Source organism: Levilactobacillus enshiensis (genome assembly GCF_007115095.1).
GTDB lineage: Bacteria > Bacillota > Bacilli > Lactobacillales > Lactobacillaceae > Levilactobacillus > Levilactobacillus enshiensis.
Window position 1 is genome coordinate 115343 of the sequence record NZ_SULH01000003.1, and the last position, 57671, is coordinate 173013.

A 57671-nucleotide genomic window follows, 5' to 3' on the forward strand; every position below is an offset into this window, starting at 1 on the left:
AGTCGCGGCAAGTAGTACGTCACGTGCTTGTTCGAACACAGCAAGACGCCAGCGTTGACGAGGTCATTGCTGGTCGTGAAGTCTCCGGCCAAGGCGTAAAACTCCGCCGTGTAAAAGACCACCGTTAGCAGGCGCAGGTAATCGTTGCCGGTCTCCTCGTGCGTCGTGACCAGTGCCCGTTGCACATACCGGTACGTCTTGGTGAAGTAAAACTTAGCCTTCGCCAGTTGATCGCGCCGTTGGTACAGGACGCCAGACCCCACGTAGGCGAGTTGGGTAAAAATAGTTTCGTGCTTCTCATCATACCCATTCAAGATACGAGAAAAGTCAAAGAGAATATCATCCGGTTCCTTGTTGATCAGCGAGTTCAGCATCCCCCGCAGATAGTAGAACTGCATTTTCAAGGGAACCGCGTCAATTTTAGTTTCATCGATTGCATTAAGAGACGCTAACACGGTGCGGTAATCCGCCATCATGAGTTGGTCTTCGACCTTATCCAACTGTTCCCGCATTTTCGTAACCGAGGTGGCCTGCTCTTCGTTGAGGTCATCGACCGTCAATCCAAGCCGGGCACAGAGCTGTTCCAAAATCGCTAGCGATGGCACCCGTCCCTGTCGTTCAAATTTACTCAGCGTTGCCTGTGTACAGATACCAGCCGATAATTTCACTTGTGACAGCCGCAACGCCTTCCGCTGGGCCACAAACTTTTTGATGTCCATGCTGATCAATCCTATTCTTCGGTCATGATTACCCAAACCCGTTATGCAGACCGACTCATTTTAATCTTACTCAGAGCGTTTTTCACGACGCTCCTGTTCAACGCAACTTGCCTTTCTTTTAGTATATCACTGCACTTAGTCTGACAATAGTTAACGACTTAGTCCAACTTCAACTGATGATTAAAACTAGATTGCATTTCTAATCGTATTATTATACGATAACTATATTCTAGAAGGAAGTGATGCCCATGACTCACCTACCCCGGACGCACCGGCCATTGCCGGCAGTCCACCGCTTTCTTTGATTCCACTATGGGGCAAGATATTGTGCAACGTAACTAAGTTGTTTCCTCTCAAAGGAGAGATATCTGATGTGGAATCTTGTTATACGGCCCCAGAAGCGGCTATTTCTTATCTTCTTAATTGTCACCTTTCTCCATGCGTTCATTACCATCGCTTACGCCAAAGTCATCGAATTCCTGACTCAGGTGATTACCGGTAAAGTGCAACTTGCTTTCGGTTACCTCGTTATTTTTTGTCTGGTCTTTGCCAGTCTCACCGCCCTAATCAACGTCATCGGCGGTTACTTCAAAGGCCGCGTCATCAACGGTGCCATGCAACAGTTACGTCAACACGTCTTCAATCACTTTCTAACGACTACTGCCTTGAAAGACGCCACAGTTGGTGCCAAGGTCTCCTACCTCACTGCTAAAGCCGATGTCATTGAGCAAACCTACATCGGCAGTTTTGTCACGGGGCTGTCTCTGTTTTGTCAACTCCTACTTGCACTGGGCTTCGCATTCGCCATCAACGGCCCATTAACCCTGATGGTCCTAGTGCTTGAAATTCCAGCCGTGCTATTACCATTTCTGTCTCAAAATCGTCTGAAACGGGCTAAAGCACCGGTCTTACGACAATTAGAAGCTTACACGGCTACCGTGACCAACTGGCTATCCGGCTTGACGGTCATTAGGAATTTTGGTCGTGAACCCCGCTTTAAGCAGCGCCATGCCAATCAGACTTGCGCCCTGACCACCGCGCAAAATCAGGATGTCTTGGTTCGCAAAATCATCAGTGGCTGGTCTCAATTTTTCAGCGACCTCGTCTACTTGGGGACTTGGTTGATTGGTGGCCTCTTTGTTCGCCAATACGGACTCTCTTTTGCGGCATTTATTGGTTTCACCCAGCTTTCAAGCGCCATCTCCTTTCCTTTAGAAATGGCCAGCGATGTATTTACCGATTACTTTGGTGGCCGTCGAGCCTACCTGGAATTTGGCCCTTTACTGACTGCCAAGACTGGCCGTCAGCCTCGCCGCATTATGCCATTTTCCACGACAGCCAGTCACTTCATTACCTACGACCATGCAACTATCGCGGACCAGCAGCATCCCTTGCTAAAAGACGTGACGCTCAGCATTGATCGTTGTGAGAAAATCATTGTGATTGGCGAAAGCGGTGCTGGCAAGTCGACCTTGGTCAACACCTTATTTGGCACTCACCACCTAACTGCCGGAACTATTACCATTAATGGTCAGTCACTGTCAACGCTAACTACGGGTGACGTGTCCCAGCTCATTAGTTTTCAAGAACAGGCGACCTTCATTTTTGATGGCACCGTTGCGGACAACCTCACGTTATTCCAGTCAGGGTACACGCCGCAACAACTCCTAACTGCCCTGAAAACGGCCGGCATAACCGCAACACCCGACTTTCTAAAGACTAACGTATCCACCACTGGCAGTCGGCTTTCCGGCGGTGAACGCCAACGTATCGGCCTCGCCCGCAACTTGCTGGCCGCCAAACCGTTCATGATTTTTGATGAACTCTCTAGTGGTCTGGATAAGGCTACCGCCACTATGCTGGAACAGAAGCTCTTTAGCCTAAATGTTGGCTTCATTTACATTACACACAATTATGATACCAACCTGCTACATCAAGCGGACCGTGTGCTGTGCGTCAAGAATCAGCAGGTAGTTCCTTACATCATTTAATTTCAATTGAACGTGACTTAGCTTAAAAACCTATCCAACGTCGCCCTTATCGACGATATTGAATAGGTTTCTTTTTACGCTATTTCTGCTTTTCGAATACTAATGGCCTAGAAAAGTTTCACGTGGAACATGCTTCCCTTTCTCACCAGGAAACCAACACTCTAATTTAATTTGATTGCTAAATAAAGAGAGCTACCAACCTGACGCGTATCTTCTACACATCGAAACCGCCTCAGTTCCTATAAGAATTGCGAACTGAACGCCGGAATTATCGCCAATCTCTCTATCAGCTTGCCGCCGCTTCCGCAAAGTCCACGCGCACAATCAACAACGTTGCCAGCAGCGTAATCACTGCCCCAACAACGTAGACCACCGCAATGCTCACCACGCTGGATAGCAAGCCGCCCAACATCATTCCGAGTGGCAGCGACACATTTGACCCAGCCAACATGGCGCCGTTCACTCTGCCCAACACGTGGCCCGGCGTCCGCGTTTGAATCAGCGTAAAGACCGACACGTTCAGGAAACCACCGGCCATCCCAATCACCGTCATCATCGCCAACGTCATGAGCAGGTTCTGCACCAACGCCATTAAGAGGACTGCCGTTGCCATCGTGGTCAGTGACGCCAACAGCTTGCGTTTCAACGACCACTTGACCAAATTGACCAGCACGTTTCCCAGGATAATGCCTACCATCAATGTGACCTGCGTCACGCTATACATAAAGGAACTCGCGTGGAGCGTGCCCCTGACCCACGCGACGTCCAAGCCCATAATGGGTCCCAATGTTAAATTGACGATCATCGCGAGCAGAATAATACTACGCAGCACCTGGTGATGAGCCACGTAGACAATGCCGTCATACCACTTGCCCAGGGTCGTCGCGTCATTTTCCACCACGATCTGCTCGTGCAACACATGGTTGACGATGGTCAGACAGACCAGTGACACCAAAAATGTGGCGCCATTGATCAGCGCAAATGTCGTAATCGGCAGCAACGTTACCAGAATGCCGCCCAGTAGCATGCCGATAATCTGCGTCACCATCTGTAGCCCCTGGTTCAACCCGTTTGCCTGACCCAAATGGTCCTCATCAATAATCTGGGGAATCAGGGCGTCTTCGGCCGGATCGAAAAAGGTCCCCAAAATTTTAGACAGAAAGGAAATGCCAACAATGGTAAAGACCGTGACGTCATTGCCAAAGTAGATGGCGGCGGCGACAAACATCAAGACGGCCTGCGCAACGTCCACAATCTGCATGATTCGCGTCTTCAGGTACTTGTCTGCCAAAAATCCGGTGACCAAATTCAGTAAAACCAGGACATTAAAGAGCCCCGATACCAACCCAATCACAACGGAATTACTTGTCACCTTGTACAAGTAAATCATGATGGCGATATCAAAAAAGTTATTTCCTAAGCGCGAGGTCGCTTCACCCGCTAATAACACGTAAAAGATTCTTGGAATTTGAATCAGCTCCCCACTGTCTATGGCTGTCTTGGTTATCCCTAGAAATAGCTAAACGATTGCTCGTAATAATCCCCATTATAGTTAAGGGCGCGTAAAAGCTATCAATTTCAAATCAAGTTTGCCCCTTTAGCCCAATTTACAAACAAACGGCCTTCACCAAGATGATTCGGACCGCTCCCAGTATGCTACACTTAAACACAACTCTTGAAAGCCCCTCCCCGCTCAATGAGATAGTTAACCCTAAAAAGTAGTCTGACAGGAGAATGCTGCATGCAACTAACGACCATCAAACGACTCACGCTAAGTGCCCTTGTTCTTAATCTCTTATCCATTGCCGGACTGACCAAGTGGCAAATTGGGAAGTTCCATTTAACCGCAACGGCCGCCATCTGTGCTGGTCTATGTGTCGGCTGGTGCGTGATTTCACTCGGAATTGTCATGTTTCGCGATTGGAAAGCACCGCATGACCGCAACGACCACGTTAAAATTGACATTGACAGCGAGGCCAGTTTTTCTTACAAAAAGTTGTCAGCGTGGGAAAAATTTGGCGTCGCCATCATTTTCATCGTGGACTTCTTTATCAATGCCGTGTGGGTCGACACCTTCATCATCTTTTTCTTTCTTTTCTGGATGATAACTTTTCGCATCGGCCATCAACACGTTACCGGTAAAAATGGCTATCACGTTGTCGGCACAATGCTATGGCCATTTCTAGCCGTCCTGTGGCTCGTCTTCGCCACAAATATTTAGGTAAAAACGCATTCTATAATTACCAGATATGCCGCTACTAAGCCCCCCACGCAAGTCATATCCGCCGAACAGTAAGGCGGCAGTTTGCGCATCCTTACTAATTTTAGAAATCACAAAAAACCGCCACCAGTCAAGAACAACGCGTTCTCGACCCGTGACGGCCCTATTCGTTCAGCTTTAAATTAACCGATCGACCCTTCCATTTCAAAACTGATCAGTCGGTTCAACTCGACCGCATATTCCATCGGCAGTTGTTTGGTGAATGGTTCAACGAAGCCCATGATGATCATTTCGGTGGCCTTTTCTTCGGAAATGCCCCGGCTCATCAGGTAGTACAGTTGTTCCTCTGAAATTTTGGAGACCCGCGCTTCGTGTTCCATCGACACGTTGGAATTAGAAATTTCATTGTAAGGAATCGTGTCGGATGAGGACTGGTCATCCATGATGATCGTGTCACATTCCACGTGCGCCTTGGACCCATCGGAGTGACGGCCAAAGCGGACAGTCCCGCGGTAGTCGGTCGCGCCACCCGTCTTAGCGATGGACTTGGACACGATGGAACTCGACGTGTTCTTGGCGTTATGGATCATCCGCGCACCGGAATCTTGGTGAATCCCATTGCTGGCCACGGCGATCGACAGCATGGTCCCGCGGGCACCCTCACCATTCAAGTAAACGCTGGGATACTTCATGGTGACCTTAGACCCCAAGTTGCCATCGACCCATTCCATAGTAGCGTTCTCTTCGGCGGCAGCCCGCTTGGTTTCCAGACTGTAAACGTTGTTCGACCAGTTTTGAATGGTGGTGTAGCGACAGTAAGCATCCTTGGCCACGTTCACTTCAACCACGGCCGCGTGTAAACTATCCGACGAGTAGTTCGGGGCGGTACAGCCTTCGACGTAATCGACCTTGGCGCCCTCATCGACAATGATCAGTGTCCGTTCAAATTGACCGGAGTTTTCGGCGTTTAACCGGAAGTAGGATTGGATCGGCGTCTTGGTTTGAACGCCTTTAGGCACGTAGATAAAGGAGCCCCCGGACCAAACAGCGGCATTCAACGCGGCAAACTTATTGTCGGTCGGCTTGACCAATTTGCCAAACCACTTCTTGAAGAGTTCGGGATATTCCCGTAACGCGGTGTCGGTATCGGTAAAGATGATGCCTAACTTGGCGAAGTCATCGCGCATGTTGTGGTAGACTACTTCAGATTCATACTGTGCTGAGGACCCGGCCAAGTATTTCCGTTCGGCCTCGGGAACCCCCAACCGATCGAAGGTCTTCTTCAAATCGTCCGGTACATCTTTCCAGTCACGATACTTCTTGTCCGTCATCTTTTGATAGTACAACATGTCCTTCAAGTCCAGATCAGACAGGTCGGGGCCGAAGTCGGGCATGGGCATCCGTTTGTAGGCAGCGTAGGCTTTCAGCCGGTAGTCCAGCATCCATTGTGGTTCATTCTTGGCGGCCGAAATCTCGCGGACCGTTTCTTCCGTTAATCCCCGTCCAGTCGAGTAGGCGGGTTTGATATCATCGTGAAATCCGAATTCATAGTCGCGGTCATTGGCGACCACGTCAGGTACTTCTGCCATTACGATTCCTCCTCGCTAGTGTCGTCAGTTTCTTCGAGTAAGGCGCGCTGCAAGGCCCACCAGGACAAGGTGGCACACTTGATTCGTGCTGGAAACTGCATGATATTCGATAAAATGGCCGCGTCCTGCAGCTCGTCCAAGTCGGCTTGCGGATGTTCCTTGCCAATCGCCATGTCGGAGAAGGTTTTCGCCATCTTCAAGGCCTCTTCCTTGGACTTGCCCATCACGGCATCGCTCATCATGCTGGCGGACGACTGACTAATGGTGCAGCCGTCGCCAGTAAAGCCGATGTCGGCGATCTTGTCGTCCGGCGTTAACTTAATTTCTAAGTTAATCACGTCACCACAGGTCGGATTCTTCAGCGTAATCGTGTTGGTACTCTCAGCCAGCGCGTGCTTGTGGTGCGGATGATCCGCGTGATCCAAAATAACTTCGCGGTACAGACTATTTAGCTTTGACAGTCCCATGATTAAAGAACTCCTTCGTTTCCTGCAGCGCCGTGAGTAATTTATCAGCGTCTGCTTGTGTATTGTACAGATAGAGGCTAGCCCGGGCAGTTGCGACCAGACCTAGGTATTCCATCAATGGTTGGGCACAGTGGTGACCCGCCCGCACGGCAACGCCCTCCATATCCAGCGCCGTTGCGACGTCGTGGGGGTGTAGGTTATCCAGATTAAAGGCGATAACGCCGGTATGCTTGGCGGGATCTTGCGGCCCGTAGACCGTCACCCCTGGCATGGCTTCCATCTTGGGTAAGAGGTAGTTGACCAGGTCTTGTTCGTGCGCTTGAATCCGGTCCATGCCGATGTTGTTTAAGTAATCAACGGCGGCGCCCAACCCAATGGCGCCCGCAATGTTTTGCGTACCGGCTTCAAACTTCCACGGTAATTCTGCCCAGGTACTGTTGTCGCGGTGGACAAAACCAATCATTTCACCGCCGTACTGGTAAGGTGGCATGGCCTGCAAGAGGTCTTCCTTGCCATACAAGACACCGATCCCCGTGGGACCCATCATCTTGTGGCCGGAAAAGGCGTAGAAATCGACATCCAAGTCCGTCACGTCGACTGGCATGTGGGGAACGGCTTGCGCCCCATCGCCAACAAAGATGGCACCGTGGTCATGAGCCAATTTTACCAACGCTTTGACCGGGGTCACGGTCCCCATGACGTTGCTGGCGTGGGCCACTGCGACAATCTTGGTCTTGTCGGTAATCTTAGCTGCGGCGTCGGCCATATCGAGTTCGCCGTCAGCGGTCAGACCGATATATTTTAACGTGGCGTGCTTCTTGATCGCCAACTGCTGCCAAGGAATCAGGTTGCTGTGATGCTCCATGATGGAGATGACGATTTCATCGCCGGCCTTAACGTTGGCCTCACCATAGGTACTGGCGACTAAGTTCAAGCCGTCCGTGGCCCCCTTAGTAAAGATGACCTCGGTCGGCTTTTCAGCGTGGATAAAGTGTTGAAGCTTGTGCCGGGCATCCTCGTAAGCCGCCGTGGCCCGTTCCGCTAAGGTGTGGACCCCGCGGTGAACGTTGGCGTTGTCGTGCTGGTAAAAGTGAACCAGCGCCTCGACCACTTGATTGGGTTTCTGCGCCGTGGCGGCATTGTCCAAGTAGACCAGCCGTTCGTCGTTAACTTCTTGATTTAAAATGGGAAAATCGGTCTGTGTGTCACTCAATTTCTGCGCCATTTTCAAGCTTCCTTTCGATCGTATCCGTCAGGTTCTGCCGCACGTCCTTCGCCGGAATGGCTTGTAAGACGGCACTCAGGAAGCCCCGAATCACTAACCGTTTGGCTTGGGCCTTCGTGATTCCCCGGCTCATCAGGTAATACATCTGCTTAGCATCGACCTGACCCACACTCGCAGCGTGGCCGGCCAACACATCGTTTTCATCGATTAAGAGAATCGGATTGGCATCCCCGTGGGCCTTACTGGACATCATCAGCACCCGGTTTTCCTGCTCGGCATTCGCACCGGCAGCCCCGTGAATGATGTGGCCGATCCCGTTAAAAATCAACTTGGACTTCTCCATGATCACACCCCGTTGGAGGATGTTTCCAGTCGACTTCTTCCCGCGGTTCGTGACCCGGGTATTGACGCCGACCCGTTGCCGGCCACCCGTTAACGTGATGACCTTGGCGTCGGACTTAGAATTTTCACCGATCAGTTCGGAGTCGAAATCACCAAACGTGTCGCCGTCATTCATCAGGCCGATCGCCCAATCAACGGTCGCGTCACGACTGATGTTGGCCCGCCGATTGAGGTAGGTCGTGGTGTTGGGTCCCAACTCGTCAAAGGAGGAAAAGTGGACTTCACTGTTTGACCGCGCGAGAACTTCCACCATGCAGCTGGCCAAGTTCGCACAGTCACCCTGCGTCGTCAAATGTTGCATGACGGCGAAGTGACTGTCCGCCTCGGCAACGATCAACACGTGGGAAATCAAAGGATGCTTTTCTTGCGTGCTGTCCTGAACCAAATGGAGCTCGATGGGTTGGTCAATGACCACGCCCTTCGGCACGTAGAGGAAGATACCAGAATTAAGGAAAGCGGCGTGAAAACTGGTCAACCGGTCCTCATTTGTTTTAATAATCTCAGTCATAAAATGAGGTTGCGTCAGGTCGGGGTGCTCGCGAAAGGCGGTGAAAATATCGGTTAAAATGACGCCCTGATCCGCAAGTTCAGCGGGTAAGTTGACCGTCACCGTGGTCTGCCCAACCTGAACGATTTGAATGTGATCAGCGGCAACGGGAACGTTCGCGGCCAGATCACCATTGGATTGACTAAAGGTCAGTGGTTCCGCTGGTGTTAAGGGCCAGCGGTGAATGTCAAACCGGTTGACCTCAGGCAAAGCTGCGTCAGCCAAATTGTCAACGGCGGCTAAGCGCTGGTCAACGACCCATTTCGGCTCGCCGTGGTCGTTCGCAGCGGCCGCGAGTTCTGATTTAAGTGCGGTGTAATCTTGAACTGCTTCCATGTGTGCGACCCTCCTTAGTTCTCGTCGACTAATTCAACGTCCAGCCCGAGCTCGTCACGCAGGCCAGCGTAACCTTCTTTTTCCAACGTCTTGGCGAGGTCGGCTTTGCCAGTCTTGACGATCCGACCGCCCATCATCACGTGAACCACGTCGGGAACGATGTAGTTCAGTAAGCGTTGATAGTGGGTGATAATCAGGGAACCGAAGTTGTCGCCCCGCATGGAGTTGACCCCTTTGGAGACGACCTTCAAGGCATCGATATCCAAACCGGAGTCGATTTCATCCAGCAGCGCAAACGTTGGTTTGATCATCAAGAGTTGGAGGATTTCATTCCGTTTCTTTTCCCCACCAGAGAATCCTTCGTTCAGGTAACGTTCCGTCATGGATTCGCTCATGTCGAGGAGTTCCAGGTTCTTGTCGAGTTCCTTGAGGAAGGCCATGACGGAGATTTGGTCGTCATCTGCGCGGCGTGAATTCATGGCTGCCCGCAGAAATTCAGCGTTGGTGACCCCTTGGATTTCGGCCGGGTATTGCATGCCGAGGAACAGGCCTTTGCGAGCGCGTTCGTCGACTGGCATCTTGAGAATACTTTCACCGTTCAACAGGATATCCCCCTGCGTCACGTGGTAGGCGGGTTGGCCCATGATGGTCTGTGATAGCGTGGACTTCCCGGTCCCGTTAGGCCCCATGATAGCGTGGATCTCGCCAGTCTTCATGGTCAGGTTGACCCCTTTGAGGATTTCCTGCGTCTTATTTTGCTCGTCATCCTTAACCTCAACGTGTAAGTCTTTCACTTCAAGTGTTGCCATCGAAATCATCCTCCAAAATTTGAGTTTTAAGTTAGTTCGTTGTGGAGCGGCCGTGTTTCGAACTGCTGAGACAGGCGGCCTACTTTTGATCAATTATTCCCAATCGGCTTTCTAGTACCTTCAACCAAGTAGCGGCACAGCCAGTATTTTCACCGATTGGTCGTCCCCATCTCTGTGGTTGCGGCCGAATTATGCCAATCGTATATGATGCTTACCGATTTTAAACCCGGCAGACTACCTAGGACTCTATTATACCCGTCATTTCTCGTGCATAATTTCATTATAAGCACTGATTATGCCAAATAAAATTAGGCAAATCCCCCATATATTTAAAAGCCCTTTCATGGCGGTAAGTTGCCGCACCCCGGCTGCCAGAAATTTCGCCTGTTGTGGGGACACTTCAGACCTGAAAGAACACCAGTCGTCTAAATACACCGTGTAAGCCGAGAGGTCGGCAGATATGCAGACACGGCATTTGCTCTGTTCCAGCCCATATCTGCCGGCTGGACGACCGGACCACCGCATTCCAGGCCACAATTGATACCCAGTATGGCAGCAGTTTTCTCAATATGAAGCACCCAATTTTAAACAAGTGGATAGTCACAGTTGATTTTCTATTAATCCACAAAACCATTACCCCTATTTAATGGTATGCTTAAAATGTAATTTACAGTAAGTAGGTGAAGTCAATGTCCTTATTTGACAGCTTCTTTTACGACGTTTTTAATATTAAATCAGTGATTATGGCGTTGATTACAATCGGGTTAATTGCCCTGATGATGGTCATGACGTATCTGGTCGCCCAGCAAACGGCCCGGCTGTCCCCTGCCCGTGCCTTCTGGTTGGAGGTGGTGGAGGCCGGTGTGGTCGTTGGGGGCGTCCTCTTGCTACGCCAAACTTTCCTGGCGTTGAATGCTGGTAGCGTCATCAATTGGGGCTACGCGATTGCGCAACTCATCATCCTGCTATACAGTCTCTATGCCATGCAGACGTTTGCCGTGACCCTCGTGAACCTCATCATGCCGCTCTTCTTTTACGGGCAAGCCTTGTACCTAGGCGCCAGTCCGAACCGCTGGTGGCTATTTCTGCTTATGCTACTGGTGCTATGTGGTGTCGTTGGCTACATTAGCCGTCATCAGGACTTAGTCTTACAATCCGAATGGCGTTTCTTACTCTTACAACTGCTCTACGGGTCGGCTTGGTGTTTTATCATTTGGTCCGTGCGGCCTTTTCAATTGCTTTACACCATCAACGTCTTGGTGCTGTTCACCCTGTACATGTGGATCATCCGGTTTTTCGTGACCCGAATCAACCGCAGCATTCGGCACTTTGCCAGTCTGAATCAAGCAGTAAACTATGATGAACTGACGGGGGTGCGGAACCGCGCCAACTTTGATACCACAACGGTGGGCGTGTTTGGGGTTTATCAGCAGCACCCCACGATGCCCATCACCATGGTCATGTTTGATATCGACCATTTTAAACACTTTAATGACCACTACGGCCACTTAGCTGGTGACGTGGTCTTAAAACACGTGGCGCAACTCTTTAATCAGGAACTGGCGCAGCGCGGCGACTTATTCCGGTATGGCGGTGAGGAGTTCGTGATCATCTTTAAAAACACTGCCCCCGCCGATGCCCAGCAGATTGTCGTTGCCATTCGGGATACCTTACAACACCGTCCCGTAAACTTCGGCAGAGAAAAATTAGACGTAACGGTCTCGATTGGCCTTTCTGCGCTCCGTTCTACTGATCACGACTTTGCCAGCTGGTTCAAACGCGTTGATCACTACCTCTACTTGTCAAAGGAAGCGGGGCGTGATCGCATCACGGTTGAAGGCGAAACCCAAAAACTATAGCGAAACACGACCAAAAAACGTGTGGGCCGAAGGTTAGTCAATCTGGATTAGCCTTGGCCCACGTGTCGTCCATTGGGGGTCGCCGCCAAAAAGCGAAATTTTAATGGCGACCTGATAGGATGGTCATTAAGGATAACCTGACGATTCGGACAGCGAACACCGTTAGAAAAATTGTCACCAGGTAACCTGACCAACCCCCAAAACGGCCAGACTGATTGCTTTAATCATGTTGACCGTTTTGTTAATATGACAATTGTATTCGCGGCATGCAGCTGGATTAGTTGAAAAAGGCGAGCTCTCTATTTTTAGAGAAACTCGCTTTTTTAATTACTGCTACATCACCCAATCATCATGTGAAGTAAGGCACCAATCCCGTACGTGACGAAAATGGTAAGCACCCCGATGACCACGTTGCGCACGATGGTCCGTTTAGTCGAGTTGGTCGTCTTGTAGGTGCTGATGATGGCATTCAGACTCAACGCAATCACCATCGCAATGGCCGTGTTGACGAAACGCCAGCTCGGAGCGGACAGCATGATGGCCAACAATGGAATCAGTGAGCCAATGATAAACGCCGTGAAGGACATGGCCGCCGCATGAAACGGCACCAACAAATCTTTCTGCGACAGGTCAACGTCGACCTGCGCATTTTCGTGCGCCATCGTGTACTCCTGAACGTCGTGTTGGGCGCTGACAGAGATCCACTCGCCACCCGCCATGGAGCAGGCGCCGGCTAACATGCCAGAGATGCCACTGACCAGTAAGGTCGTGCTGCTGAGCTCGGCACCGGTCGCCCCCAGAACGATACCCGAAACGGAAATGATGCCGTCATTGGCGCCGAGAATTCCCGCGCGTAGAACGTTTAATTTGTCCCAAAAATAGATACTCTTGGTTTTAGCTGGTGTTATTGGTGTGTTCACAATGCTTCCTCCTCGAGGAAAATATGTATTTATTTTCACTTGAACCACCTGTATTATAAACTGATTTTATATACATATGCAATATTTTTTGTGAATATTAGTTCAATTTAGGAATATTTAGGCATTGGACCAGTGACCATCACTGGCAGTTGGTCATCGGCCCGAATTGCCAGCACCATGGCCCGAAAACTCACGCTGACGGCCCGATTCGACGTAACGCCACATTGAACCCGTCTCTCTCAGGCGACCGCCACGATTAATTTCCTTGAAAAACACGCGCTGAAAATAAAAACGGTTACCTTCAAAATAATCCTTACGCCATGAAAAAATATGTGGTACGCTAACAACTCGTGGGAAATTCAAACGAGGAGCAACACAATGCCTAAAAATTTTAAAGAAGAACTACTTTTCACTGCCGTTATGGCGGGCCTGATGGTCCTGGTCATGGCTGGCTACAACATCGCCCTAGCCGATGGCTTCAGTCACCACTTCATTCGTGAGGTCTTGACGGGATACCCACTGGCCTTGCTGGTCGCCGCAATCTGCGACTTGGGGATCATCGGTCCCGGCGTTAAATACATCTTTTTCCACTTTATTATCAACGACTACATGAAAAAGAAGCAGATCCGCATTGCCCTGACCATCTCAGTGATGATGGTTGCCGGCATGGTCACCCTGATGTCCCTATTCGGCATGGTGGTCACCCAAAACTTCGGCGTCAATGCCCTGCTGACCTACCTACACACCTGGATTTTCAACCTCTTCATGGCGCTGCCGCTACAATTATTGATTGTCGGCCCCATTGCCCGGAAGATTCTGGGCGCTGTCCAAAAACACAATGCGCCAGCTGAGAACGCTGAAGCCGAAACAATCGAAGATTAACCAACTAAACGTCGCCGCTACCAATCAGTAGTGGGGACGTTTTTCTTTTTCCGCTGGTCCCACGCCAACGGAAAAACGACCACACCTTCTTTGATCGGGTGTGGCCGTTTTTTTGAATCATCTGCAACTGCAATAGTGTTTTGACTAATCACGTTTAACTACTTACGCAAGTTGAATAATTTCGTCTGGTAATGAACATCCGCATGGTTGCCTAACCCACTGATTTTAACCGTGTAAGCGTGGTTGACCTTCACCTTGCTTGGCGCTGGCTGGTAGGAAATACTGGTTTTGAACCAGCCGTAGCCGGTCTCACTGTTGTAGTTGGTCACGTGGGTCACTTTGACCTGCTTATGCGTCGTGTTGTCCGTCACCTTAACATTGGGCTTAGTCGCTTCTTCACCGGTGCCAACGCTGTACGAAAGCGACCACGTGCCATCTTCAACGGCATTGATTGGGAAAACCCCAGCTTTAGGATAGGCGACTTCTTTGGCTAATCCTGCTTGGGGATCAAAGGCCCGACATTTGGCCCCACCCTCAAATACCTTGAGATCATTATAGCTGCCGGCTTGCCCGACACCAATTTCAATCGTATTGCCCAACAACCATTCACGGTGACCGGGGATATAATCAGCTGCTCCCGAATCCACCAGGTAATTCAACACGTTGTCGTAGGGCTTCACCACACCCTCGCCAAGATTACTATAGCCCGTAGCATCTACACCGCGATTCCAAGCCGTCTTCGACACGTAACTAGGCCGCTTGATTCCGGCCAACTCATGTGCCAGTCCCTTATTTGCGGCAGCCAACGTGGCAGCGCCATACTGCGCATCCTCGTTCCACTGCGGATTGGCTTCAATCGCATTCAAGCCATACATTTGCCGGTAAAAGTTGACGGATTTGACCGTGGCGTTGATGTACTTTTGGCTCAACTTGCCCGGGTTAAAGGACTTCTTCAACGATGGTTTTTGCACGTACATCCCCTTGGTGCTGTTGGAGATTCCCTTTACCTGTTGCCGATAGCCTTTGATGGTGGCGCGTTCTTGGGCGGTAAAGGCCTTCTTTTCGGTCGGTTCCTTAACCTTGGTTTTTGCCGCAGCCGGTTGGACACTTAATGCGCCGCCAAAGGTGAGGGCTAAGAGGCCGAGCATCAGAGTGGTTGTTTTTTTCATGAATTTGACTCCCCTTCTATGTATGTTCATTTCAATCATACACAAGTGCCCCGACACAATATGACATTGCGTGGCTACCTGCCAAAATTTTTCAAAAAAATCCGCAAGTCAGTGGCCCCTACAACTGCCACTGACTTGCGGATTTTAAATTTGATTCATGCTAAACACAAGTAGCCCAAACGAAGATTTTGCAGGCTGACTACACCTCAGCAACTTGCAGCTGCGGCCACTTTTTCTGCCACTGCTTGTCCGCCATCCGTTGCCGATAAATGGCGCGATGACGCTCATCTTGCTGGTAAAACGGAATCGGTCGGCAACGAAAATTGACCAAATCGGCCACACCATGAGGCGCGATTAATTTCAGCTCATCCCCATCGAGATAGGCGCCTACGCAGGTCGGCACCTCGACAAAGTGACCAATGGCGTCGGCCACCGAGGTGAAGTCCGGCGTATCAGAGAAATTATAGTTGGCCATGTAGACTTCATTTTTGACCTGCCACTGATAATCCGGCGCAAGTTGGGTGAGTTGCGCATAAATTTTAAGGTCGTCGCTGGCCGGTCGCTCGGGGTCAAAGAAAACGACGTCGACGTCACTGCCTAGTTGAACAGGCTGCCCACTCAGCACCTGCCAAACGGTGTTGCGAATACTCCCGGCCGCCAGCGCCCCCTGTTTGAGATGGCAGTCTCGAATCAAGGTGAGAATGCGCATGAGTTCTGGGGTGGTGCGGATGATGGATAGGACTTGGGATTCTGGTGTCATTGGGGAAGAGCCTCCTAACTTCAACTAACACCTATTTAGCTTGGAATTCTAAACTGGTTTATACTTGCTATTTTCCTCTAATATTGCCTTCTTCAGTTTATTTAAGATATCTACCATCTGAACCGCATCTTCAGGCAACTTCAGCTCCCAGTTTATACCACTATAATTAATAAAAGTATTCTTTCCCATCAATGCTTCCGCTTGAAAATCTTTATATAGCGTAACATCAAAATTCATCTTAGATTTTTTTAAAGCTCCAAATGGCATACGATTACTTATAACGCGATCCTTTAAAAAAACGACCCCAACCGTATCTTTTAATTCACCAAACACAACATCTTTACTTTCTGGTACCATGACAGCCAATAGGTTATTTTCATTAACATCCATGTACTGAAACCCAGTAATTTGCTTTGCTTAAGTCCGCCTGAGGGTAAACAGACGTTATTTCTTCCTTAAATCCTTGGATTGGCGATATGATTTTAGCGAGGCCCTCTAACGTGCCTTGGCTATTTTCATCGTTTACCTGCCGGCTTTCTACAAGCGTACCTGCCATTATTTGACTGGCCTTTTCTTTAAGCTCGTTCAATACCGCAACCATTTTGTCGGCTTGTTTTGGAGAACCAACATTCCAATTGATACCATTATAAGCCACGTAAGACTTATCAGGTTTTTCTTCAATTTTCAAATCTTGATATAACGTAACATTAAATTTCACGTGCTTTTTAGTGACGTGACCATAAGTCTGCCGATTACTAATGACTCTATCCTTTAAAAATACGACACCGATCCGATGTGATAAGCTACCAAATATGCCATCATCCCCAGAGCCACAAAGTACACCAATTATATTATCTTTTTCCACGTTCAAGTAATCGTAACCACAAATTTCACGTGCCTTAACAATATCAACTTTAGGAAAAATAGAAATATAGTAACCTTGAAAATACTTTATTGGCTCTAAAATATTCCCAACCATTTTTTGCTTTGCGTAGATATCATCTTCGACATCATCTTTCCCGTTAGTTCTGCTGTCTTCTCCTTCACTTTTTGCTTCCGCTGTCGCAATATTTTCTGCCGTTTGTGCATTAATTTTTTCATCCGTAACTTCAAATGGAATAATCAGGCCTTCATTTCCCATAACGGAAATTCTATCTTGAATATCAGCAATTACTTTTTCCTTGGTCCGATTGTTAATATTAAAACAATCAAAGTAGTCTGTTATTTTTTGATTACTACGAACTAGATTACGAGTTCCATTATACAAAAACAAATACTCGTTAACTGCTCTAAATATTAATTGCGACGTTTCAGCATCCGTTATGTTTTCGATACCATAAATATCAGCTCCATCCGTAGGAGAAACTTCTAAGTACCGACTAATTGCTCGTAAGTAATGCTTCTGGAGGTCACTAGTATCACCAATTTCATGCCCCAAAGTAACTAATGTTGCAACCATAAATGCCTTACTGGTGTCATCCAGATTCTCTTTAAAAGATAACTTTTGGACTAAACCCAATAGCTTCTCCTTAGCATCGCTAGCTAAAATATCACTTACGTCACTAACATCATCTTGTAATAACCCTAATCCACCCACCAAATTATCTTCGGTTGTTTTCAATGCTTGCGTTAGTTCATCTATTTTTTCTTTATCCACTTCCGCTGTGTTCGTTGTTGCACGCTTATATGCCTTCGTTTTATTACCCAAATCAAATAGTCCCATACCTACACCTCCATCATTGAAATTGACTCGGAATAATCAATTTTTCCCCTAAGACTGCCTTTGACCAACCATTCTTTAAAAACTCTTCTTTAACACGACTAATAAACTTAGCATCGTAAAAAAGCTGGCCTACCGTAACTAGCATACCACCCAAATCTAAATTCTCGATTGCCATAGGCGCATGTCCTGTAACTGCCATCACACCAGACGCAACGACATTACTTTCCATTGCCAAAACATTAGAATATGCTATTATTTTTTGAGTTCGAACTTTAAATAGTTCTAAGCTGCCATCGCGTTCTTTATTATAAAAAAGCCTATGGATCATTCCTATCAGCACATTAATTCCCAATGATAAGAGGGCTTGTAGTGACAATTTTCCTACAACTCGGAGAACGTTATACATGTCAACACCGTAATCACAAAGTTTCTTAGCGAGATCCATATTCAACAATGACACACCTGGTAATGCAATCCCTTGTTTAGAAAATATATCTGATTTTAAATGAACTGCTTCTTTTCCAATTGCCGCTCCTAAGATCCCCAAGTTATCTGCTTTCAGAGGATAAACATTCTCGATCAATCCCTTATCCAAAACAGTTAGTGTTTCTGCTGGACTAGAAAATCTATCCCCCTTACGGCTCACGCCAATGCTGCCATAGGTCACATGATACGAATGTAGGTTTGCCAATGTCACTGTCCGTGTCGCGATATTAGCCGTTCCAAAAATCCAACCCATCATTGGATCGTGACCAAGCGTTGCTAAACGATGATACTTTCCGCCACCCAAATTCTCATGAAATAATTTAGAACCATTTTGTGTGTCAAAGGGAACCGGGTTAGTCAAAATTTCACTGATTGTTGTGCTATAGTCTTCCGTACCCCGATTTTCTCTGACATACTTTCCATGAGTTCCCTTCGCTGCGTCTTGATCACTCTTGCGTTTACCCTTATCCACTGTCCAATCCATTTTTGATAGAAAATATTGACGTGCGACTTGCAAAGCCGTCGCCGTCATTAAAAAGGTAGTATCGACTTTGGTTAATTTGATTGCGCTTTCAAAATCATGGTCGATAGAGTTCATCACCGTGGTCGCGTTCCCAAATACATTGGAAACGCGCGTTGTCTCCTTGGCAACTTTAGCCGCATCATTCACAGTTGATTTCATTTGAGCAAAGTCACTATTTGTCTTTTGGGTCACTCTCTTCACTTGCTTCAATCGATTCATCCATTTCACCTTCGTACATAGATAAAATTAATCATATAATAATTTTAAACTACCCATTACTAATAATATAAAACAATTTTAATGCCAAGAAAAGCAATATTTTCGAAAGACGCTCATCATCACTAGATATCGTTCTCACAGCTCTCCAAAACTAATCTTCTCCACCCCATAAGCAAACGCTTGACTACCTTTCTCAGTCGCATCCAGCGAACGATGATATTGGGCCACAATCCCGTTGAAAACTGTTTGGCTATCAATCTGCTGAACAATCTTTCCGGCTAACGCAATCGGTGCGTATACATTCAAATGGTTGTAAAAAACCGTCTTGTCCGCTCCCCGAACTAAAACATCCGTCAATAGGACGCGTACTTCAGTTCCCCGCTCAGACAATTCACTTGATTCGACGTGACCGTTCATTGTCACAAACTGATCTGTGTAGGGGGCCAAGGCCACGCGAGAATTACTCGTATCGTGTAACAAATACCGGCGCATTCGCATACACTCAGCCGCGAAAAATTCCTTCATTGGTCCTTCATACTCACTTTCACCCTGCGAATTCGATTCATTCTGCAGATAATTATTCCAACTATTTAGTACCTTCCAAATACGTTGTCGTTCATTGTCCGGATCTAGTTTCAACTGCAGAAATTGTTGGGTCGCGACACTCAAATCTAACTCTGCTAGACTGTTAGCTTCCATGAAATGGGGATTTTGAAAAATATACTGTACAAATGTCCACTCCTCTTCCGTCACCCTTAAGGCATGTAAAATATCAGGAGTTGCGAATAACTCAGCAATCTGGGCGACGATGGCATCGTGACCCGTCTTAAGTCGAGATTCCCGATCGAGATTCTGTTGATATGCCGCCTTCTTCTGCAAACGATGTTGGTTTTGCTGTCTTAGTTTTTCTCGTAAGTCATGTAACTTCATTTTCATCAGCCTCCTCAAATTCGACTTATTCTTTCCGTCCCTCCTGGATCATCTGCCGCACCCAACGCTGCGAGTAATCATACTTACGCGTCAGCTCGGCGATGTTATGGCCGTCATATTCCGTCAGGATCTGTTTAGCCACCTTATCGCGGTTATAGAGGCGCATTGGGAACGAGACCTGTTGCCCACGATAGACCTGATATAACTTTTCCGTTAATTCTTCACCTAATAAATCATATAGTTGTGCGTATGAATCCTGTAATAAATCGACCCGCATTGTCATGTGCATGTCCTCCTCAATTAGTTGGTGCTTTCTACCCTTCATAGAGTAGCAAACGTCTCCGGCCGACTAAAATGCCTTTGGCTGGGGACGTGTCCGGCAATCTGCAACGCATTACGCCGACGGTTTTGCTAGGATTCTGCGGATTGTTCGGCTGGCGTAATTGTGCCGCCGGGCCAACGCCACCACGCTTGCCCCTTGCTGGTACTCCTGACGAATCAGCTCCGCCTCTCGCTGCTGGTCCAAAAGTCGCCGCGGAAAATTGATCTGCGCACCCCCATAGTAGGCACACAGTTTACGCGTCGCTGCTGGGCCGATCAGCCGCGCCAATTCCTGATACAACGCTTGCCAATTCTGAATGTCATCCATCATAAATCCCTCCCATTGCGAACTGATTGACCACAGTTTACAATGACAGATAGACAGCATACGTCCATCTACTAAAAAGGAGTCCTCCCCCATGAATGCCGCTTATCGCCAACTGACCATCTTTCAGTTGCTTATCAGTCAGCATATCGTCAACAAGGCCGCCCTCGCCGACCAATTTCACGTCAGCCTGCGGGTCATTCAACGTGACCTCAGTCAGATTCGCCAGTTCATTGCCGAACAAAATTTATTTTATCAACTGGTCTACCGCCGCCAATTTGACGGCTACCAGCTCATCACTACCCAGGCCAGTGTGTCCAAACAAGCTGTGCTGGTGCTCATCAAGATTGCGCTCGCCAGCCGGTCCCTGACGACGGCTGAAATGACCCAAACCATCGACGGCCTGCTCCAACTGCTCCCCCTTGCCGATCAGCAGGAAATCCGGCCCATCATTAAAAACGAACGTTTCTACTATCAGCCCGTCCATCATGGTCAAGACTTACTCACCAACATTTGGGAGCTCAGCCAATTCATCACGCAGCAGCAGGCCGTGACCATCACGTATCAAAAGCAACATAAAGAGATCGTCACCCGGACAATTCTGCCGGAAGCCATCATCTTTTCCGAATACTACTTTTACGTCATCGCCTACAACGCCAAGTACGACAGTAATCTCTTCTACCGTGTCGACCGGATTCGTCACCTGCAAACGACCAGCCAAACCATCCCCCGTACCCGGGCACAACGCGTGGAGGACGGCGAGTTGCGGCGGCTCCTGCACTACATGCAGCCAGGGAAAAAGCTGACAGTCCAATTTAAATTTTGGGGCATCGTCGAAGCCGCCCTCGACCGATTTCCCACGGCCAAGGTAGTCAAGAAATATCCCGCCGAAAAGGCTGTCTTGATCGAGGCCACGGCCTTTGCGGGCGGCGCCAAGATGTGGCTACTGAGTCAAGGCGCCAACGTCCAAGTCGTGGCCCCGCAATCATTTGTCACTGAGTTTCAAACGGAAATTCAACGGATGGCGGACCGCTATTAATCACCCTAAAAACACCGGAGCTCGTCATTGTTTCACGACTAGCTCCGGTGCTTTTTCGGCTGGCTGACGTCTCTTTTCAGCGGTATACCGCCATTTTTCACCTCAGCTCCACACCATTTCTCGGTGAATTTTTCAGTGCATTCTGCCATGTTTCACTACCAGTTTTCCGGCTTTAAGCGTATGATTAAGACTGTCAATTCAGCTAGTTTGAAACAATTAATGGTTAAGGAGTGTCTTTTACATATGAAAAAATGGAAATTCGGTCTCGTTGCTGGGCTACTGCTACTGTTACCACTAGCTCTAAGCACCCCCACGCTGGCTAGGGCAGCAACGACGGCGACCCCGGAAGCGACCGCTAAGCCGGCTAAGAAGGCTGCCAAGGTAAAGCCCAAGCCGCATTACCTGATCGTCATGGGTCACGGTGCCGGCGATCCTGGCGCCCATGGTAGTGGGACGACCGAAGCTACTTTTCTCCGCAAATACATGTTGCCACAGCTCAGAAAATACGCGCGCGAAGTCCAAAACAGCACCATCACGTTCTACAACCCCCGCAAAAATCTGGTCAGCGACACCCTGTTCCATCACCAAGGGTCCTACAAGCTGAGCAAAAAGACCACGGTCATCATGTTTCACTTGGATGCCCCAGCTGGTCATGGTGGCCACGTCATCATCCACAAAAAGCACCCGACGGCCCGCGACCAACGGCTGGCCAAGGTCATCAAGAAATACGTTGGCCTGAACCGTGCCTACAACGGCTTTAGCTACCGGACCAATTTGAAAAATTGCAACGTCTTACGCAAGCGTGGCATCGACTACAGTCTGGTCGAATCCGGCTTCATCACCAACAAGACTGATGTGCACCACTTGAAGAAAAACATGGCGAAGATCGCTAAGGCGGACATCGAAGCCATCACCAACGAAAAGCTCAAGTAAGCACCATCGACCGGTCCCGCGTGGCCGGTTTTTTTAGTCACGTTACGAACGAAAAGACCATAACTCGTCCCCTTTGCGTCGGTTAGCCCCGTCTGCTACGCTGATGACCAAAGGACTGTTTCACATGGAACATTAGGGGGCGTTGCGCATGCCATACATCTACTTAGGCATCGCTATTGTTGGGGAGTTAGTTGGCACCAATCTACTCAAGGCAGCGGCTGGGTTCACCCGGATATGGCCATCACTGGGGGCGCTGGTCGCGTACGGCCTCTGTTTTTACTTCCTATCCGTTGCCATGAAAAATATTGACCTCAATGTCGCCTACGCCATTTGGGCCGGCATCGGCATCGTAATTACCACCGCCATCTCCATCACCCTCTGGCACGAACCCATCAACCTCGCCAGCGTCTTTGGAATCGCGCTGGTCGTGGTTGGCGTGGTCATCCTCAATCTGTACGGACCTGGGCATTAGGCGTGACTGCCTGCGAATACCTGTTTTCCTAATAAAAATTCGATATATGAATGGACCTGAGACTTTTATCTCAGGTCTATTTTGCATAGTAGCCGAACAGTGAGCACGGCTTTTCTCACACCTTGCTCACTTGCTAAACCCTGTTTTGTCAGTGTTTAGCAGTTAAGAATCACTTTATTTCACCAATTGTAATTGTACAGGGGCACCATTAGTTTAGTTATTAATAACAACGTTTGTTTACTAATAAACCAAAAATAATTAGTTTTACTTCACAATATTCCCGTCAGGTCGGAATTAGAACCACTACTTTTTCAAATACCAGTCATTATTAAAAGTTGGGTAGGTTACTAAAAAATCCCCTGAAATTTTCTGCCGATTAGAGACAGTAAGGCTAGCGCGGTCGTTTACACTATTTTTCTTGTGAAAAACTTTGCATTTAGTCACAAAAAGGACTAAAACAAAAGGTGAGAAGTCGGAAAGGTGCACTACTAGCATGCATCATGGATTGCTCATAATTTAACATAATGTTGTTTTTTAGACGTTATTTCCCCTAACGTGCAAGTTGCGTACACGTTGCGAAATGATGTTGTAGCTGTTTTATTTGTCGCCTAATTCGTTTTATAGTTACCCTCCCAAAGAGAGCAACTGGGAAAGGAAGTATTTGACATCATGGCACAAAGTTCTGTTGCATTAAAACACTATCAAATGTACATCAACGGTGAATTTAGAGATTCTTCTTCAGGCAATCTGATCACTGTTATCAATCCGGCCACCGGTGAACCAATTTCCACTGTACCAAGTGCAACTGTCGATGAAGCACGTGAAGCCATCGACGCTGCTTACGAAGCACAAAAGACTTGGAAGTTAGTTCCCGCCGCAACTAGAGGCCAATACTTACACGACGTTGCGACCGAAATCCGTAAAGATTCCGACCACTTGATCGAAATGCTGCAAGAAGAACAAGGTAAGATCAAGTCCTTAGCAACGACTGAAATTTTATTCTCAGCCGACTACTTCGACTACATGGCTAGTGCTTCTCGGACCTATGAAGGTGAAATTCTTCAATCCGACAACGCTAACGAAAGCATCATGATCGACAAGCAACCAATCGGTGTTGCCGCTGGGATTCTCCCTTGGAACTTCCCATTCTTCCTGATTGCCCGGAAGATGGGTCCAGCTTTGGTAACTGGGAACACCATCGTTATGAAGCCAAGTACCGATACGCCTAACTTGGGGCTGGAATTTGCCAAGATCGTTGAAAAAGTTGGGATTCCTAAGGGTGTTGTTAACATCATTACCGGTCCTGGTGCCGTTATTGGTGACGAACTTTCTAAGAACAAGAAGATCGGTATTATCAGTTTGACCGGTTCCGTTAACTCTGGGAAGCGGGTCATGGCTGCGGCTGCTACCCACATGGCTAAGGTTTCTCTGGAACTTGGTGGGAAAGCCCCTGCTATCGTCTGCAAGGATGCTGATATCGACTTGGCCGTTCAATCCATTATCGACTCTCGTGTCGACAACAACGGTCAACTTTGCAACAACTGTGAACGGGTTTACGTTCAAGAAGACATTGCGGATGAATTCACGAAGAAATTGGCTACCAAGATGGGCGAAGTTACCGTCGGCGACCCAATGGCAAATGAAGACATTGGCATGGGTCCACTGATCAACCAAGGCGCTTTGGACAAGGTATCTGGCATGGTCGATCGTGCCGTTAAGGCCGGTGGCAAGCTAGAAACTGGTGGTCACATCGTTAAGATCGCCAAGGGCTTCTACTTCGAACCAACCGTTATTTCCAACGTCAAGCAAGACTCCGAAATCGTTCAAGACGAAATCTTTGGCCCAGTACTCCCAGTATTGACCTTTAAGACTTTGGACGATGCCATCAACATGGCTAACGACAGTGACTTTGGGTTGACTTCTTCCATCTTCACCGAAAATATCGACAACGCTATGCGTGCTTCTCGTGAATTGGAAGATGGTGAAACTTACATCAACCGGTTCAACTTTGAAGCCATGAACGGGTCTCACTCCGGCTGGAAGGAATCCGGTATCGGTGGTGATGATGGTAAGCATGGGATTGAAGAATTCTTGAACACCCACGTTGTTTACCTACAAGGCCATCCTGAAAAGGCGAATGGCTAGTTATAGACTCGAAAAAAGATAATTCCGTCGTGAATTATCTTTTTTCGGTGAAATTCCCCTATGAATGTGAATTGAAAACAAGATCCCCGTCATTTTGGCGAGATTGGCTAACTGCTGACAAATCCCGTCATATTGGGGATATCACCCCGGATGGTGTGAAAATAGCATCGTGGAAGCGCTTGCATTTTTATCCATCTGTGTGATAATGATCAAGTGTAAACAATAAATAAAAACGAGGTGCCAATTATGAAGATTCAAGCTGCAGTTGTTGATAAGCAAAATGCTGATTTTGAAATTCGTGATGACGTTGAACTGGCTGACATGGGCCCAGACGACATTCAAGTCCACATGGTTGCCAGTGGGATCTGCCACTCTGACGAAGCCCTACGAACTGGGGTTGCGGTCATCGACTATCCTATCGTTTTAGGTCATGAAGGTTCCGGGATCGTTGAAAAGGTTGGGCCAGAAGTTACCCAATTCAAGCCCGGCGACCACGTTGTCCTCAGTTTCTACGGCTGTGGGAACTGCAAGAGCTGTTTGAAAGGGATTCCTACCCAATGTGAAAACTACGCTGCTAACAACCTGTCTGGTGTTCGTCCAGATGGCACGGCGCACTTCACCGAAAATGGCCACAACGTTGCTGACATGTTTGACCAAAGTTCCTTCACGTCAACCACGGTCGTTCGTGAACGGAACGCCGTTAAGGTCGACAAGGACCTTGACTTACGGAAACTCGGACCTCTGGGCTGTGGCTACGTCACTGGTTCTGGGACCGTCCTCAACACCTTGAAGCCAAAGCCTGGTGACACGATCGCCGTCTTTGGGACTGGTGCCGTTGGTTTGGCTGCCATGATGGCTGGCCGGATCTCAGGTTGCACCAAAGTCATCGCCATTGATATCGTGGACTCTCGTTTGGACTTGGCTAAGGAACTCGGCGCTACTGATGTCATCAACAGTAAGAAGGTTGACGATGTCGTTAAAGCCGTTCAAGACTTGACCGGTGGCTACGGTGTTAACTACGCGGTTGACACGACCGGTGTTGCCAGTGTTATCTCCAACTCCATCCAAGCCTTAGCACAAGGTGGGACTTCAGCTGCCATCGCCGTTACGAACCATCATATCGACCTCGACACTTGGAACGACCTCTGTGTCAACGACAAGAGTGTCATTGGGGTTAACATGGGTGACTCCATTCCTCAAGTTGACATCCCTCGTTTAATCGAATTCTACAAGATGGGCCAATTTGACTTCGACAAGACTGAAAAGTTCTACAAGTTCAGTCAGATCAACGAAGCCAACGCGGACTCCGTTTCCGGGAAGACCATCAAGCCAGTTCTGGTCATTGATGACAGCTACATTCCTGGCAAATAAAACACCTAACGTGATTCTTTAACGTTCTTGACCGGTGAGCTCTGTTTGGGACTTGCCGGTTTTGTTATGCTTTTAAGTAAGGGTTGAAAGATAAAACTCAGGCCTCATCTCAGTATTTGGTAGGTAGTCACACCATTAAATTAGCCTAAATTAGGCGCACTACGGCTGCCAGCGTTCTATCAAGACAACGGCTGTAGACCAAAGCTATCTGGCATTTTGGGGATTCAATTGATAACGACCGTTACGGTTATTCTCAAAGTCGTCTGAGAACACAATGTAAGCCGAAAAGTCGGCAGATACAGGCTCAGGCACGTCGTTCTACTTAGTCAGTAAGTGGTCTTCTTACTACTAAGCTTGTAGACTCGTGCCCTTCAAGGCTTCAAGTTGTGTTCGCACCGATCCACCTCATATCTGCCGGCCGGTAAGGCGACCAGACCACCAAGTTACCTACTTTTAAGGCCACTGTTGTTGGCAGAACAGAACCGTACTTCGCTGCAGCAACGGTTAATCCGCAGTCACCACGCTCATCAATGTCGCAACTTGGTCTGTCACCTGTTCTTTTTCATCCCAAATAAGCCTTTCACTGCCCAGAATATCTTTGTCCAACCACCACTGTCGCAATTGTTTTGCGGTAAATGGTGACTGCTTCTGCTGATTACGTGCTAAAGTCGTTGCCAAGGGAACCTCAAAGTATACCGAAATCAGGCGTTCACCCCACTGTGCTTGCAATTCGCGAAGCCAGCCACCATAGACACTGCGTTTCAAGATACCTTCCAGCACAATCGTTGAAAATTTCTGTTGCTCACCCCACTGAATCAAGTCGGCCATGATCTGAATCGATGCATTGCCCTGTCGATCAGGCGCGTGACAAATCTGACGCCGGACGACATCCTGACTGATCAGGAGACATTCGGGCCCTAATTGTTCTCGTAAACGTTGCGCTGTCGTTGTTTTACCAGACCCTGAATTTCCACGTAACACTACTAATTTCGTCATCATCTTCACTTGCCTTTCACCTAGTATGCGCGCTGTCCCTGCCGATTACTAGCACCATCAATTCAGTAAATTAGCTTGTGTGACCCACATTGAAGTGGGGCCTCATCTGCCGTAAACTAAACCTATATCTAAAGGAGGCCTTTCGCCATGGTCACACGACAAACTATTTTTGATTACATTGAAGATAACTACGGCGTCACGCCAGAATATACCTTCAAAAGTTACCCCCAATACGCTGCCCTCAAGAACTTACAGGGCAAGTGGTTTGGACTAGTCATGAACGTTCCCCGTGAAAAGCTGGGACTGACCGGGACGGATGAAGTCGACGTGCTCGACGTTAAAATCGATCCTGAACTTGGCAGTATTTTACGTGAGCAGCCCGCCTATCTTGCGGGCTACCACATGAACAAAGAACATTGGCTAACGATTCTGCTCGACCAGGTCGATGATAAAACGGCGCTGCAATTATTAGATGGTAGTTATCAATTAGTTACTAAAGGCAATGCTCGGTTAAACTAATTATTAATAATTAGTTTAACCGAATATCTTGCAACTATCCAGCCCAGTTCACCCACTAACAACGCTATGTGGTCATTAGACAGTGGCGTCATCTCTTGCAACTACGCCAATGCAATTAGTATCTACTGCTTGTCTTCTTCAACTACGCCGGAAGTCCTTCCCACAAGTTGGCGACATGTTCCCCTAGCAGGCCCCCCCGCTACAACGAAGCTGTATATTTTTTCAATCTCCGGGTTGACACCACCTTTTTTCCGGGTTACACTAGCCTCAATTCAAGAATCGTCCGAAACAAACCATTGAGGTGGAGATCAAGACCATCGTGCACGCAAAGAGAGCCGTCGTTGCTGAGAGTACGGCCGAACGCAGATGATTAAATGGACCACCGAGGGCTTCCCCGAACCTTTAGCAGTACGGGAAGACGTGTGACATACGTCAGTTGTCAGGGAAATGATAGTTTCCTGTGGAGAAGGGATGTGGGCTCTATTTGAGTACCCGTCCAATTAAGGTGGCACCGCGGTTAAAACCGTCCTTAACGCATTGGCTGTTGAGGACGGTTTTTTGTATCCAATTTTAATCGAGGGGGATTCACTGATGATCAAACGATGGCAAAGCTCACAATTATTTCTAACCCAAACAACTAAAATTTCTGGAGGAATATATTATGAGCTTAAGAGAACACAAGAAAGCACTTTTAATTTGTAGCGGCATCATTCTAATTGGCGGTATCTTCGCGGTTACTGCACAATCCAAGTCAACGAAGAAGACTGCCACGCAGGACCTGAACCTCTATGAAGCTGCACCGATTTCTAGCCTGGACGTTGCTAAGATCACCGACAGCGTTTCCACCAACGCCGTCAGTCAGGTCGGCGAAGGATTATACCGGTTGAATGCTAACAGTCAAGCTGAAAATGCTTTGGCCACTAAGACTACCATCAGCGATCACGGCCACCTGTACACCATTAATTTGAAACACAATGCCAAATGGAGCAACGGCGACCCCGTGACGGCTCAGGACTTCATTTACTCCTGGAAGCGCACGCTGAACCCGCAATCCAAGTCGGAGTTCACCTATCAGTTTGCCAACATCAAGAACGCTACTGCCATCGCCGCTGGCAAAAAGGCCCCGTCCACACTGGGCGTCAAGGCCGTTGGCAAGTACCAATTGAAGATCACGTTGAGTCAACCCGCTTCCTACTTCAAGCAAATGTTGGCTAGCACGACCTACTACCCGCTGAACAAAACCGCCGTTACCAAATACGGTAAGAAGTACGGCACGTCCTCAGCTACCACCGTTTACAACGGCCCATTTGTCATGAAGAACTGGAACGGAACGAGCGACAGCTGGAAGTTAGAGAAAAACCCAACCTACGTGGATAAGCAAGCCGTCAAGCTGACCAGCATCAAGTATCAGGTCATCAAGTCGCCCACCACGTCTTACAACCTTTACCAGTCTAAAAAGCTCGATGCCATCACGTTGAATGGCGAACAGACCACCCAAAACAAGAACAATTCCGATTTGAAGTCCCTCTCTTCCGGTCGCATCGGCTTCATTCAATACAACGAAAAGAACGCCGTGGCCGCCAACCAGAACTTGCGCCTCGCCATTTCACTGGCCATCAACCGGCAGCAATTGGCTGACAAAGTTTTGAAGAATGGCTCGACACCAGCCAAAACATTTGCCATCAACAACATGTTGAAGAATCCTAAGACTGGCGCCGACTTCACCAAGGATGCCAATGTGACCGGCACTGCCGATTACCAACCTGCCCAAGCTAAGCAGTTCTATCAAAAGGCGCTGAAGCAACTTCACAAGAGTCAGCTGACCGTCACGCTGACCTGTGCGAATGACGATACCAGTCAGCAACTCGCCGAATATATTCAAGGTGCGTTGAACAACAAGCTGGGGTTGACCCTTAAAGTCCGGGCCTTACCATTCCCATCCATGCTCAGCAACGTTTCCCAAGGGAATTTCCAAATGAACCTGACCAGCTGGAGCATGGACTACGCCGACCCGATTCAATCCCTACAGATTCTCGGTTCCAAGAACAACTCCAACATGGGGCACTACAACAGTAAAGCCTATGATCAGGCTTTAGCTGCTGCTCAGGGCGTGGACGCACTGAACAAGACCGCCCGTTACCAAGACCTGCTGACCGCTGCTAAGACCGCGGCCAAAGACCAAGCCGTCACCCCACTGTATCAGGGACGGTCTAGCATTTTGGTCAATCCCAAGGTCAAGGGCGTTGTTTACAACAAGTTTAACGGGAGTGCCGATTACCGGTTAGCCCACGTTGCCAATTAGTAAGTAAAATTTGGAAGGGCGGAGCGTTGCAGTGACAGCCAAAAACGGTATAATTAAGTCAGCACATTAATTACACGTTTTCATAACTCCGGTGAGCCGTGTGTCGTTTTCAATGGCGGTTACACCCAGCTAGGTGAAACGTCACAGAAAGGTTCCGAAATTTATGGAAAGTCAACCCTTACGTCACGATCACTACCCAACATCGCAGGAAGAATACGAAGCTGAGTTAACCGAAACGGAACACGAATACGCCGCCAAGATTGAAGCGGCCAAGGAACAAGTCGAAGATAAGGTTCAAGGTCAGATTTCACGTTACCTGTTGTTTGGGGCTATCTCGGTCGTCATCAACATCACGTTGTTCTACCTCTTCTACCACACCTTCGGCATCGAGTACCAACTCGCCAACTTCATTGACTGGCTCATCAGTGTGCAATGCTCCTTCTGGCTCGACCGGACCTTCGTGTTCAAGCACAAGTCCGACAAACCCGTCAAGGAAATGGGCACGTTCTACATGACCCGGGTCGCCACATTCTTGTTGGAAACGGTCATCTTGTTCTTAGGAATTTCCTGGATGAACTTGAACGGGACCATCACCAAGGTCGTCGGCCACGCCATTGCCTTAGTTCTGAACTTCTTCTTATCTAAGAAGTTAGTATTCAAGAACCAACCGGCACCAGCGGACTAGCGAAAAAGGGTGTGCCCCTTGGTCACCCATTTCCACCATCTAAAAATAACAACAAAAATCACCAATGCCAGCCCTCAAAAATGAGGAACCCGCCGTTGGTGATTTTTTAATGCCACTAATTTCAGTTAACCCGACTACGACCGCGACTTCCCCGCATCGCTCCGCTTCTTCCGCCATTGACCATCATCGTTTTGCGTCCGCACATTTCCATTAGTTGGCCCGGACTTGACCACGGGACCACCAGCCTTATGCGGATCACGTTCAATTCTGTTGTTATCGTTTGCCATCAACATGTCCTCCTTTAGAATTAGCTTAGTCGTTGAACTAGTTCTAAGGTACACCGTTGGGCTGGCCAAATCAGGTGCAGGTGACCGTGATAACTGCCGGTTACGCCAAAAAAGGCTTAGGCAGGGGCCCCATGAACGAGTAGAATAGGAACTAACATCGACAACCATTTTGGCCGAGCTGGCCCATCGGAGGGGAAGTCCCATGTCATTACCGTTCATTCTAACTGCCATCGGCATCTTCTTCGTCACGGACACCGATGACTTAGTTGTGCTCCTGTTACTCTGGTTGAGCGCGAATAACGCCCGCCAACGCCGTGGCATTGTTTTCGGTCAGTACCTCGGGATTCTCACATTGATCATCGTGGCGTGGCTGGTCAGCCGCGGCGTCCTACACTACAACGTCGCCCATCTGACCCACTGGTTGGGACTGGTTCCCCTGACATTAGGGGTGATTGGCTTGCGCAATTGGTTGAGAAACCGACAGGCAAACGCCTTACCACCGCTACTCACCAAGGCCGTCAGCCTCCCCCTGGTATGGTCGCTGACCATTGGCAATGGCGGCGACAACCTCAGCATTTACATCCCTTACTTTACCCATCTCACCCCCGCAGAATTTGGCGGCGCGTTCATGGTCTTCATGATCATGGTTGGTCTCTGGCTGCTCATTAGCAATCGGCTAGCCCGGTCACACGCAGCCAGCCACTTCTTCGCCCGTTTTGGGGCGTGGCTCTCCCCCATCCTCTTTATCACGATTGGGACGCTGATTCTGTGGCAATAATTTACAAAATGTTCCATGTGAAACATTCAAGGAGGTACTTATGGCAGACACTCAAGCCGTTACACTAACCGGCAAACAGATTCGTTCCTACGTGCAACAGGTCATCACGCTTAAGTTAACGGATATTCAACGCGTCTCCGGGGACGCCAGCGTCATGCATCTGGCCCTCGCCAACGGCACGTCCCTTGGCATCATCACCGGTTCCGCATACGACTCGGCGGCTCAGGTCATGGGCATTCAGGACCTCCGCTACTTCATCAACGAGTTGAATCTCGACTTCGTCTTAAACCAGACGGCGGCTAACGATTCGGCCCGCCAGCGGATCTTTCAAGACGCACAGAAACGGCAAATCTTGATTGTCGAAAAATGAACGCGTCCCAAGAACCGCTTAAAAATACAACAGGCCTGGGACAAAATCCCAAGCCTGTTTTAATTTAGACAAAATCGTTACCAACAAACCCCGTCTTGTCCGCATCCGTGATTGGCCGCAGGACCCGACACGGATTCCCCGCTGCAATCACGTTGGCCGGAATATCATGGGTGACCACGCTGCCGGCACCGATAATCGTGTCATCGCCAATCGTTACACCAGGAAGGACCGTCACGTTGGCCGCCAGCCAGCAACGACTACCCACGCTGATGGGCTTCCACCAAGCTGACGTTCAGTGGCATCGAACAAGTGATTGCTGGTATACAAGCCCACTTTAGGTCCAAACAAAACGTTGTCGCCAATCGTTATCGGCGCGCCATCTAACATGACACAGTCGTAGTTCGCGTAGAAGTGGTCCCCCACATGGATGTTATCGCCGAATTCACAACGAAAATTGGGATTGACGTCGGGAGCACTACCCGCACTGCCGATGAGTTCCTGAAATAACCGGGCGCGTTGCTCGGCTTTTGGTGCTGCGTTCAACGCGTTCGTCAATTCCGTTGCCCGGTTCCGTCGGTCAATCAATATGGGGTCGAGGTCATCGTAGGGTTTCCCGGTTGCCATATAGGCGTATTTTTCTGCTAAATTCATCACGTCAGCTCCTTTAGATGATGTGTCTATCATAGCATTTAAGAAACCGGTTTCAACATTGTGAGTCATAGCTTCGGTGGCGGAAAGTAACTACGGTCCACCGATTGACCTCATAACTATATTCATTAAGTCCATTGCGCAACGATTATGGTCACCTATCAATTTAATCTATACCGGCAAAAGGGTTGTTTCCGGCATCAATTTCCTTGATAATAAGGAAAAAGATTCTTGAGGAGCATGACCGATGACGATTTGGCAGAACGGACTTTGGCTACTCTGTTTTCTCGTAGCGATTGCATTAGCACCAACCATTACGCACTACTTCGACTTACATCAACGATTTTTCAATAGCATCGCGCTCAACAGCGTGGCCTTCCTCGTCTACTCGCTTATTATTCTGGTCCTGTTCCTGCCAGTTCGGGTTGGCACGATCAGCCTGCTGATTATTAGTAATCTTATTTTTGACGGCTGGCTGATTTATCGGCATAACTGTCGAAAATAAAAAACTCGTGTCAAATTCCACTATCGGTACGGAATTTGGCACGAGTTTTTAGATTACTATTAATCGATAGAAACTTTTAATGGCTGTTGAAGTGCTTGGGCAATACGCGCTAATGTTTTAAATGACGGATTCCCCTCACCATTCTCAACTCTACTAATTGCTGCCTGACTAGTCCCAACTAAAGTGGCCAACTCCTTTTGTGAAAGATTAGCCGCCTCACGCGCTTTCATGACTTGAACTGCTAATTTCATTTGTGCCATATTTTCATCAAATCTTTTTTTGAATTTTGGATTTTGACTTAATTCTTCAATAAATGAATCAATTGTTCTTAGTGGCATTAATCTTCATCCTTTCGATTAAAAAAACTATCTCTAATCCTTTTTGCATGCTTCTTTTCTCTTATCGGTAAGGTATTCGACTTCTTCTTAAAGCCATGCGTTATCACATATTGATTATTCTCTGCATGGAAGTAGAGTACCCGAATAAAGATAGGACTAATACGTACTCTGATCTCGTACAAATTAGCATGCCTATATCATGCCACTTATTAGCCTTCTCCTCCTACTTAACTCCGCAATTAAGTCCTCATTTTTTATTTAGTTTAATGATGCCACGAAAAAAGACTGGCCCCAGTTTCAGACCAGCCCAGTACAGCCAATTTAAATTACCATCATCAACGCTTGGTACAGCAGGTAGCACCCGTAAGCCATCACGATACCGCCGGAGACGATGTTGACCCACATCAAGAACTTTTGTGGCAACCGTTCCTTTAGCAGACCCAGGATCAACGTGATGCCGAAGAACCAGATGGCCGTGGCAGACACGACCCCGGTGATAAAGGGCGTGACTTCACTGTCACTCAGCGACCCGCGCATGGCCCCGAACATTAAACTCGTATCAATAATGGCTTGCGGGTTCGCCCAAGTCACGACCCAGGCATTGACCAGCGACTTCTTCATAGGCAGTGGCGTGTTGGAACTCTCCAACTTAAAACTCGCGGCGGACCGCAAGATACCAAACCCAATCCAAATCACCAGCAGGCCACCCAAGAACATGATCACCAACTTGAACATTTCGTGAGAGCTAATGATCGCCCCCATCCCGAAGAACGCTGCCAACGTTAGCGCCGTATCGGCAAACCAGACCATAATGGTGACGGGCCAGGCACGCTTCAAAGGCTGGTTGATGGCGTTGTTAAAGACAAATAGGTTTTGCATCCCAATTGAGGATACCAGGGCCAAGCTCAACAGCAGCCCCCGTAAATACATTGCTGACATGACAACTCACTTTCCCTCAAGCCTACTCCGAGTGGTGCCTGAGTTTTCAAAAATATATCCTGCTAGCATAACAAATTTTTCATGAAAACTAAAGGGTTCCCGGTAACCTCGGTCAAAATTTCTGAGAATCAACTGTCAACTTCCTTCATTTGATTAATATCATAATAATTAAAGTTGGGAGTTTTGATTGATTTTAATCAAATTTTAATCTAGAATACCCTTTAAGGAGCTAATCTAACACCACTGAAAGTCCGTTTATTAAATAACGCCTAGAATATCCGGCTCCCAATCCCTTAAGAAAGAATGCGATCAATGTGAAGATCCAATCACTGAACACCCCATTACTGCAGAACCTGAGTCAACTAAGAATGGGAGTCCCACGATATGCCAAAAATTGGATTACACCACCTGACCTTCGGCTTCGACACGAACGTCAGCTTACTCTTTGATCACGTCGATTTAGATCTCGAATCACACTGGAAGCTGGGATTGGTCGGCCGCAACGGTCGCGGCAAGACCACCCTCTTCAACCTCTTGCTGGGAAACTTACCCTACCAGGGAACAATTACCGGCAAGCAAAAATACGTCTACTTCCCGGCGACCGTCACCGATCCGCAGCAGACCGCCGCGGCCGTCCTCCAGGCCATCTCACCAGTTGCCGACTGGCAGTTAGAACGTGAATTGCGCCAGCTGGACTTAGACCCCGAACGCTTGACCCAGCCCTTCGCCACCTTATCCGGAGGTGAACAGACCAAGGCACTACTTGCCATTTTATTTGCCGATGACCAAGCCTACCCGCTCATTGACGAACCCACGAATCATCTGGACCTCCCCAGCCGAAAACGCGTTGCCACTTACTTACAGAGCAAACAGCAGGGCTTTATCGTGGTCAGCCACGACCGCCATTTCCTGAATCAAGTGACCGACCACACGCTGGCCATCGAGCGGAAACAAGTGATTCTATATCACGGCAACTTTGCCATTTACGAGGACCAGAAAAAACGGCGGGATGCCTTTGAAGCGGAAAAAGATGCCAAGTTAAAGAAGGAAGCCGACCGCCTCAAAAGCATTGCCGTGGACATCACCCACTGGGCGCAGGTCACTGAGAATTATCAGCACGGCAATCCTCACGAGAAAAATAGTGGGTGGCAGGCCGCCGGCAGTAGCACCCTTCCCGCTAAGATGATGAAGCGGGCGAAAAATGTCGAACGGCGACGGGACCGCAAGCTCAAGGAGACCGAGGGTTTACGGCAAAATATCGAACACGTGGCGCCTCTCGCCATGACGCCAGTACCGACCCACTATCACCCCCTCCTCCACGTGGCTGACTTTTCCCTGTGGTACGGCGACCGGCAGCTCTTCCAGCCAGTCTCGTTTGATCTCGAACAGGGCGACCGCATCGCCATTATCGGTCCCAACGGCTGTGGCAAGTCTTCGCTGATTCACTATCTCCGTGGCACCTTTACCGGTGAACATACCGGCACGGCCGCGCTGAAGCCACAGTTGTCGTTGAGCGTCTCGCGCCAATTGTCGCCGGATAACCGCGGGTCGTTGACGGCCTTTGCCAACGCTCACCATCTCGACCGCAACGCGCTCCTGAATAACCTCAAAAAGCTCGGATTGCCACGCGACGTTTTCGCCACTCCCATCGAGCAAATGAGCATGGGCCAACAGAAAAAGGTTGAACTTGCCCAGTCACTCGCAACCCCGGCAAACCTGTTTATCTGGGATGAACCCCTCAATTACCTGGACGTTTTCAATCAAGAACAGCTGACGACCCTGATTCAACAGGCCCAGCCAACACTCCTGGTCGTTGAGCACGACCAACAGTTTATTGACGACGTGGCAACTAAGGTGATTACGCTGCAACCGTAATGCGCTCAATTTAGCCTAACTTAATGGCACGAATACTGACCAATACTGGGTTGAGACCCGAAGTTCAGCTCTCAATCTTTAGATTTCAAATAAAAGAGCCCAGCAAACTAGGAATTCATTTCCTAATCTGTTGGGCTTTTATACGTTCGATTCAGACTCCCCACCACAAGCGAAATTCCTGGCAATCGGAGGATAAACAAATTACGCGATATTACGCCAATAGCCAATCTACGATATGGACAATTGGTATGCCGTCCACTTCGCCCACATCCATCCGATTGGGCGTAATCAGTGTCTTAGGATAATTGTCGGCCAATTCCTGAAAATTACCAATTTCTCGATTATCCTTAATTGGCAACTGCATCGTCACTTGGTAATAGGCGACTTCACTCCCCCGCTTCGCAACAAAATCAATTTCTTGATCATCGTATTTGCCCACATCAACACGGTATCCTCGCCGCAGTAACTCTAAGTAGACAACGTTCTCAATCTGATGGCCAAAGTTGTCATGATAATTACGATTCAACGTTACATTACGTAATCCCGTATCAACCGCGTAGTATTTAGCTGTTGATCGCAAGTAATTCTTGCCCCGCAAATCATATCGCTTAGCCGGATAAAAAATAAATGCATCACAGAGTAAATTCATGTAGCGCAACGTAGAGGTCGGATTAATCTTCCAACCTTCATTTTTCAAAACACCAGCAATTTTATTACCAGAAATCGGATTGCCAATTTCACTTAGCATGTACGTTGCAACCTGTGTCAGCAAAGCATCATTTCTGATTTCCGCGCGTTCGTTCACGTCACGAAGCAGAATTGAACTATAAATGCCATCAAGGACGCTACGTTTCACCTCAGCATCTGCAACTAGTGCGCCTGCGGGAAAGCCGCCTTCTGTAATGTAATCGTTAAAAGCCAGCTCAAGCGGCTTAGAATTCTGCGTGAATTGCAAAAATTCCTTAAAGGATAAAGGATAAATTGGAATCTCAACCATCCGTCCCGTCAACAAGGTCGCCAGCTCGCCAGAAAGTAGAGAGGCATTGGACCCTGACACGTAGATATCTGCGTCAAAATCAACCCGAAAACTATTGATGGCATCTTCCCAACCGGATACTCGCTGAACCTCATCAAAAAACAGATACATCTTTTGGTTCGGAACAACGCGGTCAGTCACGTACTGGTACAGGGCTTCTTTCGTCAACAAGTTCTGATACTTCATGGATTCAAAGTTGATGAAAATAATTTGTTCATCCCTAATGCCACTCTCTTTAAGAAAATCGCGAAACATCCGCAGAACAAAAGTTTTCCCAGATCGGCGAACACCTGTAATGACCTTGACGAATTCTGTATCCTGATATTTTTTCAACCGATCCAAGTAAAGCTGACGAACAACCATGCTAGTCACCTCAAATCTCACTTTTTCTTCAAGTATACTTGAAGAAATCCATAAATTAACGAACTTTATCAATTATGCTTAATAAAAACGGCAAATTCATAGGCGCTGTTAACTATCCTTGATGAAAATCAGAAATTTCAACTTAAATAAGCCAGCTCACGCTTCCAATGTCGCCCGCAACACCTGAATCACGCGCTGCTGCATTGGTGTCAGGACGTGCGAGGTCCGGGTCACGATGCTCGAAATGAACATCGGCTGCTCATCGTCCAACAGCGCCAACGGAACCACGTCAGCGCGGTGTTGATCCACAATGCCGGTCAGGAAGGTCACCCCGACACTTTCCGCAACGAGGTTCATGATGACTTGCGTGTCGTTCGCGCGAAAAACCACGTCCGGGCGGAAATGATTACGACGCGTCAGCTGATTAAACGCCGTATTATGGACAAAACTACTATTAAATAGAACAAACTGCTCTCGTTTAAGCTCACTAAAGTAGATGCGCTTGCGGCCGGCCAACGGATGCTGCCGCGACACGAAGATCCGAAATGGTTGGCGGTCAAACTCCTCCGCGACCAACGTCTGATACGCCAACGGTTCCGTGGACCCCAGTAGCGCCACGTCCGCCTGTCCATCACGCAACGCATTGCGCAACCAGACCGAACCACCCACCAACGTCTGAATATTTTCCAAGATACCCTGTTGCTGGAGTTGTGCGGCGACCTTGGGAAAGTAATGATTCTCAATGATTGGCGGCAGGCCCAAGACCATGTGCTGGTCCGTCAAGTGGTTCAGTTCCTGATGGGCCAACTGGAGCGCATTCAAAATGGTTTGCGCGTGCACGGCCAGTTGTTCCCCACTCGGCGTCACGATCAGTTCATTGTGCACCCGATCCCGTAAGAAGAGGGTCGCGTTGAATTCCTGTTCCAGCCGTTTAATGGCCATGGTAATCGTCGGCTGCGTCACGCCGAAATCCGTAGCCACTTTGGAAAAGTTTTTGCGCTTAATTAGTTGGTTAAAATAATTCAAATCATTGATGTTCACGTCTAATCCCCCTTCAATTCAACGATCCTTGCTGGGATATAAATTATTTTTATAGTCACCGTTACATTTGACTATAACATATTTCACCCACTATAGTATTCCCTGTAAAGTAAATAAATGAACGGAGGAATTCACATTGACAACAGCTAATTCCATTTTAAATAACCCCTTTTTGAACAAAGGAACGGCCTTCACCACAGCCGAACGCTCAGCCTTAGGTCTGGTGGGGACACTCCCCAGCCACGTGCAAACGTTAGCCGAACAGGCCACGCAAGCCTACGCGCAATTTCAAAGCAAGTCCACGCACTTGGAAAAACGGCTCTTCCTGATGACCCTCTTCAACGAAAACCGCACCCTCTTCTTCCGGTTGATGGCCGATCACGTGGTCGAATTCATGCCGATCGTTTACGACCCGACGGTGGCCGATTCCATTGAACAGTACAGCCACCTCTTCACCGACCCGCAAAATGCCGCCTTCCTGTCCGTCGATGATCCCGACAATATCGAAGCGTCCTTGAAAAACGCCGCGGCCGGCCGGGACATTCGCCTGGTCGTCGTCACCGACGCTGAAGGAATCTTAGGAATCGGTGACTGGGGCGTCAACGGTGTCGATATTGCCGTTGGTAAGCTGATGGTCTACACCGCCGCAACTGGCATCGACCCCGCCCAAGTGCTGCCCGTCAGCATTGACGCCGGCACCAACAACCAAGCGCTTCTAGATGACCCACTCTACTTGGGCAATCACCACAAGCGCATCACCGGTGACCGCTACTATGATGTCATCGACCAATTCGTAACCGCAGAACAGAAGCTATTTCCAGAATCACTCCTACACTGGGAGGACTTCGGACGCGCCAACGCTCAGGTCATTCTCGACAAGTACAAGGCTAACATCGCCACGTTTAACGATGATATTCAAGGGACTGGGATGGTCGTCTTGGCCGGTATCCTGGGCGCCCTCAACATTTCCAAGGAAAGCATTAAGGACCAAAAGTTTGTCACGTTCGGTGCCGGGACCGCTGGCATGGGTATCGCCAACCAAATCCTAGATGAACTCAAGCGTGCTGGGCTCTCCGAGGACGAAGCCCGCAAGCACTTCTACGCCGTCGACAAACAGGGGTTGCTCTTCAACGACACTCCTGACTTAACTGCCGCTCAGCAGGAATTCACCCGCGACCGCAGTGAATTCGCCAACGCCGATGACCTGACCACGCTAGCCGCCGTGGTCAAGACTGTGCACCCGACCGTCTTGATTGGGACCTCCACCCAACCCGGAACCTTTACTGAAGACATCGTCAAGGACATGGCGGCGCACACGGAACGACCGATCATCTTCCCCCTGTCTAATCCAACGAAACTGGCCGAAGCTTCGGCGGAAGACCTCATCAAATGGACCGATGGCCGGGCTTTGGTTGCTACGGGGATTCCTGCCGAAGATGTCACTTACAAGGGCACGACCTACCACATTGGCCAAGGCAACAACGCGCTCATGTATCCCGGCCTAGGCTTCGGCTTGATTGCTGCCAAGGCCAAGGTCTTAAATGGTGAGACGTTATCGGCTGCTTGCCACGCTCTCGGCGGTATCGTCGACACGGCCCAACCGGGCGCCGCCGTGTTGCCACCCGTATCACAGATTACCGAATTCTCTCAGAAATTGGCTGAAGTTGTCGCCCAAAGTGTGGTCGATCAACAATTAAACAAGGAACCGATTGCTGATGCCAAGCAAGCCGTTGCGGACATGAAATGGACGCCGGCTTACCGGGACCTGCCGGCTAGCTTGGTCTTAGATTAAAGGTTGAAAGATAAAATTCAGGTCTCATCTCAGTATGGGTCAGCAGTCGCACCGCTAAATTAGCCTAAATTGGGCGCACTACGGCTGCCAGGGATTCCGCCGGCGCTGACGGTGTTTTATCACGACAGTGGCGGTAAACCACAGCTACCTGGCATTTTTTGAATTCGACTGATAACAACCGTTACGGTTATTATAAAAGTCGTCCAAAAGCACAATGTAAGCCGAGAGGTCGGCAGATATGAGCTCAGGCGCGTCGTTCTACTTAGTCAGTAAGTGCACTTCTTACTGGCTTAGTAGAAAACCAACCTTGTAGACTCGTGATTTACGAGGCTTCAAGTTGTGTTCGCACCGATCCAGCTCATATCTGCCGGCCGGTAAGGTGACGTAACCACCAAGTTGCCTAGATTTAGTCCCACTATTGTTGGTAGAACCAGCATGAGCCGTACTTTGGAACTTTCAAGCTTTGGTCTTGAACTAAATTTAATTCAATTTAAGCGTTGCTGCTGAGGCGGTGACGCTTTTTTGAGCGAAAGATTAGCTAATCAAGCATTCTAATATTATAATATTAGAAACATCTATCTATGAGGTGAGTGAAATGCAAGAAAAAAAACAACCTATTTTACGAAAGGTCATTAATGTGGGCAGTTCCATCGGTGTCACAATCCCGGCTGAAGTCGCTAAACAATTAGAGCTCACTAGTGGCGTCGAAGTTGAAATTCAGCCGACTGCCAATGGCTTTTCTGTTTCTAAAAAACCAAGTCTTGATCCCGCATTCATGGCTAGCATGGAAAAGGGACTTAAAGAATATCGTGGCGCCTTAGAAATTTTGCGAAAGAGTGACGAATAATGCGCTATTTGTCTGCTGAAGAACTGATTGCTTTGAACGCTAATGTCCTATTGTCTGCTCATCAAGCAACGACGATTCGGAACGCAGCTGGTCTATCATCCATCGAGCAGCTTCCTAAACAGGCTTTCTTTCAAACTGAAGCCTACCCTAACCTGGAGAGTAAACTGGGAATCGTTTTCATCAAAATCATCAATTTGCATCCCTTTGCTGATGGTAATAAGCGGACCGCTATTGCCGCCCTTTGGACGATGGCTGATTTAAATGGCTATTGGATTACCTTTACTGACACTGAATTAGCAACCTTCGCTCTGGATGTCGCCCAACTTGAAGACCGCAAGTTGGATTACGACAGCATTTACCGAACCATCAAAAATCACTTAACTTTGGAACACTAAACTTTAATTTCAAATATTGTCGCTGCGACGGTGATGCTTTTCAATCTTGTTTCACATTGAAGCAACAACTATCTATATCTACTCCACTAGGTCCCATTATTAAAAAACGTCCTATTTCCCGAGCACTCACTGTCAGGGGAATAAGACGTTTTTGTAATTATCAGCGACCTAACTATCAGGGTTGACAGCTTAAACCGACTCCAAAATCAATAGACTGACTGAACGACTCAGCAGCTGTAGACCAGCACACTCGTTCCAATTGAGGAGCTAACCTTTCCACTATGATTTTCCTGGAATTGCTGGTTTAAAGAAGCCTGCTTCAGTAAAAGTTCTTCGAAGTTAACACTAGCTCACTCCTATTTTGCTGCGGATATTTGCACAAGACGCTGCTTTAACTTGGCTACTTGAGCGCTATAATTTTTCAACTTCGTATACGCTTCCTGCACAACGCTTTCTGGCGCATTATCCAAGAATTTCTTATTACCTATCTTTTTCTTCACCCGATTGACTTCAGCCGTGTACTTGTCAATTCCCTTGTTCAAGCGCTTAGCTTCATCATGTAAGTCAACCAGTTCAGCCAACGGCACAGAGACTTCAGCACCGGTAATGACGCCCGTCATGGCTAACTTAGGCGCAATCAAGTCAGCACCAATTTCCAAGCTCTTGGGGTGAACGAACCGCTCAATATAGTCACGATTATTTTCAAAGACGCTGCGCAGTTGTGTGTCACTCGTCTTAATCTGCAGGTCGATTGGCGTAGACATTGGTGCATTCGCCGTGGCTCGAATATTTCGAACTGCCTTGATCAAGCCAATCAGACTCGTCATCTCATCCTCGGCAGTGGGGTTATCAAATTCTGGATGATCGACTGGGTAAGCCGCTGTGACCAAAGATTGCCCGTCATGTGGCATCGCTTGCCAGATAGCTTCCGTCACAAATGGGATCGTCGGTTGCAACAACCGTAGGGTTTGGTCCAAGACATAAGCCAACACATCCTGCTTGTTGGCTTTAGCAGCTACATCGTCACCCGTCAAGACTTCCTTACTCATTTCGATGTACCAATCACAGAAGTCGTTCCAGATAAAGTTATAAAGTGCCCGTCCGGCTTCACCGAAGTCGAACTTGTCAAACATTTCTGTTACGTGCTTAACGGTATCGTTCAAGCGGCTTAAAATCCACTTGTCGGTCAGGTCCCACTGATTCGCTACTGGCACTACGGGCTTCGTGTTTTCATCCAGATTCATAATGACAAAGCGACTAGCGTTCCAGATTTTATTGATAAAGTTCCAAGCGGCATCCATTTTGTCATAGTTGAACCGGACGTCTTGGCCCGCCGTTGAACCAGTAGACAGGAACCAACGTAAGGCATCGGCCCCGTACTTGTCGATAACATCCATTGGATCGATCCCGTTGCCAAGTGATTTGCTCATCTTGCGACCTTCTTCGTCCCGCATCAATCCATGAATAAATGCATGTTTAAAGGGCCGCTTCCCAGTAAATTCAAGGCTTTGGAAAATCATCCGGGAAACCCAGAATGGAATAATATCATAACCGGTAACCAACGTACTTATTGGGAAATAACGCTTATAGTCCAGGGCATCAATATCTGGCCACCCCATCGTTGAAAATGGCCACAAGGCACTAGAGAACCAAGTATCCAAAACATCCGGATCTTGTTCCCAATTTTCAATATCCTTAGGCGCTTCCTCATTGACGTAGACTTCGCCAGTCTGTTCGTTGTACCAGGCTGGAATCTGGTGCCCCCACCAGAGTTGACGAGAAATAACCCAGTCATGGACATTCTCCATCCATTGTATAAAGGTGTGTTCAAACCGTTCCGGCACGAAATTGACTGCATCATCACCCGCTTGGTTCTTGATAGCGGCTTCGGCAAGCGGCTTCATCTTCACAAACCATTGGGTTGATAGGCGGGCTTCGACTTGAACTCCAGTCCGTTCAGAATGACCAACTGAATGGACAATTGGCACAACTTTAAGCAATAGGCCCTGTTCATCCAAATCGGCAACCATAGCCTTCCGGGCGTCAAACCGATCCATACCAGCATACTTACCGGCCTTTTCGTTCATCGATGCATCCTCGTTCATCGTATTGATCCGTTCGAGGTGGTGTCGGTTACCCACTAAGAAGTCGTTCGGGTCATGAGCCGGCGTTATCTTAACCATTCCGGTCCCAAAGTTGATGTCAACGTATTGGTCGGCGATGATGGGAATCTCACGATTGGCTAAGGGCAGAATAACCTTCTTGCCGACTAAGTTCTTGTACCGATCATCATCCGGATTAACGGCAACGGCGGTATCCCCCATCATGGTTTCAGGACGCGTCGTGGCGATTTCAATATAGTGCTTGCCGTTAAACGTATCCTCTGAATCAGCAAACGGGTATTTCACGTGGTAAAACGCCCCTTTGTCGTCCTGGTGAATAACTTCGATGTCAGAAAGCGCCGTTCGTGCTTGGGGATCCCAGTTGATAATATACTCGCCACGATAAATCAAGCCTCTCTTGTACAGTGCGACGAAGACCTTTTTCACTGCATCAGATAAGCCTTGATCCAAGGTAAACCGTTCACGGGAGTAGTCCATAGACAACCCCAGCTTGGCCCATTGCTGGTGGATAGTGGCGGCGTAGTCGTCTTTCCATGCCCAAACCTTATCAACGAATTTTTCCCGCCCCAAGTCGTAACGGGTAATGCCCTGTTCGCGTAGTCGTGCTTCGACCTTCGCTTGTGTGGCGATCCCGGCGTGGTCCATTCCCGGAATCCAGAGCGTATCAAAGCCCTGCATCCGTTTTTGCCGAATAAGCATGTCCTGTAAAGTTGTGTCCCAGGCATGACCTAGATGTAGCTTCCCGGTAACATTTGGTGGTGGTAAAACGATGGCATAAGGGGCAGCCTGCTTATCACCACTGGGCATGAAGACACCTTGAGCAAGCCATTTATCATATCGATCTTTCTCAACCTCAGCAGCATTATATTTTGGAGATAAGCTCTTCATTTATAAAGCCCCTTTCCGCTCGTTGTGCCTTGAATTTTTTCAATGTACCTACTGAGCGGAACCCTTATAATCAGAGCAACGCTCTCCAGTACCTAAAAAGCTCATCAAGCATCATCTCGGCGAGGTTCCCAGCTACAATTCGCTGGTCTCCGATTTCGTCACAAACGCCATCCACGAGTACATGTACTGTAGGCGTAATTACAAGGGGGTTCAAGTCTGTGCCTTTCGTGATGACTGGTTCTTTAAGTGATTTTATGAAGTATTTAAAAAATGGTTTTAGGTGGGATAGCTTCCAAGCCTTATTAAAGTCATCAACGCGTTTTAGTTGGATTGCTGTAAGTATGCCATACGGACATGAAATGGACGCCGGCTTACCGGGACTTGCCGGCTAGCTTGGTCTTGGATTAAATTTTCGTTTAATGAGCAAACATCTCGTCACTATTTAAAAATGCGGCTTCCAATTTTCTATTTTTTCCGGTATACTAACCACAACAAAACTTCCGAAAGCGGGTCTCCACCCGTCATGTTACTAGTTAGAACACTTCTACTAGGCTGGAATAGCCTAAGGAGTGTTCTTTTTTATGTTCAAAAACATCAAAATTCTGATTATCCTCGTCACTGCCATGAATCTGCGGCTAGCCGTCACCGCTGTCACCCCGCTATTTTCAGCCATCCAACGGTCGCTACGCGTGGACAGCGCGCTGACGGCATTACTGGTCACCTTGCCCCTGCTCTGCTTTGCAATCGGGGCCATTCTCACGCCACGATTGATTCGAACGTTAGGCATCGTCCCCTTGCTCTGGAGCGCCAACGGCCTCTTACTGGTCGCTAACCTCCTACGTCCGGCCACAACGGCGACTCTCCTGGCTGGCACAGTTCTCATTGGCCTCGCCATTGCCGTGCTAAATGTCCTCATCCCCACCATGATCGCCCAAACGACCACGGCCGGTGTGACCCGGCTGACTAGCGCCTACGCTGTTACGATGAACGTTGTCGCCGCGTTGGGAACTGCTGTCGCTATTCCGTTGGCTGCACACTGGGGGTGGCAATTGGTTCTTCGCGGCTTTGCCCTGCCAGCTGGTTTAGCACTCCTCGTTTTACTCCGGCTGCCCCGGCACAGTTTTTCCCGGTCCGTTACGGCAAATACAACGCAGCAAACGGGACTTTGGAAAACACTGCGCTATGATGCTGATGCCCGGCGGCTCACACTATTTATGGGCCTACAATCCCTGACATTTTACAGTCTGACTGCCTGGCTTCCCACAATTTTTCGGACTTTGGGCGCCACACCCGTATTAGCTGGTAACTTACTGGCCGTCTTTCAACTGGTCGGCATTCCCGCTGCATTGGTCTTGAACCTAATGACCAACCGACGCCGGCTGCTTTGGGGAGTGCTCGGCGGTTACGTATTGGGCGGTCTCAGTCTTCTCTGGTCCGGTATGGGTTGGTGGCTGTCCGCCAGCCTATTGGGCTTCACATCGTCTCTAATTTTCACTCTGGCCCTCAACCTAATTGCAACCAGTAGCCCACACGTTACTGTTATCGCCAACCGTTCCGCCGTTGCCCAATCATTAGGCTATTTACTGGCGGCAGTGGGGCCAGTCATGTTGGGGCGACTACACGATGGTTGGGGGAGCTGGCTCCCGGTTGGGTTGGTTTTAGCCGGACTAGTCCTGCTCACCTTTGTAACGGGGCTACAGTTGACCCATCGTCAATTAAACGATTGAAAGACGGCCGTTTTACGGCTTGGTTGCTAGCGATTTCGATACGTATCTTCCTAAATTAATTCAACTTAAGCATGGCTGTTCACGTAGTAACACTTTTTGTGAGTGTAAAATTGGCTAATTCGGAATTATAATATTTAAGCAAAAATATCACACAAGAATCCGTCTATTCACTTGATAAATATTAAACGAAAACTTCTATTTGGTATTTCTGTTGCTATTTTTTTCTACATCGCTCTCAAATTTCCAAATAGCTCCAAAATTTGGATTAACCTCCGTGACGAATCTCTGGAATATAACTGGACTTATCCAAACGAGGTTTTTATAAATAACTAAGTCTTAACTTCCAATTTACACAAAAACAGGTGACCCCTTCTCATAACAAGAGAAAGGAACACCTGCTTTTTAGTACATTGTGGCCACCACACTCATAATCTGCCAGCGACCATCGAGTCGTTCAACAACTAGGACCGTATTCAGTGGCCAAACATGCTTACCACCACCGTGAATACTGGCGGTCACCCGATTCTGCCCCACTATGTGCCAACCAGTAGCAGTGGCTACCATTTCAACGTGATCCTCAACTGCGGAAAAGTAGTGCATCGTGCCTAACCGCAACTCTCGCAACCACTCCGCTCGTGGCTGAACGTATCCCGTCATGTGAGTCAGCGTAAATTCGGGCGCCAGCAAGTGGTCCAGGGCCACCGCATCATCAGCCGCCATTGCTTCATTTTCTTTAGGCGTAATGATTTCAAACGGAAGTCGGTTCTGAATGATAAACTGCTTTACAGCCATTGTCATACACGTGTTTAAACTAATCCCAACATCTGCCAATCGCTTGTTCAACTCTTTACGAAGATCATCATCGAATCGTTGTTGGTGTCACGCTCACAAAAACTACTGTTCCTTCAACCGCGTCCGAATCCGGCTCAACGACACCGGCGTCATCCCCAAGTAAGATGCCACCAGATGTAGCGGCACTCGTGCCAAAATTTCCGGATCATCAGCCGCCAACTGCTGGTAGCGCTCAACCGGCGAATACTGGAGCTGGTCAAAGAAAATGTTGCGGTAGGCGATGAACCGTTCGCAAACAAACCGGGTGATTGCCGGCTGAATCGTGGGATATTTCCGCTGAATCTGGTCAAAGGCGGCCTTACTCAAAGCCAACACCTGGGTGTCTTCAAAGCTCTCAATCGAGAAGCCACTGGGCTGGCCCAAATAAAAGCTTTCAAAGGAAGAAACCAGTTGATTTTCAAAGAAAAATTGTAGGGTGATATCTTTGCCATCACTGTTGTGCCAGAGTCGCAGGCCCCCTTGTGTGACGATGAAAATTTCAGTTGCCACATCGCCTTCCGCTAGTAGCGTCGTGCCGGTGAGGACTTTTTTGGCAACGAACAAGGCCTGTAGTTCTGGCCAATGGGCACCGATTGTTGGGAACTTTTGTGCTAAGTATGCGGGTATTTCCATGTGCTTGCTCCCCCTTTCACTGACCGCGTTAACATATGTTAATGCCGTATATTTACGCCTCATTTATACTCTCATTATCAACTAAAAACGAGGTCTTAACCATGAAAACAGTCATTATTTTTGATCACCCCTATACCGCAACCGCCGGCAACAACGTTCCCCACCACCGTTCTTTTCTAGCCGCCTTACTCCAACGCGTCATGACCCAACTACGTCACGAAAATAACGCTATCGACCTGATCGACCTACACGCGGATGGTTTCAATCCGGTCATGTCCGCGGCCGACCTGAGCAATTGGCGCCGCGGCCAAGCCACCGATCCGCAAGTCGCCGACTATCAGCAACGCCTGCTCGCGGCCGACCGCATCATCTTCATGTTCCCCGTCTGGTGGGAAGTCATGCCAGCCATGACCAAGGGGTTTCTCGACAAAGTCTACGCCAAGGGCCAACTGTACCAGGCTGACACCATGCAAACTAAACTGACCAAGCAGCCAAAGGTCGACATCATCACAACCATGAGCACGCCCAACCTGGCCTACCGCCTGTTGTTCGGCGCCCCACTCGCCAAGCTGTTGTTTCGCGGAACGTTTCTAAAAACGCGACTGTGGCATTTTAAATGGCACAACGTTGCGCAGGTTGAGAAGAAATCGTTGGCGAAACGACAACAGCTTTTGCGAGACTTCAAGATTTAGGAATTAAAAAACACGTGTTAACTAATTAAAGTTAAGACGTGTTTTTGTTATTAATAGTTGTTTTATAGTGTTACGCCTACTAGGTTAAAACGCGGACTAAGGGACAACCGATTCTGATGACGCCCCTTTCCTCATATTTGTTATACCATGCCGCTACCAGCAAAAACAGACTAGTCATTCCCACTGAAGCGCGTAAACTAGGTGCTCGGAGGTGATTGGATGTCAGAATCAGAGGCACACCATTTGCAGGTGATCTATCAGCGCCTAACCGGCGATATTGACCGGCTCACGGCGCAATTAGCTGCACTCAGTCAGACAGCGCGGGCCATGAAACAACAGTTGAATAGCGAAGGTCACCTCGACCTGGGAACCTTTAGCGATCAGTTAGAGACTTATGCCAGTATCGAGGCTAACAACCGCCAGATTGACACGTTAAATGCCCGTCACGATACCGCCGTGACCCGGCTAGCACACGCCCAATTGCTGTTACCCCAAGCTTACTTTGCCAAACTCCAACTTGATTTTGGTGATGGCGACGCCGAGGCCCTCTATCTCGGCAAAGTTGGCTATACCGATGAAGCGGCCAACGATTTAATTTATGATTGGCGGGCCCCCGTCGCCGATGCCTACTATGCCAACCGGACAGGGGCCACCACTTACCAAGCCAACGGTCGCACCATCCCCATCACCGTCGTCGCGCGGCAACAATTTATCATTGACCACGCTGACCTGCAACAAGTCATCGACACCGATGCGGCCATCGGCGACCCCCTCCTCCTCGACGTGCTCGCTAGCAATCGCAGCGGTGGCCTCCAGGAAATCACGGCCACCATTCAGCAGGAACAAAACGCGATTATCCGCGAAAATAGTCAACCGACCGTAATCGTTGACGGGGTGGCGGGCAGTGGCAAGACATCCGTGCTGCTTCAGCGCGTCGCCTACCAATTGTACCGGCACCGTGACAGTTGGACGCCCGCCGATATCTTGATTCTCACGCCCAACGTCGCTTTTAGCCGCTACATTCGCGGTGTATTACCGGCGCTGGGTGAGGCCGAGCCCCTCAGTACGACCTACGGCAATTTAGTTCAGGCTTGGGGCCGCCAATTTGGCCTAGCCATCTCAACTACCAACGGCAATCATCTCACCGAATTAGCTAAAATCATGCAAGCGCCATTCACCGAAACACCAGCCGGACTCACTGCGGCGGCCTACGCCCAGTCCAATGCACACGATTCCCTACTAACCCGCATGCAACGCGCCTGGCGCTGGCTTCAAGCCGTCGACCGCCTGCCGGACGATGTCAGTCAGTGGCTCGATTGGCCAACACTGGCGCAACAACTGGGACTGGCGACACTGACGACCTACGATCAACTGTACCTGCTGCTTCGGTTCACCGCCTACCAGCAAACGGCGACCGCCGCGCTCTTCGTCGACGAGGCCCAGGACTATGCCGCGGATACTTGGCTATTTCTGACTGCCCTCTATCACAACGCCGCGCTCACTATTGTTGGTGACCATCGCCAACGATTAACCGGCCAGGCCGTCACTATCCCTGACTACTTTGAATCGGCCAAAACGACCGTCCTCCACCTCACCACCAGCTACCGGGCGACCGGTGAGATCACGCGCTTCTTTGCCCAGTTCGCCGGTGATTGGCAAACAACTATCCAAGCCGTGCAAGCCGCGGGAACGACACCCCAGGTCTTGAAACAGGCTGACTTGAACCGCGTACTCGCGGCCCTCCCAGCTACGGTCGGTCAGAGTATTGGCATCCTCACGCCTTCTCAAGCGGCTGCGGCGGAACTCGCGAAACAGTTGCCGGACGCCCAGGTGATTACTAGTGATAGCACCCAAACTGTCCGCCCCGGACTTAACGTGCTGCCCCTGACTGTAGCGAAGGGCTTGGAATTCGACTTTGCCGTGGTTACCGACTGGCAGGCTGACTTTTATCAGGACGCGCAGTTCGGTAATAATCGCCGTTACGTGGCGGCTTCACGGGGAACTAAGGGGTTAATACTGCTGACTTAAATTTTAAAAAAACAAATCCCCCACGTTGCCGAAAACGTGGGGGATTATTATGATAAAAAATTCGACTATTCCTATTCGAAAGTAACTCTCAACCGTTTGCCTAAAGCATGAGCAATTTGCGCATATTTAGCAAAGGAAACATTGTCACCGCGCTCAATTCGTGCAATGGTTGCCTGCGTTGTTGCCGCACGCTCTGCTAGCTCAGCCTGTGTTAACCCGGCCGATTCTCTAGCATGGTAGAGCGTCATTGCTGTATCTAAAAGCTCTCCTTCATCACGATAAGCTGCCGCAAATTCAGGATCTTTTAATTCCTCTTGAATTAAATCATCAATTTTCATGATTTTCAAGCCACTCCTTTCTTAACTTCTTAGCATGTTGTAACTCATGTTCTGGTGTCTTCTGTGTCTTCTTAGTAAATCCATGGGTAATCACATATTGGCCACGTACAACATGGAAATATAGCGCACGCTGAATATTTGACCCAACTTTACTCCTTAGTTCATACAAATTAAAATCCACTTTTTTAACCCATTGTAATCTCTGTGCTGGGAGTAAACCATTGCTTTCAATCTCAGCAATCGTTTGTAATAGCTTTGCCCTGTCCTTCTTTGGTAATCCTTTAATCCACTCTACAAATTCATCATGTCCATTTGGACGCTTATAAGACTGAAATACTATCTTTTCCATACAAGTATTATATCATATATTTCTTAAAATTAGTTTTTCAAGAATTTTATTCTCAAAAAAAGCCCTCGTTAATTACATATATATTTGGTTCAAGCTCCCTCTAAGCAATCAACGCATACGTCGCCCGAAACTCCCGGAGAATCGTGGCTTTGAAGCTTTCAAGATGCGTCGTGTCAATCTGCTCCCAGCCAGCTGGCGTTAACAATCCCCACAGTTGTAAATGCAAGGTCGCCACCAAATACGTTTCCGCGCGATCTAACGTTAACTGGTGGGCCTGCACCCGCTGAAGTACTGTTTGCACCAGCGCCTCTGCTTGGAACAACACGTAATCGGCGGGCAACGCTGGGTCAATAAATTCCACCTGTTGGGCCTGGTCAATGTAGACCTCCAGCTGTGCGAAATAGACCCGGTGGGCACCGGTCAACTGCTGATACAACGCCGGATAAGCTCTTTTCAATTCCGTGGTAAACGTCTCTGTCGTCGACCCCATTAACAACAAGGAATCCAACCAAATTGGTAGAAACGTTGCCGGTGCAAATGGCCGCGGCACAGGGTGTTCAGCTATGAACTGGAGGTGACGTGCCACTACCGCTTGGACGATTTCGTCCTTACTTTTAAAATATAAGTAGAGACTGGCCCGGCTGACGTTAACGGCCGCCGCCAACTTGCTCATCGAAACGGTTTGAAACCCCTTAATTAAAATTACATGGTGTAGCTTTGCGGTTAGTTCTTTTTGGTCAATCATCCTGTTCAACTCCTATAGAAATAGGATAGCATCGATTGACCACTTAGACAATATAGGATGTTATTTGTCCAAATCTATTTTCACTAATAGCAAAACAAAAAGGACCTGATCAGACGACAAACGCGCCTGTCAGGCCCCTCTCACGAACTTGTTTTATGATTGAATTCCCGCAATTTCAAAGCTAAAGTCGTGGTCGATGTCGCCCGCGATATGGTATTGTGGTTCAACGTCGGCACCCCAACTGTCGATGCCACCGACACCACGAACGGCACCAAAGATGGTCAGTACCGTCCGCCGAACTGGTGGCAATTCCTCAATATGCGTGGCACTTTCCAACTCTTCTGGCGTGTAGGGCAAGCAACTGAAGGCAAATGGATGTCCCGTCTGGCGAATCGTCAGGCTGAATGGCTGGTGGTCGGGATCGGCGTTATTGAGCGTCGTGGCCCGCGTCACTTTGACCCAGTCATTCTTCATGTGCATCCCACATTCCTGCGGGACCATGTACGGCGTTACAGGTAACCCGTCAACGTGGTAGGTTCCAGGACGACCACCAGCTTGCCGGTCGGGATACGTTTCACCCGAGAGGCCCTGGTAGTCAAACCCCGTGGCCGCCGTTGGCATGACCAAACGCAAGCCAAACGCAGGGAGTTCCGGCAAGGCAGTCGCTCCCTTATAGTGGACGTTAACCACGATCTTACCGGTACCATCGACGACGTATTCAACCGTTGCCGTGGTCGCTGGCGTCGTAGTGGTCGTATAGGTGAATTTCACCGCGACCGTATCTGCCGTTTCGTGATCAGAATACTGGTTGTTGACTGGCGCAATCGGCAGCTGAATCGGTTGGCCGTCAACCGCCACGTCGATTTGCGTGCAGGCACTGAATAGGTCGGCGCCCAACCACTGTGCGGAGGTCGTAGAAAAGCCGTTGCCGCGGTCATTGTCGGTCGTTGCCCGCCAAAATGCCGGGTTCGGTGTCCGGTACAGCCACTCCTTACCGTATTGGACCAGTGATTCCAAACCGCGCCGGTCGTAAGCAAAGATGTAATGGAAACCGGGACCGCTCAGTCCCAAGGTCTCATCGCCATAAATTACGTTTAATTTAGTCGTGTTGGCCATAGTAGTAGTCCACCTCCTGTAGTGCTGGCTTCGGTGTCCGGTCGGCAAAGAGCAGACCGTCGCCGGAGAATTCGTAGTTGGCGTGCCGGTCATCGAAGTCCCCACCATAGCGGAGAACGGGTTGACCAGTGACCTCATCCTTGACCCAGAGCGCTTGGTCAATGTAGTCCCAGATAAAGCCACCCTGGTACATCGGATACTTATCGATTAAGTCGGTATAACTGTTCATGCCACCCAGGGAATTGCCCATGTCGTGCATGTACTCACAGTTCACAAATGGCTTGGCCGGATCATGCGTCAAGTAGTCCTCGATGGCGTCTGGATGATCGTACATCATGCTTTCCATGTCGGAGATGCGATCCGCATAGTCCCGGTTACGGCAAACACCCTCGTAGTGGGTCAGCCGCGTAGGATCGACGTTGTGGTAGTACTTGTCCATGGCCGCAATGTCATCGCCAGCATAGGATTCGTTGCCCAGCGACCAAATCAAAACGGCCGGATGGTTCTTAAACATTTCGTAGTTGCTCTTGGCCCGATCAAGTACGGCCAATTGCCATTGTGGCAGGCTTCCTGGCACATTGTAGGAGGGCTCAACGGCACCCATCTTCTGCCAAGTGCCGTGGGTTTCCAGGTTATTCTCCGCCATCATGTAGATCCCGTTGCGGTCACACAGGTGGTACCATTCATCCTGGTCCGGATAGTGGCAAGTCCTCACCGCATTGATGTGATTTTCCTTGAAAATCTGTTGGTCGTAATCCATGTCGGCTTGCGTTACGGCACGGCCGCGGTGGGCGTCCCATTCGTGCCGGTTGACCCCGTTTAGAATCAGCCGTTGACCATTGAGTTCCATGACCTTATTCTTCATTTCAAAGCGACGGAACCCAACCTGGTAAGGCACCACTTCAACCAGGTTACCCGTGGCGTCGCGCAACTCGACTTGGAGTTGGTAGAGGTAAGGATCGTGATGATTCCAGAGGTGAACGTGGTTGATGGTCGCAGTCAGATCTAGCGTGTCAGCGACTTCACTTTCGGTCGTCCAGATGGCCTCGCCAGTATCGTTCAAGAGGCTCACGTTGACGGCTCCTGCCAGATTATCAGCAGCGGATAATTTTAAATTGACCCGCAAGTCGCCGGTCACAAACTGGTCGTCGACGCCGGCACGAATCGTCATGTCCTCCACGTGGAGTGCGGGCTTGGCCACTAAACGGACGCTGCGGAAGATGCCGGAGAAGCGGAACATGTCCTGATCTTCGAGGTAGGCGGCCGTGCTGTGCTTGAAGACCTCAACGGCCAGAACGTTGTCGCCGGTTTGTAAGTATGGTGTCAGGTCAAATTCGGAGCGACTGAAACTATCCTCAGCGTACCCCACAAACTGCCCGTTCAGCCAAAGATACATCGCCTGTTCGACCCCGTCAAACTCGACGCTGACCCGTTTATTTTGTAGTGCGGGCGCTAGTGTGAAGTGTTTGACGTAGGCCCCAACGGTGTTCTCGGGATCCGTGCTGAACATGCCCTTTTCGGGACGGTCGGCCCCCATGCTGTAGGCCGGACGGCGGTAGTGCTTGCCTTCCCACGGATAAGTCGTGTTAATGTATTGAATCTGGCCATAACCGGCGAGTTCAATGTGACCCGGAACGGTCAATCGATCAAAGCCAGAACGGTCATAATCGGGCTGGTAAAATCCGATTGGTCGGTGTTGGGGATCCTTCGCAAAAGAAAATTCCCAGGAACCATCGAGACTTTGGACCAAACTACTTTGCTTGGCCACCGCCTCGTCAATCGTCGCGTAACCGCGGTGATCGCTATGCGCTGGTAACTGGTTGACCCGAAAAGTCTGCGGATCATCCAGCCATGAAATTTCTGCTTTCAAAAGTTTTCCTCCTTTTTAAAACGCTTACACTGGTAATTATACAACAGAACGGTGGTGATGCCAGCGAAGTCGGATTAAATTGTAATATGAAAAGTGACTAAACCAGTTCAGCCTAAATTCATCATTAAGACGACCGGTTTAGTCACTTATACATTATCAGTCAGTCCAAGACTAGTTGACGTTTTCGGCGCCTAACTTCTTCTGCAATTCTTCAACGATTTCGGCATGTTTCTTTTCGGAAATCTTAACCTTGAAGACGTAGATGAGTAACGCCAAAATGTGAACGATTAAGCCTGCCCAGAAGGCAACGGCCTTGAACAAAGAAATTCCGCCAGCTGTGATCGATGCCGCAGTTGCCGTCCCGGTCATCCCAGCAGCAACCGCGACCCAACCAACGACCCCGTTAGAGATCGCACTGGACATTTTGTCGAGCATTGGCCGAATCGCCAACGTCACGGCTTCACTCCGCGTCCCATTTTTCAGTTGACCATATTCGATGGTATCGGTCAGCGTTAAGATAACGGCCATGAAGATGAAGCCTTGTGGCACGTAGTACAAAACTAAGGCGGTCATGACCATGATTAAGTTGTCGGTGGACACGATCAGGATGATGTAGGCCAAAATCATGGCACACATGCTGACGGCGTAAATGGTCTTCCGGGTAACCCATTTGTTGATAATGGGGTAGAGCGGTGACGTAAAGAAACCAGCAACCGTTGGAATCAGTCCAGCGATCCAGAACAGACCAGGCTTGTCCATGACGTACTTGAACATGTAGAACATCAACCCGGCAGTGGCTGCATTCCCGAATCCATAAACCAGATATGGTAGCGCGGTCCACAGCATCTGGTCGTTGTGTGCCAAAGCCCAGAACATGTCTTTCAAACTCGTCTTATCCTTCGCGGCGTTCCGCAAAACGTTATGCTTTTCGTGCGTCCCTAAGGCCACGATAAATGAACAAATAATAGCAACTACGGCAATGATAATGCCGAAGGTCGTCCAACCAGCTTGACCTTCATTATGTTGACCCGTCGCCAGGTAAGTGACATAGGTCACGACAGGAACAATCGTCATCGTCACGATGTTTTGACCAAAACCGGTAAAGTTCCCAGCGGCCGTGAAGATGGAACGTTCGTGACTGTCTTCACTCAACGCCGGAATCATGCCCCAATAAGAGACGTCCCGGAACGAGTAGAAAATATCAAAAATGGTAAAAATTGGAATAAAGAGAATCATGAACCAAGTGGTGTTTGACCGCGATAGGCCGAAGATCCCCGACATCAGCACGATCAGTAGCAGCGCCGAAACCGTCCCCGCAATGATCAACCAAGGCTTGAATCGGCCCCAACGCGTATTCGTGTTATCAACAATGTTCCCAATAATTGGATCAATAAAAATTTCAAGAATTCTAAGGACAAAAATTAGTCCGGTAATCATGGCAATTGATTTAGTCGCTTGTGACTTTGACACGCCGGTGAACATCGCCGTCGTGACGTAGACCATAAAGTAAGTCCCAAACATCATTGATAACGCAGAATGACCAAAGTTCCCAAAGGCATAGTTGACGACTGGCCAAATCTTACTCTTATGGGCAACTGTTTTTGTAGCATCCATTGTAAATCACACTTCCCATTCTAAATTGTGTGGCCCGCCTACTCCTGACTAGACGGTAAACGTGATGACGTTCCAAGAAAACGGTTTCAAAATAATCTGACCGTCATCCTGAATCGTTTCCTCAGGGACGGCGTGGTCCAATGAGTTTTTGAACTCCGGATCAGAGCAACTATAGCTGAGATGACGCGTTTCTTGAAGCTGATCATCGTTGAGCTTCACGGCTAGATTCATTGACGCCGTTTGGTGCCGATTAACCGCGAAAATCGTGTAGTGATGGTCGTCATTTTTAACCGTCACGGCATCCAGGTACGGCACATCGCCGAATTCTGGGACCCGATACGTTGGCGACTGGGCACTGGTCTGTAGTGCCGTGCCATGGGCGTATTGCGCAACATCCCGCAATGGCGTGAAGATGGTCTGCTTCAACAGGCTATCTTTCGTGGTGAGAATTGGCGCGATGACGTTGACCAACTGCGCAAAGCAGGCAATCTTGACCCGGTCGGCGTGCTTCAACAGCGTAATCAGCGATGACCCGACGAGCAAGGCGTCTTCGAAATTGTAGACATCTTCCAACCGGTGCGGGGCCTGTTGCCAAGGCTTGAGGTGCGCATCGTGTTC

56 protein-coding genes and 1 pseudogene (2 of these 57 running past the window's edge) are annotated in these 57671 nt (G+C 48.9%); 23 read left to right on the top strand and 34 right to left on the bottom strand.

What is annotated here, in order from left to right:
* Positions 1-719 carry the 5' portion of a helix-turn-helix domain-containing protein gene (locus tag FAY32_RS04365; RefSeq protein ID WP_143462242.1) on the bottom strand. Its footprint begins 175 nt before the window's first position, so only the first 719 of its 894 coding nucleotides appear in the window; it begins with the start codon at positions 717-719; the stop codon falls past the left edge of the window.
* Positions 720-1090: 371 nt separating this feature from the next.
* On the opposite strand from FAY32_RS04365, the gene FAY32_RS04370 reads away from it, so the two are divergent.
* The gene (locus FAY32_RS04370) at positions 1091-2710 is read left to right on the top strand and encodes an ATP-binding cassette domain-containing protein (protein ID WP_143462243.1); all 1620 of its coding nucleotides are present in this window, start codon (positions 1091-1093) and stop codon (positions 2708-2710) included.
* A gap of 286 nt (positions 2711-2996) precedes the next feature.
* Here FAY32_RS04370 and FAY32_RS04375 read toward each other — a convergent pair whose 3' ends face one another.
* On the bottom strand, positions 2997-4160 hold the full coding sequence (locus tag FAY32_RS04375) for an MFS transporter (RefSeq protein ID WP_158727532.1): 1164 nt from the start codon (positions 4158-4160) through the stop codon (positions 2997-2999).
* Between the two features lie 291 nt (positions 4161-4451).
* Between FAY32_RS04375 and FAY32_RS04380 the strand changes: the two genes are divergently transcribed.
* A complete protein-coding gene (locus FAY32_RS04380; RefSeq protein WP_143462245.1) occupies positions 4452-4931 on the top strand; it encodes a hypothetical protein in 480 nt (159 codons plus the stop codon).
* 182 nt (positions 4932-5113) lie between these two features.
* Here the strand turns inward: FAY32_RS04380 and sufB are convergent, their stop codons facing one another.
* Genes sufB through sufC form a run of 5 tightly spaced genes read right to left on the bottom strand, consistent with a single transcriptional unit; the run spans position 5114 to position 10306 of the window.
* Positions 5114-6520 (bottom strand): Fe-S cluster assembly protein SufB, encoded by a 1407-nt coding sequence (gene sufB, locus FAY32_RS04385; RefSeq protein ID WP_143462246.1) that lies wholly within the window; start codon positions 6518-6520, stop codon positions 5114-5116.
* Entirely contained in the window at positions 6520-6987 is a 468-nt protein-coding gene (sufU, locus tag FAY32_RS04390; protein ID WP_143462247.1) for a Fe-S cluster assembly sulfur transfer protein SufU, read from the bottom strand. Before sufU ends, sufB begins: the two co-directional genes overlap by 1 nt.
* Positions 6965-8212 (bottom strand): aminotransferase class V-fold PLP-dependent enzyme, encoded by a 1248-nt coding sequence (locus FAY32_RS04395; RefSeq protein ID WP_143462248.1) that lies wholly within the window; start codon positions 8210-8212, stop codon positions 6965-6967. Before FAY32_RS04395 ends, sufU begins: the two co-directional genes overlap by 23 nt.
* Complete coding sequence (gene sufD, locus FAY32_RS04400) at positions 8193-9497, bottom strand: Fe-S cluster assembly protein SufD (RefSeq protein ID WP_143462249.1); 1305 nt, start codon at positions 9495-9497, stop codon at positions 8193-8195. Before sufD ends, FAY32_RS04395 begins: the two co-directional genes overlap by 20 nt.
* Before the next feature lie 14 nt (positions 9498-9511).
* On the bottom strand, positions 9512-10306 hold the full coding sequence (gene sufC, locus FAY32_RS04405) for a Fe-S cluster assembly ATPase SufC (RefSeq protein ID WP_143462250.1): 795 nt from the start codon (positions 10304-10306) through the stop codon (positions 9512-9514).
* Between the two features lie 689 nt (positions 10307-10995).
* Between sufC and FAY32_RS04410 the strand changes: the two genes are divergently transcribed.
* Entirely contained in the window at positions 10996-12165 is a 1170-nt protein-coding gene (locus tag FAY32_RS04410) for a GGDEF domain-containing protein (RefSeq protein WP_143462251.1), read from the top strand.
* A 338-nt stretch (positions 12166-12503) separates the two neighbouring features.
* Here FAY32_RS04410 and FAY32_RS04415 read toward each other — a convergent pair whose 3' ends face one another.
* The gene (locus FAY32_RS04415; RefSeq protein WP_191988141.1) at positions 12504-13085 is read right to left on the bottom strand and encodes a VIT1/CCC1 transporter family protein; all 582 of its coding nucleotides are present in this window, start codon (positions 13083-13085) and stop codon (positions 12504-12506) included.
* A 378-nt stretch (positions 13086-13463) separates the two neighbouring features.
* Here FAY32_RS04415 and FAY32_RS04420 point away from each other — a divergent pair, with 378 nt between their 5' ends.
* Positions 13464-13967: a DUF2798 domain-containing protein gene (locus FAY32_RS04420; RefSeq protein ID WP_143462252.1), complete on the top strand. Its 504-nt coding sequence runs from the start codon at positions 13464-13466 to the stop codon at positions 13965-13967.
* 158 nt (positions 13968-14125) lie between these two features.
* On the opposite strand, the gene FAY32_RS04425 is transcribed toward FAY32_RS04420, so the two are convergent.
* The 8 genes from FAY32_RS04425 to FAY32_RS04460 form a co-directional block, all read right to left on the bottom strand.
* Positions 14126-15136 carry a CAP domain-containing protein gene (locus FAY32_RS04425; RefSeq protein ID WP_143462253.1) on the bottom strand — a complete coding sequence of 337 codons (1011 nt, stop codon included), beginning with the start codon at positions 15134-15136 and terminating at the stop codon, positions 14126-14128.
* 199 nt (positions 15137-15335) lie between these two features.
* Positions 15336-15896, bottom strand: coding sequence for a nucleotidyltransferase family protein (locus tag FAY32_RS04430; RefSeq protein ID WP_143462254.1), 561 nt, complete (start codon positions 15894-15896; stop codon positions 15336-15338).
* Between the two features lie 48 nt (positions 15897-15944).
* On the bottom strand, positions 15945-16286 hold the full coding sequence (locus tag FAY32_RS04435; protein WP_143462255.1) for a hypothetical protein: 342 nt from the start codon (positions 16284-16286) through the stop codon (positions 15945-15947).
* Complete coding sequence (locus FAY32_RS04440) at positions 16276-17619, bottom strand: CUB domain-containing protein (protein WP_143462256.1); 1344 nt, start codon at positions 17617-17619, stop codon at positions 16276-16278. The genes FAY32_RS04435 and FAY32_RS04440 overlap by 11 nt, the downstream gene beginning before the upstream one ends.
* Before the next feature lie 13 nt (positions 17620-17632).
* A complete protein-coding gene (locus FAY32_RS04445) occupies positions 17633-18847 on the bottom strand; it encodes a hypothetical protein (protein WP_143462257.1) in 1215 nt (404 codons plus the stop codon).
* Positions 18848-18982: 135 nt separating this feature from the next.
* The gene (locus FAY32_RS04450; protein WP_143462258.1) at positions 18983-19777 is read right to left on the bottom strand and encodes a hypothetical protein; all 795 of its coding nucleotides are present in this window, start codon (positions 19775-19777) and stop codon (positions 18983-18985) included.
* A gap of 25 nt (positions 19778-19802) precedes the next feature.
* On the bottom strand, positions 19803-20060 hold the full coding sequence (locus tag FAY32_RS04455) for a Mor transcription activator family protein (RefSeq protein ID WP_143462259.1): 258 nt from the start codon (positions 20058-20060) through the stop codon (positions 19803-19805).
* Positions 20061-20171: 111 nt separating this feature from the next.
* Positions 20172-20429 (bottom strand): Mor transcription activator family protein, encoded by a 258-nt coding sequence (locus FAY32_RS04460; protein WP_158727533.1) that lies wholly within the window; start codon positions 20427-20429, stop codon positions 20172-20174.
* Positions 20430-20517: 88 nt separating this feature from the next.
* On the opposite strand from FAY32_RS04460, the gene FAY32_RS04465 reads away from it, so the two are divergent.
* The 5 genes from FAY32_RS04465 (at position 20518) to FAY32_RS04485 (ending at position 26383) form a co-directional block, all read left to right on the top strand.
* Entirely contained in the window at positions 20518-21462 is a 945-nt protein-coding gene (locus tag FAY32_RS04465; RefSeq protein WP_143462261.1) for a helix-turn-helix transcriptional regulator, read from the top strand.
* Between the two features lie 243 nt (positions 21463-21705).
* Entirely contained in the window at positions 21706-22395 is a 690-nt protein-coding gene (locus tag FAY32_RS04470; RefSeq protein ID WP_143462262.1) for an N-acetylmuramoyl-L-alanine amidase, read from the top strand.
* 148 nt (positions 22396-22543) lie between these two features.
* Positions 22544-22867, top strand: coding sequence for a DMT family transporter (locus tag FAY32_RS04475; protein ID WP_143462263.1), 324 nt, complete (start codon positions 22544-22546; stop codon positions 22865-22867).
* A gap of 669 nt (positions 22868-23536) precedes the next feature.
* Complete coding sequence (gene aldA, locus FAY32_RS04480) at positions 23537-25012, top strand: aldehyde dehydrogenase (protein WP_143462264.1); 1476 nt, start codon at positions 23537-23539, stop codon at positions 25010-25012.
* Between the two features lie 246 nt (positions 25013-25258).
* The gene (locus FAY32_RS04485) at positions 25259-26383 is read left to right on the top strand and encodes an NAD(P)-dependent alcohol dehydrogenase (RefSeq protein WP_143462265.1); all 1125 of its coding nucleotides are present in this window, start codon (positions 25259-25261) and stop codon (positions 26381-26383) included.
* A 504-nt stretch (positions 26384-26887) separates the two neighbouring features.
* Here FAY32_RS04485 and FAY32_RS04490 read toward each other — a convergent pair.
* Positions 26888-27382, bottom strand: a complete 495-nt coding sequence (locus FAY32_RS04490; RefSeq protein ID WP_143462266.1) for an AAA family ATPase — start codon at positions 27380-27382, stop codon at positions 26888-26890.
* Between the two features lie 144 nt (positions 27383-27526).
* On the opposite strand from FAY32_RS04490, the gene FAY32_RS04495 reads away from it, so the two are divergent.
* The 3 genes from FAY32_RS04495 to FAY32_RS04505 all read left to right on the top strand — a co-directional run bounded on the left by FAY32_RS04495 (position 27527) and on the right by FAY32_RS04505 (position 30885).
* Positions 27527-27898 (top strand): MmcQ/YjbR family DNA-binding protein, encoded by a 372-nt coding sequence (locus FAY32_RS04495; RefSeq protein ID WP_143462267.1) that lies wholly within the window; start codon positions 27527-27529, stop codon positions 27896-27898.
* 661 nt (positions 27899-28559) lie between these two features.
* A complete protein-coding gene (locus FAY32_RS04500; protein WP_143462268.1) occupies positions 28560-30200 on the top strand; it encodes a peptide ABC transporter substrate-binding protein in 1641 nt (546 codons plus the stop codon).
* A gap of 163 nt (positions 30201-30363) precedes the next feature.
* Positions 30364-30885 (top strand): GtrA family protein, encoded by a 522-nt coding sequence (locus FAY32_RS04505; RefSeq protein ID WP_143462269.1) that lies wholly within the window; start codon positions 30364-30366, stop codon positions 30883-30885.
* A 134-nt stretch (positions 30886-31019) separates the two neighbouring features.
* Here the strand turns inward: FAY32_RS04505 and FAY32_RS14790 are convergent, their stop codons facing one another.
* Complete coding sequence (locus FAY32_RS14790; RefSeq protein ID WP_191988142.1) at positions 31020-31172, bottom strand: hypothetical protein; 153 nt, start codon at positions 31170-31172, stop codon at positions 31020-31022.
* Positions 31173-31374: 202 nt separating this feature from the next.
* Between FAY32_RS14790 and FAY32_RS04510 the strand changes: the two genes are divergently transcribed.
* On the top strand, positions 31375-31950 hold the full coding sequence (locus FAY32_RS04510; protein WP_143462270.1) for a cadmium resistance transporter: 576 nt from the start codon (positions 31375-31377) through the stop codon (positions 31948-31950).
* Positions 31951-31990: 40 nt separating this feature from the next.
* The gene (locus FAY32_RS04515; RefSeq protein WP_143462271.1) at positions 31991-32320 is read left to right on the top strand and encodes a hypothetical protein; all 330 of its coding nucleotides are present in this window, start codon (positions 31991-31993) and stop codon (positions 32318-32320) included.
* 64 nt (positions 32321-32384) lie between these two features.
* Here FAY32_RS04515 and FAY32_RS04525 read toward each other — a convergent pair.
* Positions 32385-32971 (bottom strand): annotated as a pseudogene (locus tag FAY32_RS04525) (sugar O-acetyltransferase).
* Between the two features lie 244 nt (positions 32972-33215).
* Between FAY32_RS04525 and FAY32_RS04530 the strand changes: the two are divergent.
* Complete coding sequence (locus FAY32_RS04530; protein WP_143462274.1) at positions 33216-33473, top strand: hypothetical protein; 258 nt, start codon at positions 33216-33218, stop codon at positions 33471-33473.
* A gap of 59 nt (positions 33474-33532) precedes the next feature.
* On the opposite strand, the gene FAY32_RS04535 is transcribed toward FAY32_RS04530, so the two are convergent.
* The 3 genes from FAY32_RS04535 to FAY32_RS04545 form a co-directional block, all read right to left on the bottom strand.
* Positions 33533-33811 carry a helix-turn-helix domain-containing protein gene (locus FAY32_RS04535; protein WP_143462275.1) on the bottom strand — a complete coding sequence of 93 codons (279 nt, stop codon included), beginning with the start codon at positions 33809-33811 and terminating at the stop codon, positions 33533-33535.
* Positions 33811-33993, bottom strand: a complete 183-nt coding sequence (locus tag FAY32_RS15060) for a type II toxin-antitoxin system RelE/ParE family toxin (protein WP_143462276.1) — start codon at positions 33991-33993, stop codon at positions 33811-33813. The genes FAY32_RS04535 and FAY32_RS15060 overlap by 1 nt, the downstream gene beginning before the upstream one ends.
* A gap of 139 nt (positions 33994-34132) precedes the next feature.
* Positions 34133-34750: a LysE/ArgO family amino acid transporter gene (locus tag FAY32_RS04545; RefSeq protein WP_143462277.1), complete on the bottom strand. Its 618-nt coding sequence runs from the start codon at positions 34748-34750 to the stop codon at positions 34133-34135.
* A 384-nt stretch (positions 34751-35134) separates the two neighbouring features.
* Between FAY32_RS04545 and abc-f the strand changes: the two genes are divergently transcribed.
* Positions 35135-36625: a ribosomal protection-like ABC-F family protein gene (abc-f, locus tag FAY32_RS04550; RefSeq protein ID WP_143462278.1), complete on the top strand. Its 1491-nt coding sequence runs from the start codon at positions 35135-35137 to the stop codon at positions 36623-36625.
* A 211-nt stretch (positions 36626-36836) separates the two neighbouring features.
* Here the strand turns inward: abc-f and FAY32_RS04555 are convergent, their stop codons facing one another.
* Together FAY32_RS04555 and FAY32_RS04560 are read right to left on the bottom strand one after the other, a co-directional pair.
* The gene (locus FAY32_RS04555) at positions 36837-38024 is read right to left on the bottom strand and encodes an ATP-binding protein (RefSeq protein ID WP_143462279.1); all 1188 of its coding nucleotides are present in this window, start codon (positions 38022-38024) and stop codon (positions 36837-36839) included.
* 156 nt (positions 38025-38180) lie between these two features.
* Entirely contained in the window at positions 38181-39065 is an 885-nt protein-coding gene (locus tag FAY32_RS04560; RefSeq protein ID WP_143462280.1) for a LysR family transcriptional regulator, read from the bottom strand.
* Between the two features lie 136 nt (positions 39066-39201).
* Here FAY32_RS04560 and FAY32_RS04565 point away from each other — a divergent pair, with 136 nt between their 5' ends.
* The 3 genes from FAY32_RS04565 (at position 39202) to FAY32_RS04575 (ending at position 42099) form a co-directional block, all read left to right on the top strand.
* Complete coding sequence (locus tag FAY32_RS04565) at positions 39202-40857, top strand: malolactic enzyme (RefSeq protein ID WP_143462281.1); 1656 nt, start codon at positions 39202-39204, stop codon at positions 40855-40857.
* Positions 40858-41452: 595 nt separating this feature from the next.
* The gene (locus tag FAY32_RS04570) at positions 41453-41704 is read left to right on the top strand and encodes an AbrB/MazE/SpoVT family DNA-binding domain-containing protein (protein WP_143462282.1); all 252 of its coding nucleotides are present in this window, start codon (positions 41453-41455) and stop codon (positions 41702-41704) included.
* Complete coding sequence (locus FAY32_RS04575; protein WP_143462283.1) at positions 41704-42099, top strand: type II toxin-antitoxin system death-on-curing family toxin; 396 nt, start codon at positions 41704-41706, stop codon at positions 42097-42099. The genes FAY32_RS04570 and FAY32_RS04575 overlap by 1 nt, the downstream gene beginning before the upstream one ends.
* A 356-nt stretch (positions 42100-42455) precedes the next feature.
* Here FAY32_RS04575 and FAY32_RS04580 read toward each other — a convergent pair whose 3' ends face one another.
* Positions 42456-45110: a valine--tRNA ligase gene (locus tag FAY32_RS04580; RefSeq protein WP_143462284.1), complete on the bottom strand. Its 2655-nt coding sequence runs from the start codon at positions 45108-45110 to the stop codon at positions 42456-42458.
* A 218-nt stretch (positions 45111-45328) separates the two neighbouring features.
* On the opposite strand from FAY32_RS04580, the gene FAY32_RS14585 reads away from it, so the two are divergent.
* Positions 45329-45502: a hypothetical protein gene (locus FAY32_RS14585; protein WP_158727536.1), complete on the top strand. Its 174-nt coding sequence runs from the start codon at positions 45329-45331 to the stop codon at positions 45500-45502.
* A gap of 189 nt (positions 45503-45691) precedes the next feature.
* Positions 45692-46837: an MFS transporter gene (locus tag FAY32_RS04585; protein WP_143462285.1), complete on the top strand. Its 1146-nt coding sequence runs from the start codon at positions 45692-45694 to the stop codon at positions 46835-46837.
* A 402-nt stretch (positions 46838-47239) separates the two neighbouring features.
* On the opposite strand, the gene FAY32_RS04590 is transcribed toward FAY32_RS04585, so the two are convergent.
* Positions 47240-47629: a nuclear transport factor 2 family protein gene (locus tag FAY32_RS04590; RefSeq protein ID WP_158727537.1), complete on the bottom strand. Its 390-nt coding sequence runs from the start codon at positions 47627-47629 to the stop codon at positions 47240-47242.
* A 102-nt stretch (positions 47630-47731) separates the two neighbouring features.
* Positions 47732-48301 (bottom strand): Crp/Fnr family transcriptional regulator, encoded by a 570-nt coding sequence (locus FAY32_RS04595; RefSeq protein ID WP_158727538.1) that lies wholly within the window; start codon positions 48299-48301, stop codon positions 47732-47734.
* A 101-nt stretch (positions 48302-48402) separates the two neighbouring features.
* Here FAY32_RS04595 and FAY32_RS04600 point away from each other — a divergent pair, with 101 nt between their 5' ends.
* Positions 48403-48993 carry an NAD(P)H-dependent oxidoreductase gene (locus FAY32_RS04600; protein WP_143462288.1) on the top strand — a complete coding sequence of 197 codons (591 nt, stop codon included), beginning with the start codon at positions 48403-48405 and terminating at the stop codon, positions 48991-48993.
* A 219-nt stretch (positions 48994-49212) separates the two neighbouring features.
* A complete protein-coding gene (locus FAY32_RS04605; protein WP_143462289.1) occupies positions 49213-51021 on the top strand; it encodes a UvrD-helicase domain-containing protein in 1809 nt (602 codons plus the stop codon).
* A 71-nt stretch (positions 51022-51092) separates the two neighbouring features.
* On the opposite strand, the gene FAY32_RS04610 is transcribed toward FAY32_RS04605, so the two are convergent.
* From FAY32_RS04610 to arfA, 7 genes are all read right to left on the bottom strand, one after another.
* A complete protein-coding gene (locus FAY32_RS04610; RefSeq protein WP_143462290.1) occupies positions 51093-51359 on the bottom strand; it encodes a helix-turn-helix domain-containing protein in 267 nt (88 codons plus the stop codon).
* Positions 51349-51708: a type II toxin-antitoxin system RelE/ParE family toxin gene (locus FAY32_RS04615; protein ID WP_143462291.1), complete on the bottom strand. Its 360-nt coding sequence runs from the start codon at positions 51706-51708 to the stop codon at positions 51349-51351. The genes FAY32_RS04610 and FAY32_RS04615 overlap by 11 nt, the downstream gene beginning before the upstream one ends.
* A 100-nt stretch (positions 51709-51808) precedes the next feature.
* Positions 51809-52453, bottom strand: a complete 645-nt coding sequence (locus tag FAY32_RS04620) for a TetR/AcrR family transcriptional regulator (protein ID WP_143462292.1) — start codon at positions 52451-52453, stop codon at positions 51809-51811.
* 153 nt (positions 52454-52606) lie between these two features.
* On the bottom strand, positions 52607-53569 hold the full coding sequence (locus FAY32_RS04625) for a beta-galactosidase small subunit (protein ID WP_143462293.1): 963 nt from the start codon (positions 53567-53569) through the stop codon (positions 52607-52609).
* Positions 53553-55439, bottom strand: coding sequence for a glycoside hydrolase family 2 TIM barrel-domain containing protein (locus tag FAY32_RS04630; protein WP_143462294.1), 1887 nt, complete (start codon positions 55437-55439; stop codon positions 53553-53555). The genes FAY32_RS04625 and FAY32_RS04630 overlap by 17 nt, the downstream gene beginning before the upstream one ends.
* A 171-nt stretch (positions 55440-55610) precedes the next feature.
* On the bottom strand, positions 55611-57053 hold the full coding sequence (locus tag FAY32_RS04635) for a glycoside-pentoside-hexuronide (GPH):cation symporter (RefSeq protein ID WP_191988143.1): 1443 nt from the start codon (positions 57051-57053) through the stop codon (positions 55611-55613).
* Between the two features lie 48 nt (positions 57054-57101).
* Positions 57102-57671, bottom strand: partial view of an arabinosylfuranosidase ArfA gene (gene arfA / locus FAY32_RS04640; protein ID WP_143462295.1) — the 3' end only. 897 nt of this gene lie beyond the right edge of the window; 570 of the gene's 1467 nt are visible here — the last part of the coding sequence; the start codon falls outside the window, past its right edge — the gene reads right to left on this strand; it ends in the stop codon at positions 57102-57104.

Coding starts and splice junctions, on each gene's coding strand:
- FAY32_RS04585 (WP_143462285.1), top strand. CDS start 45,692: ATGTTCAAAAACATCAAAATTCTGATTATCCTCGTCACTGCCATGAAT.
- FAY32_RS04530 (WP_143462274.1), top strand. CDS start 33,216: ATGACGATTTGGCAGAACGGACTTTGGCTACTCTGTTTTCTCGTAGCG.
- FAY32_RS04495 (WP_143462267.1), top strand. CDS start 27,527: ATGGTCACACGACAAACTATTTTTGATTACATTGAAGATAACTACGGC.
- FAY32_RS04545 (WP_143462277.1), bottom strand. CDS start 34,750: ATGTCAGCAATGTATTTACGGGGGCTGCTGTTGAGCTTGGCCCTGGTA.
- FAY32_RS04515 (WP_143462271.1), top strand. CDS start 31,991: ATGGCAGACACTCAAGCCGTTACACTAACCGGCAAACAGATTCGTTCC.
- FAY32_RS04455 (WP_143462259.1), bottom strand. CDS start 20,060: ATGACAATGCGGGTCGATTTATTACAGGATTCATACGCACAACTATAT.
- FAY32_RS04490 (WP_143462266.1), bottom strand. CDS start 27,382: ATGATGACGAAATTAGTAGTGTTACGTGGAAATTCAGGGTCTGGTAAA.
- FAY32_RS04370 (WP_143462243.1), top strand. CDS start 1,091: ATGTGGAATCTTGTTATACGGCCCCAGAAGCGGCTATTTCTTATCTTC.
- FAY32_RS04440 (WP_143462256.1), bottom strand. CDS start 17,619: ATGGGACTATTTGATTTGGGTAATAAAACGAAGGCATATAAGCGTGCA.
- FAY32_RS04620 (WP_143462292.1), bottom strand. CDS start 52,453: ATGATTGACCAAAAAGAACTAACCGCAAAGCTACACCATGTAATTTTA.
- FAY32_RS04635 (WP_191988143.1), bottom strand. CDS start 57,053: ATGGATGCTACAAAAACAGTTGCCCATAAGAGTAAGATTTGGCCAGTC.
- FAY32_RS04410 (WP_143462251.1), top strand. CDS start 10,996: ATGTCCTTATTTGACAGCTTCTTTTACGACGTTTTTAATATTAAATCA.
- FAY32_RS04435 (WP_143462255.1), bottom strand. CDS start 16,286: ATGGATGTTAATGAAAATAACCTATTGGCTGTCATGGTACCAGAAAGT.
- FAY32_RS04510 (WP_143462270.1), top strand. CDS start 31,375: ATGTCATTACCGTTCATTCTAACTGCCATCGGCATCTTCTTCGTCACG.
- FAY32_RS04575 (WP_143462283.1), top strand. CDS start 41,704: ATGCGCTATTTGTCTGCTGAAGAACTGATTGCTTTGAACGCTAATGTC.
- FAY32_RS04570 (WP_143462282.1), top strand. CDS start 41,453: ATGCAAGAAAAAAAACAACCTATTTTACGAAAGGTCATTAATGTGGGC.
- FAY32_RS04555 (WP_143462279.1), bottom strand. CDS start 38,024: ATGGTTGTTCGTCAGCTTTACTTGGATCGGTTGAAAAAATATCAGGAT.
- FAY32_RS04395 (WP_143462248.1), bottom strand. CDS start 8,212: ATGGCGCAGAAATTGAGTGACACACAGACCGATTTTCCCATTTTAAAT.
- FAY32_RS04465 (WP_143462261.1), top strand. CDS start 20,518: ATGAATGCCGCTTATCGCCAACTGACCATCTTTCAGTTGCTTATCAGT.
- FAY32_RS14790 (WP_191988142.1), bottom strand. CDS start 31,172: ATGGCAAACGATAACAACAGAATTGAACGTGATCCGCATAAGGCTGGT.
- FAY32_RS04450 (WP_143462258.1), bottom strand. CDS start 19,777: ATGAAGTTACATGACTTACGAGAAAAACTAAGACAGCAAAACCAACAT.
- FAY32_RS04445 (WP_143462257.1), bottom strand. CDS start 18,847: ATGAATCGATTGAAGCAAGTGAAGAGAGTGACCCAAAAGACAAATAGT.
- sufC (WP_143462250.1), bottom strand. CDS start 10,306: ATGGCAACACTTGAAGTGAAAGACTTACACGTTGAGGTTAAGGATGAC.
- sufD (WP_143462249.1), bottom strand. CDS start 9,497: ATGGAAGCAGTTCAAGATTACACCGCACTTAAATCAGAACTCGCGGCC.
- FAY32_RS04380 (WP_143462245.1), top strand. CDS start 4,452: ATGCAACTAACGACCATCAAACGACTCACGCTAAGTGCCCTTGTTCTT.
- sufU (WP_143462247.1), bottom strand. CDS start 6,987: ATGGGACTGTCAAAGCTAAATAGTCTGTACCGCGAAGTTATTTTGGAT.
- FAY32_RS04535 (WP_143462275.1), bottom strand. CDS start 33,811: ATGCCACTAAGAACAATTGATTCATTTATTGAAGAATTAAGTCAAAAT.
- FAY32_RS04580 (WP_143462284.1), bottom strand. CDS start 45,110: ATGAAGAGCTTATCTCCAAAATATAATGCTGCTGAGGTTGAGAAAGAT.
- FAY32_RS04615 (WP_143462291.1), bottom strand. CDS start 51,708: ATGGAAAAGATAGTATTTCAGTCTTATAAGCGTCCAAATGGACATGAT.
- abc-f (WP_143462278.1), top strand. CDS start 35,135: ATGCCAAAAATTGGATTACACCACCTGACCTTCGGCTTCGACACGAAC.
- sufB (WP_143462246.1), bottom strand. CDS start 6,520: ATGGCAGAAGTACCTGACGTGGTCGCCAATGACCGCGACTATGAATTC.
- FAY32_RS04625 (WP_143462293.1), bottom strand. CDS start 53,569: ATGGCCAACACGACTAAATTAAACGTAATTTATGGCGATGAGACCTTG.
- FAY32_RS04595 (WP_158727538.1), bottom strand. CDS start 48,301: ATGGAAATACCCGCATACTTAGCACAAAAGTTCCCAACAATCGGTGCC.
- FAY32_RS04590 (WP_158727537.1), bottom strand. CDS start 47,629: ATGGCTGTAAAGCAGTTTATCATTCAGAACCGACTTCCGTTTGAAATC.
- FAY32_RS04505 (WP_143462269.1), top strand. CDS start 30,364: ATGGAAAGTCAACCCTTACGTCACGATCACTACCCAACATCGCAGGAA.
- FAY32_RS04420 (WP_143462252.1), top strand. CDS start 13,464: ATGCCTAAAAATTTTAAAGAAGAACTACTTTTCACTGCCGTTATGGCG.
- FAY32_RS04470 (WP_143462262.1), top strand. CDS start 21,706: ATGAAAAAATGGAAATTCGGTCTCGTTGCTGGGCTACTGCTACTGTTA.
- FAY32_RS04485 (WP_143462265.1), top strand. CDS start 25,259: ATGAAGATTCAAGCTGCAGTTGTTGATAAGCAAAATGCTGATTTTGAA.
- FAY32_RS04610 (WP_143462290.1), bottom strand. CDS start 51,359: ATGAAAATTGATGATTTAATTCAAGAGGAATTAAAAGATCCTGAATTT.
- FAY32_RS04425 (WP_143462253.1), bottom strand. CDS start 15,136: ATGAAAAAAACAACCACTCTGATGCTCGGCCTCTTAGCCCTCACCTTT.
- FAY32_RS04475 (WP_143462263.1), top strand. CDS start 22,544: ATGCCATACATCTACTTAGGCATCGCTATTGTTGGGGAGTTAGTTGGC.
- FAY32_RS04605 (WP_143462289.1), top strand. CDS start 49,213: ATGTCAGAATCAGAGGCACACCATTTGCAGGTGATCTATCAGCGCCTA.
- FAY32_RS04460 (WP_158727533.1), bottom strand. CDS start 20,429: ATGATGGATGACATTCAGAATTGGCAAGCGTTGTATCAGGAATTGGCG.
- FAY32_RS04600 (WP_143462288.1), top strand. CDS start 48,403: ATGAAAACAGTCATTATTTTTGATCACCCCTATACCGCAACCGCCGGC.
- FAY32_RS04500 (WP_143462268.1), top strand. CDS start 28,560: ATGAGCTTAAGAGAACACAAGAAAGCACTTTTAATTTGTAGCGGCATC.
- FAY32_RS04430 (WP_143462254.1), bottom strand. CDS start 15,896: ATGACACCAGAATCCCAAGTCCTATCCATCATCCGCACCACCCCAGAA.
- aldA (WP_143462264.1), top strand. CDS start 23,537: ATGGCACAAAGTTCTGTTGCATTAAAACACTATCAAATGTACATCAAC.